This window comes from Candidatus Saccharibacteria bacterium oral taxon 488, from assembly GCA_010202645.1.
Taxonomy (GTDB): domain Bacteria; phylum Patescibacteriota; class Saccharimonadia; order Saccharimonadales; family Saccharimonadaceae; genus Nanosynbacter.
This window is the reverse complement of the sequence record CP047920.1, coordinates 744,364-802,034: the sequence shown is the minus strand read 5'-3', so window position 1 is coordinate 802,034 and position 57,671 is coordinate 744,364. Positions and strand designations below refer to the sequence as shown.

At 49.0% G+C, this 57,671-nt stretch carries 54 protein-coding genes, 1 tRNA gene and 2 pseudogenes (1 of these 57 running past the window's edge); 41 read left to right on the top strand and 16 right to left on the bottom strand.

All coding sequences use genetic code 11. The annotated features are described in order from the left end of the window. The 3 genes in view from GWK77_04365 to GWK77_04355 are tightly spaced (at most 17 nt apart) and all read left to right on the top strand, a layout consistent with a single transcriptional unit that may run on beyond the window. Positions 1-905, top strand: the 3' portion of a protein-coding gene (locus GWK77_04365) for a hypothetical protein (protein ID QHU93365.1). The gene continues 307 nt to the left of window position 1, outside the view; the window shows 905 of its 1,212 coding nt (coding positions 308-1,212); the start codon falls outside the window, past its left edge; its stop codon occupies positions 903-905. Continuing rightward, positions 905-1,981 (top strand): restriction endonuclease subunit S, encoded by a 1,077-nt coding sequence (locus GWK77_04360; protein QHU93435.1) that lies wholly within the window; start codon positions 905-907, stop codon positions 1,979-1,981. The genes GWK77_04365 and GWK77_04360 overlap by 1 nt, the downstream gene beginning before the upstream one ends. A gap of 17 nt (positions 1,982-1,998) precedes the next feature. After that, the gene (locus GWK77_04355; GenBank protein QHU93364.1) at positions 1,999-3,018 is read left to right on the top strand and encodes a DUF4935 domain-containing protein; all 1,020 of its coding nucleotides are present in this window, start codon (positions 1,999-2,001) and stop codon (positions 3,016-3,018) included. Between the two features lie 59 nt (positions 3,019-3,077). Here the strand turns inward: GWK77_04355 and GWK77_04350 are convergent, their stop codons facing one another. Continuing rightward, a complete protein-coding gene (locus GWK77_04350; protein QHU93363.1) occupies positions 3,078-3,794 on the bottom strand; it encodes a hypothetical protein in 717 nt (238 codons plus the stop codon). 167 nt (positions 3,795-3,961) lie between these two features. On the opposite strand from GWK77_04350, the gene GWK77_04345 reads away from it, so the two are divergent. The 3 genes and pseudogenes from GWK77_04345 to GWK77_04335 all read left to right on the top strand — a co-directional run bounded on the left by GWK77_04345 (position 3,962) and on the right by GWK77_04335 (position 8,156). Next, complete coding sequence (locus GWK77_04345; GenBank protein ID QHU93362.1) at positions 3,962-4,720, top strand: hypothetical protein; 759 nt, start codon at positions 3,962-3,964, stop codon at positions 4,718-4,720. A gap of 73 nt (positions 4,721-4,793) precedes the next feature. Further along, positions 4,794-7,923: pseudogene (locus GWK77_04340) on the top strand (HsdR family type I site-specific deoxyribonuclease). Between the two features lie 2 nt (positions 7,924-7,925). After that, positions 7,926-8,156: a DUF167 domain-containing protein gene (locus GWK77_04335; GenBank protein ID QHU93361.1), complete on the top strand. Its 231-nt coding sequence runs from the start codon at positions 7,926-7,928 to the stop codon at positions 8,154-8,156. 36 nt (positions 8,157-8,192) lie between these two features. On the opposite strand, the gene GWK77_04330 is transcribed toward GWK77_04335, so the two are convergent. The 3 genes from GWK77_04330 to GWK77_04320 all read right to left on the bottom strand — a co-directional run bounded on the left by GWK77_04330 (position 8,193) and on the right by GWK77_04320 (position 11,034). Then, entirely contained in the window at positions 8,193-9,563 is a 1,371-nt protein-coding gene (locus GWK77_04330; GenBank protein ID QHU93360.1) for a polysaccharide deacetylase family protein, read from the bottom strand. 149 nt (positions 9,564-9,712) lie between these two features. Then, positions 9,713-10,429: a thioredoxin domain-containing protein gene (locus GWK77_04325; protein QHU93359.1), complete on the bottom strand. Its 717-nt coding sequence runs from the start codon at positions 10,427-10,429 to the stop codon at positions 9,713-9,715. Continuing rightward, positions 10,426-11,034: a hypothetical protein gene (locus GWK77_04320; GenBank protein QHU93358.1), complete on the bottom strand. Its 609-nt coding sequence runs from the start codon at positions 11,032-11,034 to the stop codon at positions 10,426-10,428. Before GWK77_04320 ends, GWK77_04325 begins: the two co-directional genes overlap by 4 nt. Positions 11,035-11,232: 198 nt before the next feature. On the opposite strand from GWK77_04320, the gene GWK77_04315 reads away from it, so the two are divergent. Genes GWK77_04315 through GWK77_04305 form a run of 3 tightly spaced genes read left to right on the top strand, consistent with a single transcriptional unit; the run spans position 11,233 to position 14,715 of the window. Beyond that, the gene (locus GWK77_04315) at positions 11,233-11,775 is read left to right on the top strand and encodes a PadR family transcriptional regulator (protein QHU93357.1); all 543 of its coding nucleotides are present in this window, start codon (positions 11,233-11,235) and stop codon (positions 11,773-11,775) included. After that, on the top strand, positions 11,756-12,493 hold the full coding sequence (locus GWK77_04310) for an ATP-binding cassette domain-containing protein (GenBank protein QHU93356.1): 738 nt from the start codon (positions 11,756-11,758) through the stop codon (positions 12,491-12,493). Before GWK77_04315 ends, GWK77_04310 begins: the two co-directional genes overlap by 20 nt. After that, positions 12,490-14,715 (top strand): FtsX-like permease family protein, encoded by a 2,226-nt coding sequence (locus GWK77_04305; GenBank protein ID QHU93355.1) that lies wholly within the window; start codon positions 12,490-12,492, stop codon positions 14,713-14,715. The genes GWK77_04310 and GWK77_04305 overlap by 4 nt, the downstream gene beginning before the upstream one ends. A 133-nt stretch (positions 14,716-14,848) precedes the next feature. Here GWK77_04305 and GWK77_04300 read toward each other — a convergent pair whose 3' ends face one another. Continuing rightward, entirely contained in the window at positions 14,849-16,984 is a 2,136-nt protein-coding gene (locus GWK77_04300; protein ID QHU93354.1) for an AAA domain-containing protein, read from the bottom strand. A 168-nt stretch (positions 16,985-17,152) separates the two neighbouring features. Between GWK77_04300 and GWK77_04295 the strand changes: the two genes are divergently transcribed. Next, positions 17,153-17,638 carry a hypothetical protein gene (locus tag GWK77_04295; GenBank protein QHU93353.1) on the top strand — a complete coding sequence of 162 codons (486 nt, stop codon included), beginning with the start codon at positions 17,153-17,155 and terminating at the stop codon, positions 17,636-17,638. Here the strand turns inward: GWK77_04295 and GWK77_04290 are convergent. Next, positions 17,586-18,326 carry a hypothetical protein gene (locus GWK77_04290; GenBank protein QHU93352.1) on the bottom strand — a complete coding sequence of 247 codons (741 nt, stop codon included), beginning with the start codon at positions 18,324-18,326 and terminating at the stop codon, positions 17,586-17,588. The two genes, GWK77_04295 and GWK77_04290, sit on opposite strands and share 53 nt — an antisense overlap. A 47-nt stretch (positions 18,327-18,373) precedes the next feature. Here GWK77_04290 and galE point away from each other — a divergent pair, with 47 nt between their 5' ends. Next, positions 18,374-19,387 (top strand): UDP-glucose 4-epimerase GalE, encoded by a 1,014-nt coding sequence (galE, locus tag GWK77_04285; GenBank protein QHU93351.1) that lies wholly within the window; start codon positions 18,374-18,376, stop codon positions 19,385-19,387. Between the two features lie 68 nt (positions 19,388-19,455). Here galE and GWK77_04280 read toward each other — a convergent pair whose 3' ends face one another. Beyond that, positions 19,456-20,976: a sulfatase-like hydrolase/transferase gene (locus GWK77_04280; GenBank protein ID QHU93350.1), complete on the bottom strand. Its 1,521-nt coding sequence runs from the start codon at positions 20,974-20,976 to the stop codon at positions 19,456-19,458. Positions 20,977-21,061: 85 nt separating this feature from the next. On the opposite strand from GWK77_04280, the gene GWK77_04275 reads away from it, so the two are divergent. From GWK77_04275 to GWK77_04255, 5 genes are read left to right on the top strand one after another with little or no spacing between them, the layout of a single operon-like run. After that, the gene (locus GWK77_04275) at positions 21,062-21,886 is read left to right on the top strand and encodes a transporter substrate-binding domain-containing protein (GenBank protein ID QHU93349.1); all 825 of its coding nucleotides are present in this window, start codon (positions 21,062-21,064) and stop codon (positions 21,884-21,886) included. After that, positions 21,880-22,599, top strand: a complete 720-nt coding sequence (locus tag GWK77_04270) for an ABC transporter permease subunit (protein QHU93434.1) — start codon at positions 21,880-21,882, stop codon at positions 22,597-22,599. Before GWK77_04275 ends, GWK77_04270 begins: the two co-directional genes overlap by 7 nt. A gap of 40 nt (positions 22,600-22,639) precedes the next feature. Beyond that, positions 22,640-23,365 carry an ATP-binding cassette domain-containing protein gene (locus GWK77_04265; GenBank protein ID QHU93433.1) on the top strand — a complete coding sequence of 242 codons (726 nt, stop codon included), beginning with the start codon at positions 22,640-22,642 and terminating at the stop codon, positions 23,363-23,365. A 12-nt stretch (positions 23,366-23,377) separates the two neighbouring features. After that, positions 23,378-23,989: a hypothetical protein gene (locus tag GWK77_04260; GenBank protein ID QHU93348.1), complete on the top strand. Its 612-nt coding sequence runs from the start codon at positions 23,378-23,380 to the stop codon at positions 23,987-23,989. Between the two features lie 48 nt (positions 23,990-24,037). Beyond that, positions 24,038-24,958: a hypothetical protein gene (locus GWK77_04255; protein ID QHU93347.1), complete on the top strand. Its 921-nt coding sequence runs from the start codon at positions 24,038-24,040 to the stop codon at positions 24,956-24,958. 101 nt (positions 24,959-25,059) lie between these two features. Here the strand turns inward: GWK77_04255 and GWK77_04250 are convergent, their stop codons facing one another. After that, positions 25,060-25,527 carry an NUDIX domain-containing protein gene (locus GWK77_04250; protein ID QHU93346.1) on the bottom strand — a complete coding sequence of 156 codons (468 nt, stop codon included), beginning with the start codon at positions 25,525-25,527 and terminating at the stop codon, positions 25,060-25,062. A 67-nt stretch (positions 25,528-25,594) separates the two neighbouring features. Then, positions 25,595-25,671: transfer RNA gene (locus GWK77_04245), tRNA-Pro, on the bottom strand. Positions 25,672-25,780: 109 nt separating this feature from the next. Between GWK77_04245 and GWK77_04240 the strand changes: the two are divergent. The 5 genes and pseudogenes from GWK77_04240 (at position 25,781) to dcm (ending at position 33,139) form a co-directional block, all read left to right on the top strand. Beyond that, positions 25,781-26,023 (top strand): annotated as a pseudogene (locus tag GWK77_04240) (ABC transporter ATP-binding protein). Positions 26,024-26,208: 185 nt separating this feature from the next. Then, on the top strand, positions 26,209-28,896 hold the full coding sequence (locus tag GWK77_04235) for an N-6 DNA methylase (protein QHU93345.1): 2,688 nt from the start codon (positions 26,209-26,211) through the stop codon (positions 28,894-28,896). Then, on the top strand, positions 28,893-30,866 hold the full coding sequence (locus GWK77_04230) for an ATP-dependent helicase (protein QHU93344.1): 1,974 nt from the start codon (positions 28,893-28,895) through the stop codon (positions 30,864-30,866). The genes GWK77_04235 and GWK77_04230 overlap by 4 nt, the downstream gene beginning before the upstream one ends. Further along, entirely contained in the window at positions 30,859-32,016 is a 1,158-nt protein-coding gene (locus GWK77_04225) for a GIY-YIG nuclease family protein (GenBank protein ID QHU93343.1), read from the top strand. Before GWK77_04230 ends, GWK77_04225 begins: the two co-directional genes overlap by 8 nt. A gap of 85 nt (positions 32,017-32,101) precedes the next feature. Then, entirely contained in the window at positions 32,102-33,139 is a 1,038-nt protein-coding gene (dcm, locus tag GWK77_04220) for a DNA (cytosine-5-)-methyltransferase (GenBank protein QHU93342.1), read from the top strand. A 48-nt stretch (positions 33,140-33,187) separates the two neighbouring features. Here dcm and GWK77_04215 read toward each other — a convergent pair whose 3' ends face one another. After that, positions 33,188-33,652, bottom strand: coding sequence for a YbhB/YbcL family Raf kinase inhibitor-like protein (locus GWK77_04215; GenBank protein ID QHU93341.1), 465 nt, complete (start codon positions 33,650-33,652; stop codon positions 33,188-33,190). A 9-nt stretch (positions 33,653-33,661) separates the two neighbouring features. Next, on the bottom strand, positions 33,662-34,396 hold the full coding sequence (locus tag GWK77_04210) for a hypothetical protein (protein QHU93340.1): 735 nt from the start codon (positions 34,394-34,396) through the stop codon (positions 33,662-33,664). A gap of 92 nt (positions 34,397-34,488) precedes the next feature. Here GWK77_04210 and GWK77_04205 point away from each other — a divergent pair, with 92 nt between their 5' ends. From GWK77_04205 to GWK77_04175, 7 genes are all read left to right on the top strand, one after another. Then, on the top strand, positions 34,489-35,106 hold the full coding sequence (locus tag GWK77_04205) for a hypothetical protein (protein ID QHU93339.1): 618 nt from the start codon (positions 34,489-34,491) through the stop codon (positions 35,104-35,106). An 82-nt stretch (positions 35,107-35,188) separates the two neighbouring features. After that, positions 35,189-36,424, top strand: a complete 1,236-nt coding sequence (gene arcA / locus GWK77_04200; protein QHU93338.1) for an arginine deiminase — start codon at positions 35,189-35,191, stop codon at positions 36,422-36,424. Continuing rightward, a complete protein-coding gene (gene argF, locus GWK77_04195) occupies positions 36,424-37,413 on the top strand; it encodes an ornithine carbamoyltransferase (protein QHU93337.1) in 990 nt (329 codons plus the stop codon). Before arcA ends, argF begins: the two co-directional genes overlap by 1 nt. Before the next feature lie 33 nt (positions 37,414-37,446). Continuing rightward, entirely contained in the window at positions 37,447-39,000 is a 1,554-nt protein-coding gene (locus tag GWK77_04190; GenBank protein ID QHU93336.1) for a YfcC family protein, read from the top strand. Then, the gene (gene arcC, locus GWK77_04185; protein ID QHU93335.1) at positions 39,000-39,953 is read left to right on the top strand and encodes a carbamate kinase; all 954 of its coding nucleotides are present in this window, start codon (positions 39,000-39,002) and stop codon (positions 39,951-39,953) included. The genes GWK77_04190 and arcC overlap by 1 nt, the downstream gene beginning before the upstream one ends. Positions 39,954-40,081: 128 nt before the next feature. Next, entirely contained in the window at positions 40,082-40,990 is a 909-nt protein-coding gene (locus GWK77_04180) for a hypothetical protein (protein ID QHU93334.1), read from the top strand. Positions 40,991-41,047: 57 nt separating this feature from the next. Further along, complete coding sequence (locus tag GWK77_04175; GenBank protein QHU93333.1) at positions 41,048-41,620, top strand: hypothetical protein; 573 nt, start codon at positions 41,048-41,050, stop codon at positions 41,618-41,620. Positions 41,621-41,668: 48 nt separating this feature from the next. Here GWK77_04175 and GWK77_04170 read toward each other — a convergent pair whose 3' ends face one another. Continuing rightward, positions 41,669-42,325: a CHAP domain-containing protein gene (locus tag GWK77_04170; GenBank protein QHU93332.1), complete on the bottom strand. Its 657-nt coding sequence runs from the start codon at positions 42,323-42,325 to the stop codon at positions 41,669-41,671. A 156-nt stretch (positions 42,326-42,481) separates the two neighbouring features. Between GWK77_04170 and GWK77_04165 the strand changes: the two genes are divergently transcribed. Next, the gene (locus GWK77_04165) at positions 42,482-43,246 is read left to right on the top strand and encodes an ATP-binding cassette domain-containing protein (GenBank protein QHU93331.1); all 765 of its coding nucleotides are present in this window, start codon (positions 42,482-42,484) and stop codon (positions 43,244-43,246) included. A 1-nt stretch (position 43,247) separates the two neighbouring features. Beyond that, a complete protein-coding gene (locus GWK77_04160) occupies positions 43,248-44,366 on the top strand; it encodes an ABC transporter permease (protein QHU93330.1) in 1,119 nt (372 codons plus the stop codon). A 40-nt stretch (positions 44,367-44,406) separates the two neighbouring features. Here the strand turns inward: GWK77_04160 and GWK77_04155 are convergent, their stop codons facing one another. Beyond that, the gene (locus tag GWK77_04155) at positions 44,407-44,955 is read right to left on the bottom strand and encodes a hypothetical protein (protein ID QHU93329.1); all 549 of its coding nucleotides are present in this window, start codon (positions 44,953-44,955) and stop codon (positions 44,407-44,409) included. A gap of 17 nt (positions 44,956-44,972) precedes the next feature. Between GWK77_04155 and GWK77_04150 the strand changes: the two genes are divergently transcribed. From GWK77_04150 to GWK77_04130, 5 genes are all read left to right on the top strand, one after another. Next, a complete protein-coding gene (locus GWK77_04150) occupies positions 44,973-45,284 on the top strand; it encodes a hypothetical protein (GenBank protein ID QHU93328.1) in 312 nt (103 codons plus the stop codon). Further along, positions 45,266-46,498, top strand: a complete 1,233-nt coding sequence (gene lysS / locus GWK77_04145) for a lysine--tRNA ligase (GenBank protein ID QHU93327.1) — start codon at positions 45,266-45,268, stop codon at positions 46,496-46,498. The genes GWK77_04150 and lysS overlap by 19 nt, the downstream gene beginning before the upstream one ends. Positions 46,499-46,573: 75 nt before the next feature. After that, entirely contained in the window at positions 46,574-46,945 is a 372-nt protein-coding gene (locus GWK77_04140; GenBank protein QHU93326.1) for a nucleotide pyrophosphohydrolase, read from the top strand. Between the two features lie 224 nt (positions 46,946-47,169). After that, on the top strand, positions 47,170-48,822 hold the full coding sequence (locus tag GWK77_04135; GenBank protein ID QHU93325.1) for a DHA2 family efflux MFS transporter permease subunit: 1,653 nt from the start codon (positions 47,170-47,172) through the stop codon (positions 48,820-48,822). 36 nt (positions 48,823-48,858) lie between these two features. Further along, positions 48,859-49,779 (top strand): hypothetical protein, encoded by a 921-nt coding sequence (locus GWK77_04130; GenBank protein QHU93324.1) that lies wholly within the window; start codon positions 48,859-48,861, stop codon positions 49,777-49,779. A gap of 363 nt (positions 49,780-50,142) precedes the next feature. Here GWK77_04130 and GWK77_04125 read toward each other — a convergent pair whose 3' ends face one another. Beyond that, entirely contained in the window at positions 50,143-50,727 is a 585-nt protein-coding gene (locus GWK77_04125) for a thioredoxin domain-containing protein (protein QHU93432.1), read from the bottom strand. Between the two features lie 172 nt (positions 50,728-50,899). Here GWK77_04125 and GWK77_04120 point away from each other — a divergent pair, with 172 nt between their 5' ends. Further along, positions 50,900-51,925, top strand: coding sequence for a CBS domain-containing protein (locus GWK77_04120; GenBank protein QHU93323.1), 1,026 nt, complete (start codon positions 50,900-50,902; stop codon positions 51,923-51,925). 27 nt (positions 51,926-51,952) lie between these two features. Further along, a complete protein-coding gene (locus GWK77_04115; protein ID QHU93322.1) occupies positions 51,953-52,810 on the top strand; it encodes a hypothetical protein in 858 nt (285 codons plus the stop codon). A gap of 16 nt (positions 52,811-52,826) precedes the next feature. Here GWK77_04115 and GWK77_04110 read toward each other — a convergent pair whose 3' ends face one another. Beyond that, positions 52,827-53,219, bottom strand: a complete 393-nt coding sequence (locus GWK77_04110; GenBank protein ID QHU93321.1) for a prepilin-type N-terminal cleavage/methylation domain-containing protein — start codon at positions 53,217-53,219, stop codon at positions 52,827-52,829. Between the two features lie 88 nt (positions 53,220-53,307). Between GWK77_04110 and recA the strand changes: the two genes are divergently transcribed. From recA to GWK77_04095, 3 genes are read left to right on the top strand one after another with little or no spacing between them, the layout of a single operon-like run. Then, positions 53,308-54,378 (top strand): recombinase RecA, encoded by a 1,071-nt coding sequence (gene recA / locus GWK77_04105; protein QHU93320.1) that lies wholly within the window; start codon positions 53,308-53,310, stop codon positions 54,376-54,378. Beyond that, positions 54,378-54,899: a hypothetical protein gene (locus tag GWK77_04100; GenBank protein QHU93319.1), complete on the top strand. Its 522-nt coding sequence runs from the start codon at positions 54,378-54,380 to the stop codon at positions 54,897-54,899. Before recA ends, GWK77_04100 begins: the two co-directional genes overlap by 1 nt. A 45-nt stretch (positions 54,900-54,944) precedes the next feature. Then, positions 54,945-55,604: a hypothetical protein gene (locus GWK77_04095; protein ID QHU93318.1), complete on the top strand. Its 660-nt coding sequence runs from the start codon at positions 54,945-54,947 to the stop codon at positions 55,602-55,604. A gap of 11 nt (positions 55,605-55,615) precedes the next feature. On the opposite strand, the gene GWK77_04090 is transcribed toward GWK77_04095, so the two are convergent. Beyond that, positions 55,616-56,881, bottom strand: coding sequence for a hypothetical protein (locus GWK77_04090; GenBank protein QHU93317.1), 1,266 nt, complete (start codon positions 56,879-56,881; stop codon positions 55,616-55,618). Positions 56,882-56,961: 80 nt separating this feature from the next. On the opposite strand from GWK77_04090, the gene GWK77_04085 reads away from it, so the two are divergent. Next, entirely contained in the window at positions 56,962-57,624 is a 663-nt protein-coding gene (locus GWK77_04085; GenBank protein ID QHU93316.1) for a hypothetical protein, read from the top strand. The last annotated feature ends 47 nt before the right edge of the window (positions 57,625-57,671 follow it).

Sequence of the window (57,671 nt, the reverse complement as noted above, 5' to 3'; positions counted from 1 at the left end):
TAAAGAAATTGTTGATTTGCGTGCTACCAGAAATAGAGAAAGTATTGATGGATATCGTGAATACTCACCAGAAGCACAATACTAAACTTACTCCAACAGGGCGAATCGAGTGGTGTCAAAAAATTCATGATTTTTCTTTTGGTGAGATTCCTATTGTTTTAGAAAATGATGTCTCTAAAATTGCTCGAAATAAACTAGGTTCGGGCGAAGCGATGTTATTGCTTATATCTGAGTCAAAAGATTTTGACGATTTAAAACTAAGAATAGAAAAGATATTTGAATCTAAAAAAGTATGGGATATTATTAATTCTATATTAAAAAAGCCAGCGCAATACGAATATGTATCTAGAGCCTTAAATAAACTCATAGAGCTTCGTAATAATGCGGCACATCAAAATACTATAACTAGAAAAATGCTTGATGAAGCCGTCAAGAATCAAAAACACGTCATGTTGTATATTGGTGAAATAAAGAGCTCATATCGAACGGACTTAGCCAAAAGTATGGCTAAGGCATCAGAGACTCTGAGATCATTGGCGGAATCAATGATGAAACTTAACAACGATGCCTACCAAGAATACATAAAAACAATGACGTTATTATATCAGCCAATTATTGACTCAATTAGTAAGTCCGTACCGGATATGTCTAAGCTAAACTCTAATCCGGTGTCTTCTGCGTTAGAGGGTCTCGCGCTAAATAAGAACCTAGCGAGTATAAATAACGAACTGATGAAAAATATTCAACAAAATATACCAGAATACGATAAATACATAAGTATGTTTCGCTCTAATGGCTTTCAACGGGCAATAGTAAATAGTCTTTTAGAGGCCGAGGGCCTACAGGAGAAAATCAAAAAGCTGAAGGGTGGTAATAGTCACAAAAAAAGAAAGGGACAAAAATGATGCGGACAGTTTTGCTGAGTGATATTTGCAGTTATGTGAATAGTAAAATACAAGTAGAACAAGTGCAGTTAACAAATTATGTATCTACTGAAAACTTATTACAAAACAAGGGCGGACTATCAGTTGCTAACAAGTTGCCCTCTGGAAAAGTAACTGCATTCCAAGCTGGGGATGTGCTAGTATCGAACATTCGTCCTTACTTCAAAAAGATTTGGTTAGCCGATAGGTCCGGCGGCGCTTCGAATGATGTGCTGGTTTTTCGAAAACTAAATGATGAGATTTATGAAAAGTATCTATACTATATTTTAGCTGACGACAGATTCTTTTCTTTTTCGACAGCATCTGCGAGTGGGTCAAAAATGCCTCGTGGTGATAAAGTTCAGATAATGAACTATCCTGTGAAGCTACCACCACTTGACCAACAAAAGAAAATTGCCAATATTCTCGGCAGCCTTGATGAAAAAATCGAGCTTAATCGCCGCATGAACGAAACTCTCGAGCAGCTCGGTCAAGCTCTCTTTCGTCATTATTTTGTCGATAATCCTGAGTCTAAAAACTGGAAGAAAAGACCACTGGGAGAATTCTTTCCAGTTAAGACGGGTAAAAAGGATGCAAATTTTGGGATCAAGGATGGTAAATTTCCATTCTTCATATGTGCGCAAACAATTTCACACGCACCTAGTTACTCTTTTGATGGATCGGCTATATTGGTTGCCGGAAATGGGGACTTTAACATTAAGTACTATACGGGTAAATTTGAAGCTTACCAGCGTACGTATGTATTAATACCCCATAATGAAGAGCTGTTAGGATTTTTATACTTTTTAATGAAGAAAGATTTGTCGCTTATTACGGGCGGTTCGCGCGGCTCGGTAATAAAGTTTATCACAAAAGGAATGATCGAAAATTATCGTGTAGAATTGCCGGACGATAATAATCTTGCTGTTTTTGCGCCAATATTTAGCGAACTACTGGCTTTAATATCGCATAATAATGAGCAGGTATATAATTTAATTGCCCTTCGCGATACGCTTTTGCCTCAGTTGATGTCAGGAAAAGTTGGTCAAATAGTATGATAAGGCCGATAGTGTTTGTGGATACAAATGTAGTTGAAAACAAGGGGTCCGCTCAGTATTTTTTAGGCGGTCGTTCTGATTTGGAGAAAATAAGCAGAAGAGCAGACATAGGTTTACCTCGAGTGGTCTACGATGAGATTAGCAGACACATCTGTAAATACCTAATTAACCAAAAGGATAGTCTCCGGAAAAATCCACACCGGCATATTCTAAATATAGAAGATTGTGTAATTGACAATATAAACCCCAAACAGCTGGTCGATGATATAGCAAAAGATGAGTCAATTGGATACGATATTATAGACTTAGTTGATGAGAATAAGGCTTACAAAGAAATATACAACCATTCAATTATGGGTACTCCGCCGTTTGAAAAGAGCGGGGATAAGGGGTTTAAAGACACGCTTATCGCAAAAACAATTGATCAATACGTACTAGCAAATCCTGAGCGTAAAATATTTTTAATGACTCGGGATGATAGGCTAAAAGAGTATTTCGAAGAAAATGATAGAGTGTTAATCATTGATAATTATGATGATTTCGATAGGGAATATAGTGACGATAAGTTGACAGAAGAGGGAGTGATGGAAAGAGTATGGGATTATCTTGCGGAGACTGGTTTGACCGTTTTGATGAATAAGCAGCCTGACGATATATGGTTAAACCATGAAGGGAATATTGTTGCATATTTTAATGATGAGGATTTGTATTTACTAACTGACTCAACTGCGCGCGAACCAATATCATCTGTTGGTGAAGATATCAATGAGGCATTAATAAGTTTAGAAGAGGTTAACTCGTTTGCTAATGCACATATTGCGGTCGCCGAGATTGACGGTGTATTTGATTACTATAATCTAGAAAGTATTAAGCAAATAGCACGCACACTAACTTCAAATAATCAAATTTATAATATCGGAAAAGATGATGATATTGCTCAATTTGCTGCAAAAGTACTTGAAGCATTGAGGGAAAACGGAGAATTGGAATTGGCGGGAGATTTAGGAAATATGTATCAATTAAATCAACCAAAATAAAATAAATTAATTTGAAAAGAGCCGAGACCATACTCGACTCTTTCCGACCCATCTATCTATTAATAGTGGTACCTAAATTCAACCACTGGGTCAGTTTGCCACTTCCAGAAGAAAGTAATATCTTCGCCGAGTTGTTGATTTGGTATCTCCATTACTGGATTCGTACCATCGCCAAAGGGATTAGTGATATTGTAGGTAATATCTTGTGGCCTGATGACCTCGTCTCCCTTGAATAGGGCCGTGAGTGTCAGCGGTACCCCATCGCCAGTCATACTAAACGCTGGTAGTGGAGAGTAGGCTTTAAATGAATAGCGCTTCACTCCATCTTCGCCAGTGATTTCATCAATGACGGCTGACAGTTGAATTTTGATAGTTACCTGTCCTTGCGGTAACTTCAGCTTTCCAGCCCTAAACTGTTTGGCTATAGACTTTAACTCCTTATCAGTATCGTATTGGTCCTCGGACAGGCCGATCTTTTGTAGGTATGGCTTGATCCTAGATAGATCACCTTTTATACGACCCACTTGTGCTATCCGCTCACTATAGGCTTGTTCTCCGGCTGAGATAACAGCAATTGATGCGCTGAACTTGACCGTTGAGTAGGGTAGGATGAATTCTATCTCACGTTCTTGGTCGTTGTTGGCCGTGAAAACAGTCGTTATCTCAGCCGAGTCATATGTCCCGCCCATTTGCGATGTTGGCTCGACGACCACGGTCGTGTGTTGTTTTAGTATTTGTAGGTTGAGGACGGAGTCCCCAAGAGTAAGTTTATTCATAAAACTTCTCGTCTTTCCCCAGGTCTAAGCCTAGTTTACTATTGATATTTATGGTAAGATGAGAAGCACATATATACGACTGCCGGTCTACATATGTACTTAAACACCAGTTACCAGCTGGTGTTTTTATATACCCCCTTTTTTACGTTAGGTATATAACTAGTTCTATGGTAGCACATCGCGATTTATTTGCCAAGCATGAAAACGCTATATGTAGCGGAGCAAGTAAAATAAGCAACTCACTTGATAGATTAAGCAATGTTTGCTATAGTGTTAATGTGAATGAAGTACAAAAAAAGCTTCTTGACCTAGCTGAAACAGTTAACCTAAGTACGCATACGTATTACAGGTTAGCTAAGACACTTGACATTGACCATCCATACAAGGTTCAATTTGCTATAGACCAACTTGTCAAAAAAGGAAAACTGGTTAAGAACTATAAAACAGGCACGATATCTAAACCAAAAGATAACCAAGTGGTAGATGGGATGATTAACATACCCTACTATGGGTATGTTAACTGTGGTGAGGCTTTGACATTTGCTCAAGATAGGATAGAAGGGTATCTAAAAATAACCCCTAGCACTGTTTCTATATCTGATTTTCATAATCTCTTTGCCTTGAAGGCTTCTGGCCATTCTATGAATAAGGCTGATATTGGGGGTAGATCGGTCGATGATGGAGATTATATCATCGCTCGGAAGGAAGATAATTACTGTCCAAAGGATGGTGATCATGTCATTTCGATTATTGGTGGAGCAGCAAATCTTAAGAAATTCCGCAAGGATGCTAAGAACCAGCAGATTATTCTGGAGTCAGAATCTACAGAAGATTTGCCGCCTATCGTTATTAGTGAGCAAGATGTAAACAATTTGAGCGCGTATAGTATAGCTGCCAAAGCTGTCGCTGTGGTAAAGATGTCTTAGGGTCATGTTTGATTTGTGCTACAATGGCTATAAAATTAGAATGTAGCTGACTGGTAATGATTAATAAATATCTATGACCGAATCTCAAATCAAACAATACGCGCTTGATATTCTGGCTAATCTCGGCTGGCAAATTCTGCACGGACCGGATATTGGTCCGGATGGTGCTATGGCTGAGCGTGAGCTGCGGCAGGTGGTGTTGCCTGGGCGGATATATAGTGCTTTGTCGCGGCTCAATCCGCACATTCCAGAACCAGCCTTGAAGGAAGCGATGCGGCGGTTAACGCAGATTAGTAAACCAAGTTTAATTGAGAATAATCACGAATTTCATCAACTACTGGTAGCAGGCGTGCCAGTGCAGTATCGCACGCCAAGTGGCGAAGTGAAACATGATATCGTGCGGGTGGTTGATTTTACCTCGCCACGCAACAACGATTTTGCGGCGGTCAATCAGCTGACGGTTCTGCAGGGCGATTATAATCGCCGGCCGGACATTGTGCTATTTGTGAATGGGTTACCCCTGGTGGTGATTGAGCTGAAAAATGCGGCCGATACGAAGGCGGATTTGGCGGCGGCATATCAGCAGATTCAGACGTACAAGCGAGAGGTTAGTGATCTGTTCCGCTTTAATGAATTATGCGTAACGAGCGATGGACTAGAAGCCGAAATGGGGACGATCACCAGTCCGCTGGAGCGAATGATGCCGTGGAAAACGATTGACGGCGAGAAGGAAGTTGGCAACGTGCCGATGCTGGAGGTATTGCTGCGCGGTGTGTGTACGCCTGAACGCTTGCTGGATATGGTGCAGAATTTTATCGTGTTTGAGCGGGGCGATGGCGATAAATTAATCAAAAAAGTTGCCGCTTATCATCAATATTGGGTGGTGAATAAAGCGCTTGATCGGACGCTGGCAGCTAGTAGTGAACGCGGTGACCAACGGGCTGGCGTGGTTTGGCATACGCAAGGGTCGGGCAAGAGCTTGAGTATGGTGTTTTATACTGGCAAGCTGATGAAATCGCGTGATTTGCATAACCCGACCATCGTGGTGGTGACGGATCGTAATGATCTTGATGGTCAATTATTTGGTACATTTAGCACTTGTCGCGAGCTGCTGGGAGAAGATCCAAAGCAAGCTGATTCACGGAGTGAACTCAGGAAGCTACTGCAGCGCCAAGCGGGTGGAATTATTTTTACAACAATCCAGAAGTTCTCGCCTGAGGATGACGAGGATAAATTGCCAATTTTGACCGATCGACGTAATGTCATCGTGATGGCAGATGAGGCCCACCAGTCAATATGGCTTGAAGGCACATGTCCGAGCCAGTGATGCTCAGTTGGTGTATGGCTATGCTAAGTATATGCGCGATGCCTTGCCGGGCGCGAGCTATATTGGCTTTACAGGTACGCCGATTGAAACGGACGATAAGTCAACGCCAGCAGTGTTTGGCGACTATATCGACATTTATGATGTCGAGCAGGCGGTGAAAGATGGTGCAACGGTGCCGATTTATTATGAGAGCCGGCTGGTTGATTTGAATATGGACGAGGCAACGCGGCAGTGGCTGGATAAGGAAGTTGATGATTTGCTGGAGGGCGAAGAACTGAGTCGTCAGGATGCGTTGAAGGCCGAGTATGCACAAAAAGAAGCCATCGTCGGTAATAGCGAGCGGCTGAATACGATCGCTTTGGATATTATTGAGCACTTTGAGGCCCGGCAAGATGTACTGAGTGGTAAAGGTATGATCGTGACGATGAGCCGCAGTATTGCGGCTGATTTGTATGAAAAAATTGTGGCATATCGGCCGGATTGGCACAGTGACGATGACGCACGCGGTGCGGTAAAGGTGATTATTACCGGTAGTGCTAGCGACCCTGACCATTTGCAGCCGCATATTCGTAATAAACAACGGGTAAAGGCGATCGAAAAGCGCATCAAGGATCCAAATGATCCGCTTGAATTGGTGATTGTGTGCGACATGTGGCTGACAGGGTTTGATGTACCAAATATGCACACCATGTATCTGGATAAACCGCTGAAGGGTCATAATTTGATGCAGGCAATTGCCAGGGTAAATCGAGTGTTTCCTGGAAAAACCGGCGGTTTGGTGGTTGACTATCTGGGTGTAGCAGGGGCGCTGCGCGATGCTATTTCTGACTATACGCAAAGTGGTGGGCAAGGCGCACCGCAACTTGATATTGCTGAGGCGGTGGCGCAGATGCAGATGCGTTATGAAGTGGTACGCGATTTGTTTGGTAACTTTGACTATCAGCGATATTTTACCGCACCAACTAGCCAGCAGCTGCAAATCATTTTGGATGCCGAGGAATATATTTTAGGGTTGGAAGACGGTGAGAAGCGGCTGAAGCAGCATGTTTTGGAACTGAGTAAAGCATTCGCGTTGGTCATGCCCAGGCCCGAGGCGCTAGAAATTCGCGAAGAAGTGGCGCTGTTTCAGGCGGTGAAAGCTCGGCTGGAGAAAGTGTCCAGCTCGGCGGTGGTGACTGACGCCGAGTATCGCAGCGCGCTGAAACAAATTGTCGATAAAGCGATTGCGCCAGTCGGTGTGGTTGATGTGTTTGAGGCGGCGGGATTAGAAAAGCCGGAACTGTCAATTTTGAGCGATGAGTTTTTGGCGGAAATTCGTAACATGGAGCGCAAGAATTTGGCAGTGGAAGCGTTGCAAAAACTGCTGGCTGATGAAATCAAGTTACGATTTTCGCGAAATTATGCCAAGGATACGAAGTTCTCTGACTTGCTAAATCAAGCCTTGACGCGGTATAGAAATGGGACGATCGAGGCGGCACAGGTGATTGAGGAATTGATCAACATTGGACAGCAAATTCGCCAGACTGTTGAGAATGGCGCAGTTGATGGCCTCAGCGAGGATGAGATTATCTTTTATGATGCGCTGGTTGAAAATGGCAGTGCCCGTGAAGTGCTGGGTGACGCGCAACTGCGCGATATCGCAAAAGTGTTGCTAGAGCAAGTGCGTCGTGATGCTACGATTGACTGGGCAGAGCGCAGGAATGTTCAGGCAAAACTGAAAGTTAACGTCAAAAAGACGCTGGCAAAATATGGCTACCCGCCAGATCAGCAGGCGTTGGCAACTGACATGGTATTAGAGCAGGCCAAGCGCTATGGTAACGAGTGGAGTCATAAGCGCGCGGCGTATGACGCTGGCGGAGCGAGTTTGCTGGATTAAGTATGAAAATCTCTATCCACCTCAAACCCAACTCCCGCCACCGCGAAGAAGTGGTGGTTGGTGACGATGGTGTGCTGACGATTTACACCAAGGCTCCAGCCATTGAAGGGCGGGCAAATATGGCGGCGGCGAAGTTGCTAGCAAAATACTTTGGCGTGGCTGTATCAAAGGTAAAATTACTGCGCGGCGTAGCTTCGAAATATAAGGTTTTTGAGGTGGATAAGACAGAGTAGTTGCCGCAGCTACATTGTTAATATCCGGCTACGATTCTACGGATACCCAGCTCCCGCCGCCATATTACCGAGTAGTCCCTGCACGGTCACAAACGAATACCCCTGCTGCTTCAGCGCGCTGAGGATGCACGGTACGGCGCCAACTGACGTTTGGTGAATGTCGTGCATCAAGATGATGGCTCCAGGGTGGGCGCCAGCGACGGCGCGTGAACAGACGATTTGGCTATTGCGATCAGCCCAGTCCCGCGTGTCAACTGACCACAAGATTGACGACATACCACGTGTACGAATCTGTTCCAGGACAACACCATTGACGGCGCCATAAGGCGGGCGTAAAATAGCCGGTGTGACGCCGGTGGCTTGCTTGATGGCGTCGTTAGTGCGGTCGATTTCGCCGGCAATTTGGTCAATTGGCAATTTAGGCAGTTCTGGGTGCGACCACGAATGATTGCCTAATTGATGGCCGCGCGCGTGCATGCGCCGCAGTACATCGGCTTGCGCGGAGACTTTGCTGCCGATCAAGAAAAACGTCGCCTTAGCACCATGCTGATCCAAAATATCCAATAGCTGCGCAGTGTACGGCCCCGGCCCGTCGTCAAATGTTAAGGCGATCACTTTACCCCCAGAATTCGCGGCTGGCGGCGCGGCGGGCGCTGGCTTTGGTTTTGGTTCTGGCGGCTTGGGGATATTAGCTAGTTTCCGGGCTGTCGGATTTTGCAGATATTTGGCAACGGCAGCGATCGGTACTTTGATTGTCATTTCGCCGTAGGCTGACGGCAAGAGCGACGCCTGTCCAATCGGCCAAGCCAAGGTGTTACCATCATCAGTGATGGTGAAGTTCGATAACGCCTCCTTGGTGATCATCTCATCAAGATTTGCTTCTGGTTGCTGGCGCTGCTTGATGGTTTGCGCGACGTTGTGCCGGGCAGCTGCCACGATTGCCTTGATGGCTTCCTCTGATTTTTCAGTCAAATTATCCAAGCCAATCACCTCGCCAGACTTTTTGTCAAACGTCCAAAAATGCGTTAGTGACACCGGATGCGCGCCGTGCATATCTTGTTTAATATTGACGATCATCGACAGAGCGGTCGAATTATTATGCGTCACTTGATAACTAATCGCCTCTGTCATTGGCCGGTCGAATGTCGGAGCATTAGTGGCGGTGTGGCGAAAATCGCCGTCGGCGCGGTCAATTGCTCGGGCGATGAGCTTGTTGATTTTGGAATTGCTGGTGATTGGGTATTCAATTGAGACTTTTTCGTGTTTGGTGTCGCGTGTTACGAACTTGGAGCGGATGCCAGCATAGCGTGAGTCGGTGAAGTAATATTTTTCATCTTCCAAGACCGTTGGGCGCTGCGCTGGTGGTTGCTTGGAGTGGAAGTAGAACAATACGCCTATCGCGGTCACTACCAGTAAAAGCAGTGTAGTGAATAAAATACTGCTCAGTCTGGGTCGGTTCGCAGGAGCTGTATTAGTTTTTGGCCCACGACTAGACCGAGCTGATTGTCGTTTTACCGATGATTTTTGAGGCTTACTTTGTATTTTTTTGGTGGGCATCAGTACGCTCCGCCGGCTTTCAAAATTGCCTTCAGCCCATTTTCGCCGCCCATAAATCCACTGGCGACATAGTCATTGACTACCATGTATGGCAGGCCGCTCACGCCAAGCGAAAGGGCTTTCTTGGTATTATTCTCAATCTCATTTTGGTGCGGTTTCTTAGTCATACAATCAGCAAATTTTGCCTCGTCCATGCCGACACTATTGGCAGAAGTTAGGAAATATTCTAACGGCAGCGGTGGAATTTTTTGCGGCACGGCAACGTTTTTCACACCAATTCCTTTGTCAAAATAATCACGTTTAATGCGCGGCACGATGTCGTGGGTATATTGCCAATATTTGTCTTGGTCGGCGGCACAGAACGCAGCGTGGGCGCCAGATTCGGTGTTGTTAGTGACCTCCTTGAGCAGCGTGACTACGCGGTGTTCATAACGAACTTTGCCTGATTTGATATAGTCATTCTTGAAAAAATTGGTGTTGGTGGCTGCTTCGACTTCGGCACAAAACGAACAAAAATAATCAGTGTAATCAACGAACACGTGCTTGGCTTCGGCAGAGCCTTGCGACATTTTTTCATTCCACGGCTTGCCGTCACCAATGTGGCGATTTGGTGGGCGATTGACAATACCATAAATAAATAGTGCTACAATTCCCGTGATCATAATCCCCAGGATGACCCAAATGAGTGCTATGCCGGCTGTTTTTTGTCGATTCATAATTCCTCCTGTTTTGCTAACTCGGTATACATAAAGGCGATTTGTCCAGATTTGTAGAGTGAAAAGAGGCTCAGAAGTAGCGCTAAGATCAGAACGAGAGTGCTGGCGACAGTGGCGGCAGTGGCTGCGGCGGCGCCTGAGAAGAACACGGCAACGAGCGGCAGGATGAGTGACGTGCCGCAGGGAACACAGCCCAAACCGATAGCGGCAGCCACGGAGGCCAAGCCACTAAGCCCGACCTGTCTAGTGACCGACTGTTCACTACGCTTATTTTTCTTGGCAGTGAAAATGACGACGGTAATTGACAGTCCTTGGAGGGTCGACACCATGAGTAATAGTGCACCGTTTGGCGAGGTGAAACCTTGTTTGAATATGTCAATAAACATGGTTCCCAAAAGGGCAACCTTATCCAGTATCGGCAGTCGCGACATCATCAGCGGGCCATAAAAATTAGCGTTGATGGCAAAGAAAATAATGAGTGCAAAAAGCAAAGATAAGACAACTGCTAGTAGTAAGTATCGTGGCAATCTGAGAATTTTGCCAATTCCCAACAGAGCTGACTTAACCGATCGCTGTTTACGGTATACCCGGCAAAACTGTGCCATGAACCTATTATACGCTAAAATTGAATAATAGTCTGTATTCTGGCGAGGTGGGCTACTGGTCGTGGTGGTTTGGTGGGGTGAGCTATCTGTGATGGGGCGGATGCTGTGTCAATAGGGTGAATGGACGTTGTAATAGCAACTATACACCGAGTGTATAAAACTCTTGCAATAACTAAACACTGGGTGTATAGTAAGAGTATGAGCGTTCAATATATACTGTTAGGTTTTTTAGCGGAAGAGTCAAATTACGGCTATGAGTTGAAGAAAAAATATGACGGTTATTTTGGCAAAGATAAGCCAATTTTAACTGGTCAGATATATTCAACTTTGGCGCGGCTCAAACGCGATAACAAGGTCAAAGAGATTGCCGACACCAGCGAATCGGGTGGGCCGGATCGGGTTCGGTATGAAATTACCGATGAGGGTAAGCAGGATTTACAAGCATGGTTGGAATCACCAGAGGCGCCGTCACCACAGCTGCAAGCGACGATGTATATCAAGGCGGTATTGGCGATTTTGAAAGACGGCGATGCGTCGCCGTATCTGGATAACCAACGGCAGGCGCACATCCAGCGGATGCGCGAGCTGACAGCGCGGCGGCGCGATAGCAGTTTGTCGGACATGCTGCTGATCGATCATGCACTGTATCATTTGGAGGCGGATTTGCGCTGGATTGAATTAACTATTTCGCGGTTAACGCGGCTAAAGGAGGAAATTTTGCATGAGCAAACCAATAATTAGCGCTAAAAATATTAAGAAGTCGTTCGGGCAAACGCACGCGCTGCGCGGCGTCAGCTTGGATGTCGAGGCGGGCGAGGTGCTGGCGATTATGGGTCCGTCGGGCTCTGGTAAGTCGACGCTGCTGCATAGCTTGGCGGCGATTACCAAGGTTGATAGTGGCGAGATTGACTTTGATGGCCGGCGGATTGACAAACTGAGCGATGATCAGCGCAGTATTTTACGGCGCACCAGCTTTGGCTTTGTCTTTCAGTTTGGACAGTTGGTGCCAGAGCTGACAGCGCTGGATAATGTGGCGCTGCCGCTACTGCTTAACGGCGTCAAGCGTAAAGAAGCCTATCAACAGGCGAAAACATGGCTGAATAAGGTTGAGCTGGCGAGTAAAGCTGACAGTATGCTTGGCGAGTTGTCGGGCGGACAAATGCAGCGGGTAGCGATTGCCCGGGCGATGGTGATTGAGCCAAAAGTACTATTTGCTGATGAGCCGACTGGCTCGCTGGACAGTCTGAATTCAGAGAGAGTTATGGAGCTATTCATTAAAACCGCCAAAGAGCACGGCACAACAGTCATCATGGTGACGCACGAACCGACAATTGCCGCCTATGCTGATCGGGAAATTATTGTCCGCGACGGGCAGATTTCCGGCGCGGATGCAGCGGTGAATATGGCGCAGAATACCCAGCCAAATCTTAACAAAGCCAGTGCGAGGACTATCAAATGAGTGTCAGTTGGATGTTATTAAAAAAGTCTGGTCGCCAGTCATTCGCGCGTCTGGGTTTGACTACGGTGGCGGTGGCGCTGGGGATCGTGCTGGTGTGCTACTTTACGGCTGGTGTTAGCGGTCTAACGGGGCGTGCTAGTGGACTAGCAATTAATACGGCGGCGTATCAGGCGAGTCGTGGTGCACCTTCGCAAAAACCGATTGATGGTGTCGAGCCGCTGAAAGTTGGCGGTACCCGGCGCGGTGATGCGTCGAAGTGGCGCGGTCAGTACATCCAGTCTTATTCAATGTATGGTACGGCTAAATCACCGCAGTTTGCCAAACTGAAAACGCCGCGTCCTGGCGAGTACTATCTGTCACGGGCATTGGCTGACGCGGTTGCTCAGTATCCTGAGGACAATATCTTGTCACGTTTCGGTAAAAATACCAACTATCTCGGTGTACTTCCTAGCGAATATACCGCCAGTCCGGATGCGCTGATGATAGTGCGCGGTGCTAGCGCCGAGGAAGTGGCCGAGAGCGATGCTTTTACCAAATCTCAGGGACAGCCATCATACTTTGCTGATGTTTATCGGACGGATGCTAACGGATTAAAATCGGACGCTAAAATAGGTCCGGTTGCCGTCATCGTATTTAGTGTCGGCGGGACGATTCTGCTGTTTCCGATTGTCATTTTCGTGTCAGTAGCAACGCAGCTGGGCGCTGCGCAACGCGAGAAACGCTATGCTGCTTTGCGGCTGATCGGCGCGACTAAGCGGCAGGTGGGGCTGATATTGATGCTGGAGTCGCTACTGGCGTCGGTGGTTGGCGTGATCATCGGGCTGGGTGCGTTTTGGTTGCTGCAAACACCGCTACAGCAGTTCAAGATGGACGGTATGCGGTTTAATCCTGGTGATTTGGCGCTAACTGGCACGCAATACGCGTTGATTATCGGTTTGACGCTGGGACTAACGATGTTTGTCAACTGGCGACGGATGCGCCGGGCGCAGATTTCGCCGCTGGGTGTATCGCGTTCGGTTGAAAAGGTAAAGAAATTGCGCGCTTGGCGGGCGCTGGTGCCAGCACTTGGTATCGCGTTCTTTGCTTGGCTGTCGTCGAAGCCAGGGCGGGATTGGCTGGCGGCTAATAAAGAATCAGCTCTGCCGTCGGTACTATTGATGGCGGCGCTGCTGCTGGTGATGTTCGGCTTGATTCTGGCTGGCGGCTGGCTGACTAATAAGCTGTCGCTGTTGGCAGCGCGCTGGGCTAATAACGCTTCGATGCTGATCGCTGGTAAGCGTACGGCGGTGCATTCGCGGACAATTTTCCGCAGTGTCAGCGGCGTGGTGCTGGCGCTGTTTGCGGGCAGCTTTTACTTGACGGCGACCAGTGGTATCGAGGGCTTAAATGCGCAGGCTGTCAAAGATAACGGTTTTTCACAATTAAAGCGCGGCACGGCAGTTGTCATCGGCCGATCGCTGCCAGGCGACATGGCGGAGCAGCTGCAGCAAAAATCTTACATCACGTCGGTGGCGACGATCTATCCGCGCGAGGACGGCGATGCAATTCGCTGTCAGGATTTAGCGAAGTATACCGAGCATGCTTGCCCGAATAACGCCCGACCCGACCAATTTGCGCTGCTGAATTTTGATAAGCCGGTGGTCAAGAAGGTGTCGCTGATTAATGACCGGGTTGATACGAATGGTGCTAAAGAGTATTTGGTGACATTGAAATCAGACAATGATATCGAGAAATTGCGCACCTTGGTGACGGCGAAAGCCAATCAGTACGATTTGACCTATGCGGTGAGCGGCACTGACTCTAAAAAGCCGCATATTAATCCGACGATTCGCGAGTTTGCCGACTTGGCCTATGTTGGTATCGGCGTGACGCTGTTCGTGGCGGTGGCAAGCTTGATCGTTTCGACGATTGGCGGGCTGATGGAACGCCGCCGCTCGCTGTATACGCTGCGGCTGAGCGGTATGCGTCTCGCTCAATTGAAGCGCTTGGTAATGGTTGAATCGGTGGCGCCGCTGCTCACCACCTCGATTCTGTCATGCGGTTTTGGCGTGTGGACGGGAGCAGTATTTACCAGTACATTCTCGACGACGCTGAAGCCAGTGTTAACGCCAACCTACTTCACTATTGTTGGTATCGGTCTGGCGACGGCAATCATCGGTATTTACTTGATCCTGCCGATGGTTGATAAGCTGACGCGGGCGGAAGCTAACCAAACCGAGTAATTTTCTCGCGGAGGTAATCTAACGAAAAGCGTTCCAGTTGGCGGCTGGGACGCTTTTCATGCTATGAGTGCAACTTTGAATGGTTACAACCCACACGGAAGTAGGTATCCGTGATTAGGAATGAAGGGATTAGTTAGTGAAACGTCACGCGGTCATTAGCGACACTGACGGTCACCGTCATGCCATCATGAATCCGCCCATCAATCAGCTCCAGTGCCAACGGATCAAGCACGCGCTTTTGTACCAAGCGCTTGAGCGGCCGAGCGCCAAAGGCCGGGTCATAGCCGTCGCGGGCCAACATGTCGCGGACGCTATCGTCAAATTCTAGCGCGATGTCGCGGCTGTCTTTGACTTGGCAAGCAACGCGTTTCAACTGGACATCGACAATTGCTCGCATGGCCTCTGGTCGAATGCGGTCAAAAATAACAATGTCATCGATGCGGTTGAGGAATTCCGGGCGGAAGTGCTGCCTGAGCACCTCAAGCATTTGATTATCGAGTGTCGACAAATCGTCGCCAGAAAAATCCATAATTGCCTGCGAACCGACATTGCTGGTCATGATGATAACCGTGTTGGAAAAATCGACTGTTCGCCCCTGGCCATCGGTCAGGCGGCCATCGTCGAGCACCTGGAGGAGCACGTTAAAGACATCAGGGTGGGCCTTCTCAATTTCGTCAAACAGTACCACGCTGTAAGGGCGGCGACGGACGGCTTCGGTCAGTTGCCCACCTTGGTCATAGCCAACGTAGCCTGGTGGCGAGCCAATCAGGCGGGCCACGGCGTGCCGCTCCATATATTCGCTCATATCGATACGGATCATGGCGTGTTCGTCGTCGAATAATTCGCGGCACAGGCTACGGGCTACCTCTGTTTTGCCGACCCCAGTTGGGCCGAGGAATAGGAAGGAGCCGATTGGCCGGTTGGTATCACTGAGGCCAGCGCGTGAACGGCGAATGGCACTGGCCACGGCGGCGATGGCCTTGTTTTGACCAATCACTTGGGTGCTGATATTTTCCTCTAATTTAGTTAATTTGCTGGATTCAGTCTCAATCAGCCGCTCGACTGGGATGCCCGTCCAGCGCGCTACCACGCTGGCGATGTCATCGGGAGTGACTTCTTCGCGGAGCAGGCGGTCAGCCGGCGGAATGGCCGCCAGTTCTTGGCGGGCGCTAGCCAGCTTTTTTTCCAGCTCTGGCAGGTCGCCGTATTTGATGCGGCTGGCGGTGGCCAGATCGGCGTCGCGTTCGGCGATTTCCAGCTGCGAGCGCAGACTATCCATTTTTTCGGTAGCAGTATTGACGGTCTGGAGAATGTCTTTTTCGTGCTGCCATTTGCCGTCAATCACCTCAGCCTGAGCCCGAAGGTCGGCGATTTGTTGCTTGATTTCCTCTGTGCGGGCCTTGGCGTGCTCGGATTTGTCTTTTTTCAGCGCTGCTTCTTCAATCTCCAGCTGCAAGCGGCGGTTATTCAGCCGGTCCAGGGCAATCGGTACACTCTCGAGCTGCATCTTGAGAGCGCTGGTCGCTTCATCCAGGAGGTCAACTGCCTTGTCGGGCAAAAAGCGATCAGGTAGATAGCGGGTGGACAGCCGCGCCGCCGCCACGATGGCATCGTCAGAAATTTTGACGCCGTGATGGACTTCATACTTTTCCTTCAAACCGCGCAAAATCGCCACGGTGTCGTCAAAACTCGGCTCGCCGACATAGACTGGCTGAAAGCGCCGCTCCAGGGCTGCATCTTTCTCGACATGTTGGCGATATTCTGCTAACGTCGTCGCACCAATCATGTGCAGTTTGCCGCGGGCCAGGGCGGGTTTGAGCATATTGCCGGCGTCCATGCTGCCTTCAGTTTTGCCGGCGCCGACCATGGTGTGAATTTCATCAACGAACAAAATAATTTCGCCGGCGGCTTCTTCAACTTCTTTCAAAATTGCTTTCAGGCGTTCTTCAAATTGGCCGCGAAAACTCGCTCCCGCCAATAAACTAGAAATTTCCAAGCTAATCAGCCGCTTGTCCTTTAGCGACGCTGGTACATCGCCTTTGACGATGCGCTGCGCTAGGGCCTCAACGATGGCGGTTTTGCCCACACCCGGCTCGCCGATGAGAACGGGATTATTTTTAGTGCGCCGACTGAGGATTTGCATGGTGCGGCGAATTTCCTCATCGCGTCCGATGACCGGGTCGAGTTTACCTGTACGTGCCAGCACCGTGATATCGGTGCCGAATTTCTCCAGCGGTTGCTGTAATTCTTCTTGTATATTTGGTGGCATAGGTCCTCCTTTTATTTTTGGGCTTTTCTAAGTCCGTATTTATGTACGCCGCGGCAAGAGACAGAGCGGGGATAATTGATATAAGTATCATAGCAAATTAGCACTCTCAGTGCAAGAGTGCTAATTCAGAATTTGCCACCTGATAAACGTGTACCGTATACTGAAGACATGAGCCAAATTCGCATTCTGATGTCCATCCAAACGCGCTATGCCAAGAAGATTTTTTGTGGTGAGAAGCAGTGGGAGTTTCGTAAATCCTTACCGCGCTACAGCAAAGACGATGAGCTAACCGTAGTCGTTTATTCGTCAGGGGATGAGCGGTCGATTGTCGGCGAATTTCGGGTTGGACGTGTCATGCGTTGTCCACTGGATGAGTTGATGCGGCTCACTGGGTATGATACGGATGAGCGAGCTGTCCAGTGGTTTTCGCGCTATTATGCGGGGCAGAAGCGGTGTGGCGCGTTAGAGATACTGGCGCCGGTGCGCTACGACCAGCCAATTTCTTTATCACAATTACGTCAGGTTCTGCCAGCATTTCGTCCGCCGCAAAACTTTTGGTATATTTGGCCGGGTAGTGAGCTGGCGGCGCTACTTAATGGCATTAGTGTGATGCGCCCAGATACTCCTCCCAAACCCTTAAAATACCGTCGCTAAACTCTGGCAAAATTTGCTCCTCATCAACCAATTCTCTGATAAACTCGTAATATATTCGCTCTTTACTACGGATGTCGCTGGAAAAGAACAATCCTACGATCTCATCGTTATGCTGCTTGTCTAGTTCCTTATATATGTTTTCAGCCAGGCGACCCGCACTTCGCGCCTGGGCTAATTGCTCGATAAATCCGTGATAGCACTTGTACGCCGACCAATGTTCCTGGCGGTACCGATGTTTGACATAACGCAGCGAACCTATCAAAATATCCAGATATTCATGCTGCCGGGGCGATTCTGTCCATGTTTTGACGGACTTTTTATCTGGTTGTTTGGCGTGGTTATTGTTGAACAGCAAGGTTGAGTTCGGGAATAATTTGGTTTGATTAGGCAAGGAAAAACCAATGTCAAGTTTATGAAACAAGCTCATACCGCTCAGGAAAAACGATCGGGCGATTTCATGATTGTTCTGAGAAATAGTGTACGTCGCAATAATACCAAACTGACCTTCGAGGGTTTTGCGCGTGTAGTCCTCGGCGCCAGTCGGAAAGCTGGTGATGGCTGTCATATCGATGTCGGAAAATTCATCGTCATCCAGTGTTGCCCGCGAGCCGAACATATACAATTTGTCGATATATGGATTGGCAGTCAGCGCTGTAAACAGCTTCGGTGGTATAGGAATATTACACATCTGCTATAATAGTACTATTCCATGAATCACAGCGAAAGGGGTACTTCATGAACATTCTCGTTACTGGCGGTGCTGGCTATATTGGCAGCCACACTATCATTGAACTGCTGGCCTCGGGTCATGGCGTGGTGGTGGTTGATAATTTATCAAATTCATCGGCTGAGAGCCTGCGCCGGGTTGAGGAAATTACCGGCCAATCGGTGCCGTTTTATGAGTTTGACCTACGTGATCGGGCGCGGCTGGCGGAGTTGTTTAGGTCTGAGACGATTGACGCAGCGATTCATTTTGCGGGCCTGAAAGCCGTCGGCGAGTCGGTGGAAAAGGCGCTGCTCTATTATCAGAACAATTTGGAAAGCACATTAACACTGCTGGATGTCATGCAGGAATTTAATGTGAAAAAGCTGGTCTTTTCGAGCTCAGCAACGGTGTACGGCGACCCGGCGCGGCTGCCGATTACCGAGGACATGCCGCTGTCGGCGACTAATCCGTACGGCCAAACCAAGCTGATGATCGAGCACATCCTCCGCGATGTGGCGGCAACCAGGCAGGGCTGGCAGTTTACCTCGCTGCGCTATTTCAATCCCGTTGGCGCCCATCCGAGCGGCCGTATCGGCGAAGATCCGTCGGGCATTCCGAATAATTTGCTGCCGTTCGTATCGCAAGTGGCAGTCGGCAAGCGCGACCATTTGAGTGTGTTTGGCGATGATTATGACACGCCGGATGGCACGGGTGTGCGCGATTATATTCACGTGGTTGATTTGGCGCGGGCGCATGTGGCGGCGCTGGAGCATTTGGGCGAGCCGGATGAATATAAGGTGTATAACATCGGTACTGGCCGCGGTACGTCGGTGTTGGAATTAGTGAAAGCATTTGAAACAGCGTCGGGCCGGGACGTTCCATACCAAATCACGCCGCGCCGGCCTGGCGATATCGCCGCGTGCTACGCTGATCCGGGCTTGGCAGAGGCAGAACTGGGCTGGCGAGCGGAATTGACTATTGAGGATGCCTGCCGCGACGCCTGGAATTGGCAGAGCAATAATCCGAACGGCTACGGCGCATAAAGGTGCTTGAATACATAGCTAAATCCGATGGGGCGACTCGTCGGATTTTATATGGGCGAGACGTCTATTTATGAACCACTCAAGATCCGCCGCTCGTAGTAGGTTGAGCGTTTGGCGAGTTCAGCATTGAGCTGGTCGATGCCGCCAAATTGTTCGACCAGTGTCTGGCGATTTGAAAACAAATTAGTACCCAGCCCCATGCGGTTGCCGTCCACCGTCACGCCTAGTGCCGCCAGGGTCGATGGATACATGTCAAAGGCAGTAAACTGGCGGTTGATGGCGCGAGTTGGCCGAACGGCGGGGTTGATGAAGGCGTTATAGACAGTTCGTTGGTAGGGAGCACCGGCAATCTTCTCTTCGTAATAGGGCGTCTGCATGCCGAGGTGATCACCACTAATGATGATGGTAGTGTTGGCGTAAAATGGCTGTTGCTTGGCCCACTCGACGAAGGACGCGATTTGTTTGGAGGCACAGGAATGAACATTGTCGTATTTCGCTGCAAATTGCTCCTTGCAAACATCTTTATCCATCCAGCCATCAGTGAAGTGCGTATCAACGGTCAGCATTTGTAGGTTGAATGGCTTGTCGGACTTACTGAGACGGGTGGCCTCGTCGCGGGCAAATTGAAAAAGCTTTTTATCTTCGTAGCCCCACCACACCTCGTAGTTTTGTGGGATTAAACCATGCTTTCGGGCATAGGTGAGGTCAATGATGTGGTAATCGCCGTGTTGCTCCAGTAGTTTATCGCGCCCGCCGAAGGCTTTGTTTGAGCCCATGAAGAATGATTGGTTGTAGCCAGCTTTTTCAAGCACCTGCCCAAGGGTATAAGCGCCCGGCAAGAATTTATTAAAATCACCCATGCCATTACGGTCGCGGTCACCGAACACCCCGCCGTCCTTGAGCGGCACGCCGGCGGATTGAGCGGTCATGCCGGCGACTGTCCAAGTGGTACCGTGTGCAGGCAGGGCGCCGCCGAGGCCTGAGGCTCGGTGTGAAAAGGAGGTATTAGTCAGTGCTAATTTTTCTAACTCCGGAATGACTGATTTGTCGCTCATGCCGCCATTGGCTTTGGCGGCGGGCGTATTTTCCAGCGACTCGACGTAGATATAAATCAAGTTGCGTTTGGTACCAGGAAACGTCAATTTAACGCCGCGCGGATCGACATAATGCTGGTCATAGACCTTTGAGGATTGGGCGAGGGCAATGATGTAGGCGGGGATACTGAAGCTTTGCATTAACAGTGCTAGGCTGATCATGAATAGGCCGCCTGCATAATACGCTTGGTGACGCAAGCGGAGCGGTCGTTTTTTCCAGCGTAGCTTGAGGATGATTGGTAGTAGCAAAATGATGAGCAGCCCAATGACGTAGGGGATATTTTCCCAGATGGCCGAGGTGAAACTGCTAGACTGCCCACCCGCCAGGCCGTTCTTGAAATAAAACAAAATCTCGTCAATTTTGGCGTCACGAAATTGCACGATTTTATAGCGGCTAGCGACAAAGAAAACGGCGCTACATAGTAATAGCAAGACGATAGCCACGCGAATGATAATGCGGTTGTTGGCGCCGCGGCCAGACGGAGAGGTGCTCATAATGATATTATACAACGTTTGGCTGGGCGCGTGGGCTGGTTTGGGGGCTTATCATTTCTTTTCAAAGCGCGTATACTAAATAAGCATGAACAGAACGAAAGCGCATCATCGGGGGTTTGGTGTTAGTTGGTGGATAGGCCTGGGGCTGTTTGTGGCGTTGATTGGCTGTATGGCGTTTGACATTTTGCAGCGCGAAGGTGGATTTGGTAAGAGTGATGAGGTGTTAGTGATGGGCACTAATGCTGGGTTTAAGCCGTTTGAATACAAACAGGGCGATGAAATTGTTGGCTTTGATGTTGATTTGGCGAAGGAAATTGCCCGCAGTATGAACAAAAACCTAAAGATTGAAGACATGTCGTTTGACGGATTGCTGCCAGCGCTGGAATCAGGGCAAATTGACATGGCGGTAGCTGGCATGTCGGTGACACCGGAGCGTGCCAAAAACGCGCTGTTTTCCGAGCCATATTATTCAGCCTCGCAGCGGATCATTGTCAAAAAAGGCAGTCCAATTCGTAATAGACATCAACTGACGGGCAAGAAAATTGGTGTGCAGCTGGGCACGACAGGCGATACGCTGGCTGGAAAAATTACTGGCGCCAAAGTGTCACAATTCCCAACCGCGCCAAGTGTGTTGACAGAGCTCAATGCTGGCGGCGTCGAGGCGGTTATTTTGGATGATGCGCCCGCGGCTCAATACACGACTGGCTTTCCAGACCTAGAAATTTTGCCGGGTGAGTTGTCGAGCGAGCACTATGCGATTGCCATCAAAAACAATAATCACGACTTGCTAAAAAAAGTCAACCGAGTGTTGGCGGAGATGAAAAAGGACGGTCGGTATGACAATCTCATTCGCAAACATTTTGGGCCGAGGGCCCTTGAATTGATGAAGAAAAAGGAGCCTGAATCGTGAATTTCCTGGAAGTGATCTTTGGCGATGGTCGGTGGCTCTATTTGTGGCACGGTCTAGAGGTGACCTTGGTACTGACCGTCTTGTCACTACTGTTAGGCACGGCTATTGGTGTCATCATCGCCCTTTTGCGAACTTCGGAGGTGCGACCATTTAAACGACTGGGTCGCTATGCATGGGCCAGGGGATTGAGCCGTTGGAATCCGCTGGCGTGGACCGGGAAAGTGTATGTCGACATCATTCGGGGCACGCCGCTTCTGGTCCAGCTGTTGATTATGTACTACGTTGTTTTTGGCTCATATCAATTCATGCCGAAGATTTTTGTGGCAGCAATTGCCTTTGGTATCAATAGCGGTGCGTACATTGGCGAGATTATCCGCGGTGGTATCGAAAGTGTCGACAAGGGGCAAATGGAAGCAGCTCGTTCGCTGGGCTTTAGTCGTTGGCAGGCCATGCGTTTGGTGATTTTGCCACAAGCGCTCAAAAATTCGTTGCCGGCGCTGATCAGCGAATTCATCGCTCTGTTGAAAGAGACCTCAGTTGTCGGTTGGATTGGGCTGAATGACATCATGCGCGGCGCTGATAATATTCGTTTTCAAACCGCTACGGCGTTTCAGTCCTTGTTTGCTGCAGCGGTGATGTACTTGGCGTTGACCGCGATATTTACCCGTGTGATGACGCGAGTGGAGAGGAGGCTAAAAGATGGCAGTGAATAAGGTGAAGGAAGTGGCGCAGCCGAGTACCGCGCGCCCAGTAATTATCACGGTGGCTAACCTCAAAAAACAGTTTGGTAGTAATCGCGTGCTCAGGGATATTGATGTTGAAATTCACGAAGGCGAAGTAGTGGTGGTCGTTGGTTCAAGTGGTTCTGGTAAATCAACCTTTTTGCGCTGCTTGAATTTACTGGAGACGCCGACCGGCGGGCACATTGTTATCGACGGCGTGGAAACGACAGCGCCAAAAGTCGACCTGAACGCCCTGCGCCAAAAAGTTGGCATGGTATTTCAATCATTCAATCTGTTCCCCAACTTGAGCGTGCTGGACAACATCAAACTAGCGCCGCGGAAACTACGCAAACTGTCTGACCGGGCGGCGACTCGTTTGGCAAAGAAATTGCTCGCAGACGTGGGATTGGCGGACAAAGCCAACGCCTTTCCTTCGCAGCTCTCAGGCGGACAAAAGCAGCGCGTCGCCATCGCTAGAGCTCTAGCTATGGAGCCAGACATTATGTTGTTTGATGAGCCGACCTCGGCGCTTGATCCCGAGATGATTGGCGAAGTGCTGGATGTGATTCGTGAGGTTGCCGCCAAAGGTATGACCATGGTTATCGTCACGCATGAAATGAAGTTTGCGCGCGAAGTAGCTACACGGATGATTTTTCTGGACAAAGGCGAGATCATCGAAAATGGTCCACCAGAACAGGTGATGGATCATCCGGTGACTGAGCGGGCGCGGAAGTTTTTTGGCGTCAAGAGTAAATAACAGGAGGTCCAGATGAAACATGCCAAATTAGCCACAAACCAGAATACATGGCTGTGTTTGGCCATCGGTTTTGTTGGTATCATTGCCATCGTCATATGCGGCTGGTATATCTGGTCGCGCCCGCACGCGCCAGCGTCACCGCAGCCATCAGACGCTGCTCGCTTTAAGGCTGCGTATTCTCGCGTGGCGAATGACAATCGCTTCATCTTTGCTTCGGCTGACGAGGTTTTGGAGAAATTTGAATCAGGCAGCGGCTTGATTTTCCTTGGCTTTCAGCAGTGTCCGTGGTGTCAGCGGCTGGCGCCAATCGTCGATGAAGCTGCCAAAGCCGAAGGGCTGGACAAGATTTACTATCTCGACATTCGCCATGCCCGCGAAACCAATGATGATACCTACAAAAAATTAGTTGAGAAACTAAAACCGCATCTTCGCACTGATGAGAACGGCCAACCGCGAGTGTATGTTCCTGACGTGACGGTGCTAAAGGATGGTCGTGTGGTCGGTCATTTCCTGCAGGAAACCACGGTTGATGGCGAGAAGGCCACCGCTGATACCTATTGGACACGTGAGCGCCGCGCTCGGGCGGTCGAGCAGCTGAGGCAGATGATTCGGGCTATGCGGTAGTACGATATAGCTATTTTCAAAATAATAATTTTATGTTATAACACAAATATGGATACCGAGCGTGGAGCAGCATGTCGCCTTTTGGTTGAGACAACTAGAAGGCCGTTTTTGCCTGACATGTCAGAGCAAGTTGATCATATGTCCAGGGAGTTTTATCCAGAGCTTGATTTAGACAATAAACCATTGCTGTATGTTACACCGAACTTTCCCCCTGTCGCTACAGCTGAGCCACACAGAGATTTATCACGTGAAGGCTCGTCTCGCAACGGAGCATTTACCGTAAATGCGAAAACAGTTAGTGGCTCCAAGGAAGAGTTTGCTATTAAGCGGCTTCCACTGACAACTGCTCTTGCCGAGGTCGCCATGACCCAGTATGTTAGTACGCAGGGACTGGCCCCCTTCTCAATTCAAGCACTTATGATAGCAGGGAATCCTAGTAGTTCCAAGGACCGTTCGGCATGGATCATGACTCGATTCGATGAAAAAGCGGTCAACTTTGAGGGTCTTGCATGGCGTGAAATGAGCTCAGAGAATATCAAACAGCATTTAGTGGATGCTCTTCTGGCATTATCTGCGTTGCATAAAATACATATTGCTCACAAGGATGCTTTTATGCGTAATCTTGTCCGGCTGTCGGGCTCTGATGGTGATAATTCAGCGACTCGCTATATTGACTTTGAATATGCGAGAAGTTTTCGTGGTTATGTTGAGCAAGTTGATCATGGTGAGGATATTTTTCGCGCGCAAGGATATATCAATAGATCAGTTCAAGGTGATCTCCGGTCGTTACTTATTGACGCTATATCAGTTTTGGCGAATCAGCTCAACCAGTCTCCAGCCGATAGGTGGAAGCTATTAGAAAAATGTCTGGGCAGTTACCGAGAAGTGGTGTCTGCGAGTGAAAATTCACCCGCACTTAAGGAGGCGGCTGTTCATGCAATAACCACCCTACGGCGTGACTATATGTAGCAAATTATTGGGGTGTTAGCTAAAAATGGTACGTTAAGCACGATAGATTATCCGAAAACTGACTATAGTAAAATCTTTGGTAAATAGTCTCGGTGGGATTGTTACAATTCGCTCATCATCTGAACGTCGGTCGACTCATTAACCAGCCAGTTTAGGTCAACCTCTGTCAGATAACGTGGTAAAATCCGCGTGGTTTTCGGATCAACAAAGCCGCACTCCGCTATTTCCTCGACGCCGTGCGATGTTTTTTCCAGATTGACGTGCTGGTAATCACGCCAGTTGGTGATGGAAAAGAAAAACTCGAGCTGCTCGGTAACGCCGTGTTTAGACGAGGGGTTGGTGTCGGTAAATTGTTGAATGAATAGCAACTTACCAATGGTTGGTTTGATGCCAGTTTCCTCGATCATCTCTCGGCATAAACCGTCCAGCAAACTCTCGCCCAGCTCCAAGCCGCCGCCCGGCGTACACCAAAACTCTCGCCCCGCGCCGCTATTGGCGGTTAATTTTTGGCAAAATAGCTCGCCCTGATCGCTTACGATAATTCCGCGTACGTTAACTCGTCGCTGCATATAACCTCCTTTATTTTGTTTATAGCCAGAGGTTCTCGCCAGTGAACGTGCGCTTCAAATAATTTCGTGGTCGGGGTGATCCGATTTGAACGGACGACCTCACCGTCCCGAACGGTGCGCGCTACCAAGCTGCGCCACACCCCGACGCTAAAAATAGTATAAGCCGAGCGGGTGATTTTGTCCAATCGGGTTAGTGTTGGGTAGTATATAGAATAAAACCATCGGCCTTAGATGATAAAAGAGTAGTATTTCTATTCTGGATGAAGCCACTAGCTCGGTTGACACCCGCACCGAAGTGCTCATCCAAAAAGCCATGGACAAGTTGATGCAGGGCAAAACCAGCTTCGTCATCGCTCATCGGCTGAGCACTATTCGCGACGCCGATTTGGTATTGGTCGTCCGCGATGGCAACATCATCGAGCAAGGCAAGCACGACGAGCTGCTGAAGAAAAACGGCTTTTACGCTGAGCTTTATAATAGTCAGTTTGCTGAGTGATGACAATGATAGATGATGCTTATAAACTTAATAAATATTACATAGTTATTCTTTGGTCAGTTAAGGTTTTTCTGCTAAGTTCATTGTAAGCTAAGAACAAATCAATCAACCAAAGTTAACTAAAAAAGGATTGTGATACGGTTGCGCCCTAGTAAAGTAATTTGAGATATAATATATTGTGAATTATGCGTATAACACTAAAAGATGTTGAGAATAATGTAAAACCTCTTGGTGATAAGTTGACCTACAACAAAGATTTTATATTTGATTTGCTAGCTGCCTACGGTCGAGCACCAGCCAACATTACACGTCTACGCAATGGTCAGCTCAATGTTGCTGAAGATAGGGTTAACGAGATCGCTCAGAAGGGAGTTGTCTATTTTAAACCCGTGGACGTTTCGGACAATGAATTATATGCGGTCGTTGACGACCTAAAGACTAGCCCCTCTATCGTTCGCTATAGTATTAGGTTTATTATTGTTACTAACTATAAAAAACTCCTTGCAATAGACACTAAGACAAGCGAGCCACTCGATATTGAGCTTCAGGAAATTGATAAGCACTACACATATTTTCTGCCCTGGGCGGGAATGGAGAAAACACAGTTTATCGCTGATAACCATGCCGATGTTAGGGCTGCCGAGAAGATGGCAAAACTTTTTGATATACTCGTTGCCCATAACAATTACAAGACTGCCGATGAGTGGCATAACCTTACGATATTTTTTACCCGTTTACTATTCTGTTTCTTTGCAGAGGATACTGGAATATTCCAAAAGAACCAATTTGTTGATGCTGTTGGATCGTACACACAAGAAGACGGCTCTGACATGCATGAGTTTTTACTGGTGTTATTTGAGGCATTAGACGATGAGGATAAATCAGTCTACCCAGCTTATTTAGCGGCATTCCCGTATGTAAACGGTCGGTTATTTTCCAAAGACTTTGCTGTGATACCACAGTTTAATAAGCAGGCTCGTGATCTGCTAATTGAAGCTTCGAGCAAGCTCGATTGGAGCGATATTAATCCTGACATATTTGGTAGTATGTTTCAGGCAGTTATCCGCCCAGGAAAACGGGTTGGTCTGGGTCAGCATTATACTAGTGTGCCTAATATCATGAAAACAATTGAGCCATTATTTCTCGATGAATTAAAAGAAGAGTTTGATAGAGTATTTAACGACAATAAGAGGCTGGAGCGGCTACTGGAGAGGATCGGTAGCATAAAAGTGTTTGACCCAGCCTGTGGTTCTGGCAATTTCTTGGTTATCGCCTACAAAGAATTACGCAAACTTGAGCATGCTATTCTTGAACGGAAGGGTGAGCTAACAGGTATGATGCAGCAGGCTCTGCTTGGCTCTCGTGTAGATATTGAAAATTTTTATGGTATTGAGATTGACGATTTCGCTCACGAGGTTGCAATCCTTTCACTTTGGCTTGCTAAGCACCAGATGAATATGGAGTTTACTGAAAAGTTTGGCATCGACTTGCCTCTCATACCCCTGAAAGAAACTGGAAGTATCATACACGGTAATGCGGCCCGAATTGATTGGCAAGACGTGTGTCCAAATAGTGCCAATGATGAAGTGTATATTATTGGCAATCCACCTTATGTTGGTGCAAAATTACAAAATTCTACCCAAAAACGAGATTATGAATATGTGTTTTATGACGAGCCATACTCCAAAAATCTTGATTACATTGCGTTATGGTTTATTAAGGGTGCTCGATATATTGCTGGCTCAAATGCTCAATTAGCATTTGTCGCCACTAACTCTGTGACACAAGGTGAACATGTAGGGCTCATGTTTCCAAAGATTTTTGAGTATGGTGTAGAAATTGGTTTTGCGTACACTTCATTCAAATGGGAAAATAATGCCAAGCATAACGCGGGGGTAACAGTATGCGTTGTGAGTTTACGCAATCCAAGTACAAAACCTAAGTATATATTTACTGAAGGGGTCCAGACTCAGGTAGATAATATCAACGGATATCTTGCTGCTGGTCGATCAGATTTGTTTATCAATCGGCGAAATCACTCCATATCTAATCTACCAGATATGGTGTTTGGTTCTATGCCAAGAGACGGTGGATTCTTAGTATTGTCGCCAGCCGACCGCAGAATACTACTATCAGAGTCAAAGGAGTCCGCAAAATATATCAAGAAATATCTTGGAGCTGCAGAGTATATTCGCGGCATAGACCGATACTGTCTATGGATTACGAGTGATCAGTACGACTCAGCAAGTATGATACCTGGCATCAAACAAAGGTTAGAGAAAGTAGCTAACAACAGAGCTGGAAGTAATGCTAAAAGCACCCGTGACTACGCCAATCGACCATACCGTTTTGTACAAATTAGTTATAAACCGACCAGCTCAATAATCGTCCCTCGTGTTTCTTCAGAGCGTCGTGAGTATTTGCCGATAGGCTATCTAAGCAAAGACACTGTCATATCTGATGCCGCTAACGCTGTTTATGATGCTGAGCCATACATTTTTGGGCTGCTCTCAAGTCGCATGCATATGATGTGGGTACGCGCAGTAGCTGGTCGACTTAAAACAGATTTTCGATATTCTTCTGCTATCGTATACAACAACTTTCCAGTTCCAGTATTGACCGATATAGAAAAGGCTAATATCGAAGAAAAATCATTTGCTGTTCTGGATGCTCGCGAGAATCATCCAGAAAAGACTATTGCCGAAATGTACGACCCAGATAAAATGCCCGATGATTTGCGTCTTGCACATCAGGCGCTTGATGGCGTCGTGGATAAAATCTACCGCAAGAAACCATTCGAAAGTGACGAGGAACGCCTTGCATACATATTTAACTTATATGAAACTATAACATCAAAAGAGAGGTCTGCATGAACACCAAAAAACGGCCAGTAAATGTTATTAGTATTGAATATAATCAGACTGGCAATAGTGTCTGCACTAACAGCATGGGTATGCGCGAAATGCAACGGCGTGTGTATGAGCAACGTCACTCTAAATATCTACTCATAAAGGCGCCTCCAGCGTCTGGTAAATCTCGTGCCTTGATGTTTGTTGGTCTAGATAAGCTATTCAATCAAAATCGTCGCAAGATCATCGTATCAGTACCAGAACGCTCTATAGGTGCTTCTTTTGAGACAACTGATCTGAAGTCACATGGCTTTTTTGCTAATTGGGAAGTTGACGATAAGAATAATCTGTGCACTCCTGGTGCTGAAAAAAGCAAAGTTGAAGCATTTGTGGCATTTATGAATAGTAATGATCCTATCCTTATCTGTACGCACGCTACGCTGAGGCTTGCTTTTGAAGCTTTGTCGCCAGACGCATTCAATGGTTGTGTATTAGCAATTGATGAGTTTCATCATGTATCATCAGATGTTGGCTCTAGCCGGCTTGGTAGTCTACTCCGAGATGTTATGAGTGGTAGTGATATACATATTATCGCCATGACTGGTTCATATTTCCGCGGTGATGCCGTACCTATTCTACTGCCAGAAGACGAAGCTAAGTTCTCGCCAGTGACATTTAATTATTATGATCAACTAAATGGTTATGAGTATTTGAAATCACTAGGTATTGGTTACCATTTTTATCAAGGCCAATACACTTCAGCTATTCATGAAGTGCTTAACACTGATAAAAAAACTATTATACACATACCAAATGTTAATAGCGGTGAATCGACTAAGGATAAAATAGAGGAAGTTGGTCAGATCCTTAGTGTTATTGGCGAGGTGGTTTATCAAGACGATGATACGGGCATTATCCACGTTAAGCGACATGAGGATGGTAAGATCATCAAGGCTGCTGATCTTGTGGATGATACTGACCAAATAAAGCGTGCGAAAACCTTAACTTACCTGAGTCAAGTCGCTAAGGAGGATATAGGCGCTGTCGACATTATTATTGCTCTAGGTATGGCTAAAGAAGGTTTTGATTGGCCTTTCTGTGAACATGCTCTAACTATTGGTTATCGTGCATCACTGACAGAGATTATCCAAATTATTGGTCGTTGTACACGTGATAGTTCCAATAAAACGCAGGCTCAGTTTACTAACCTAATTACTGAACCCGAGGCTACTACTGATGAAGTGAAGCTATCTGTTAATAATATGCTAAAGGCTATCACGGGATCATTACTCATGGAGCAGGTACTCGCACCAAATTTTAAGTTCAAGACAAAGACGACTGGCGATGATGCTTCAACCCGTCCTAAGGGGATTATCAGTATTCGTGGATTCAAGGAGCCAAGCAGCGATCGAGTAAAACAAATTATCGAAACCGACCTTAACGACTTAAAGGCTAATATATTACAGGATGAAATCATCATTAAGGCCTCTGCTACTAATCTTGATCCACAGGTTACCAACAAGGTGTTAATCCCAAAGATCATCCGTGAACGATACCCGGATTTAACCGAAACACAGATAGAAGAGCTTCGCCAGCAAGTTGTGGTCGATTCAGTAATTAAGAATGGTGAGACAAAAGAGGTGGGCGATCGGCGTTTTATCAAGATGGCTGATAAGTTCGTCAATATTGATGAAATCAACATTGATCTTATTGACTCGGTAAATCCGTTCCAGAAAGCATTTGAGATTCTGTCTAAATCTGTAACCACTCAGGTATTGCGTGTTATTCAAGAAGCTATCGCTGCAACACGAATTGATGTAACTGAAGAAGAAGCAGAATTGCTTTGGCCAAAAATCAACTTATTCTATGAATTGCATGGCCGTAAACCAGATATTAATTCGCGAAATGAGCAAGAAAAGCGCATGGCCGAAGTATTGTCCTATTTACAGCGCAAAAAACGTGAAGATATAGCTTCAGGAGGTAGTAATGTCTGATAGGCTTAGAAGGATTTTTGATAGTGACGAACACGATTTACTTAAAATCAGTCTGCAAACACAGGCGTCCACTCCTGATGATAGATTGGCTGATGCATTTCTAGAGATCAACGACTTCTATGCTGAATATGGTCGTATCCCAGAAGTGAGTACCACTGACGTATATGAGCGCAAACTTGGTGTTCGGCTTCGTGCTTTAATTTTGGACGATGATAAAACTAAGATACTAGAGGGTCTAGATATCCATGGGCTATTAAAGCCAGTGCCAGCCCCCGAAACTCTAGATGAGATATTTGCTGGTGACAGGTTTGGTTTACTTAATGACCAAACTGGTATATTAACTATGCGTAATGTTCCAGCTAATATTAAGAAAGCTGAAAATATAGCGCGGGCACGTAAAAGTAGAGACTTTGCTAAATACGAGCAAGGGTTTAAGGATGTTCATTCTGGGTTAATATCTGGTGAACTATTGCGTAGTAGTATCAGCAGTGAATATCAGATATTGCCAGGCAGATATTTTGTATTTAATGGTCGGCTGGCGTATGTCGAAAGTCGTGACAATAACTTCAAGGTTAATGGCAAAGTTAACGCGCGCTTGCGTGTTATATATGAAAATGGCACAGAGTCTAATATTCTACTTCGTTCATTTGCACGAACGCTCTATCGAGCAAAAGAAGGTGCGAGAATCGTACCCGCTAATTATCAAACAGATTTGGAGTGGAGTGATGAGACGAACAATGACCAAGTGACTGGTTATATTTATATCCTAAGATCACTCAGTGAAGAACCTCAAGTGCAAAACCTACAAAACCTCTATAAAATAGGTTATACTACTGGCTCTGTCGAAAATCGGATAAAGAATGCACAAAATGATCCAACCTATCTCAATGCGCCAGTAGAAACGGTCGCTAGATACAAGTGCCTCAATATGAATACTCAAAAATTAGAACACCTTATCCATCATTTCTTTGCCGAGGTAAGACTAAATATATCACTGAAATTACCAGATGGTACTAACTACACACCAAATGAGTGGTATATTGTACCGCTGGATGTGTTAGATAGAGTGATTGAATTGATTAGTAACGGCGAAATTGTCAACTACTATTACGACTCTGGTCTACATGACATAGTACTCGATAAAGATTAAAACGCCAAAGACTACACAAAATTTTCGATAATAGATACAATAGTTGTAGTAATTTCATCAGTTCAAAACGAAAGGTGGATGAAGAGTGAAAAAACGAACAGCAATTGATCTTTTCAGTGGGGCTGGTGGATTAACGCAAGGCTTAAAGCAGGCTGGTTTTAATGTTATTGGCGCCATTGAAAGTGTGCCAACCTACGCCGAAAGTTATCAAATGAACCACCCAAGGGTTAATCTCAAGGTTAGTGATATTACAAAGGTGGACCCGATTAAATATATGGAAGAGCTCGGCTTAATGAGTGGAGAATTAGATTTGCTAGCTGGCTGTCCGCCGTGTCAGGGCTACTCAACGATAGGTACTCGCAATAGAGGTCAAAGAAATGACCCGAGAAACGAGCTTATCTATGAGGTGTTTCGTTTTGCGACAGCGCTTCAGCCAAAGACTATCATGATGGAGAATGTACCAGCACTCAATAAGGATGTTCGATTAAAAAGATTAATTGAAGAGCTTAAAAATATTGGTTATCACGTCGACCATAAGGTATTAAAGATGTCTAACTATGGAGTCCCCCAGGGTCGTAGGCGTATGATTATGCTAGCTTCTCGACTTGATAATATAAAAGTTGTAAAGCAAGAAGTTGACGAAGATAAAGTAGTAACTGTTCGCGACGCTATATCACTTCTGCCAATTGCTGGGTTGAGTAATGATCCACTGCATGATGCCTTGAGTAATCCTACTGAAAAAGTGAAAAGACTTATTACTATGATTCCAAAAGACGGCGGTAGTCGTACCGATCTCAGTGAAGAATATCAACTTGAATGTCATAAACGAACGAATGGATTTAAGGATGTCTATGGTCGTATGGCGTGGGATAAGCCTGCACCGACTATTACGGGAGGATGTAATAACCCGTCAAAGGGTCGATTTTTACATCCAGAGGAAGATCGTGTTATTACACTTCGAGAGGCAGCGCTTTTGCAGACATTCCCTGTTAATTATAAGTTTTCGTTCAGATCGGGCAAAGCTGGTGTTGCTACGATGATTGGAAATGCTTTGCCGCCAGCATTTATTGAGTTTCATGCACGTAATATAATAGAGCATCTCAATACAACTTGTTTGTGTTAACTTTTTATACTATTTAGTGTTCAATAAATTATCTCTAGAACAATTAAATCACGAGCTCCGCCGCAAAATATCCAACACGCCAAATTTTCCAGTCAGCATAGCTTGGTCGATGGTGTGCGGCGTGAGGGCAGCGATGAGCTCTTTTGGTTTGGTGTCGCTTGGTAAGTCCAGTGTCGTGTTCAGCGCGTACACGTAAAATTGATAGCGGTGTGTGCCAAACGGCGGCTGCGGCCCGCCCCAACCAGGACGGCCCCAACTGGTAACCCCTTCGACGGCGCCTAGGGACAGTGACTCGCTAGTAATTTCAGTGGTTTTGCTCGGCAAATTCCAAACCGTCCAATGATAAAATCCATCGCGCCCAGGCGCATCAGGGTCATGGCAGACAACTACCAGACTTTTGGCGTCTGTTGGCACGTCGCTGATCTCGAGCGGCGGGCGTTGGTTGCCGCCGAGCTTGGAGTAAATTTTTGGTATTTTGGCGTTTTCGGCGAACGCAGGGCTAGATATTTTCATACTATAATTTTAGCATAGTGATATTTTTGTCGCTTCGGGTACGTGAAGGTCAAAATCAATATCGGTTTTCTGGACAATCTCGTAACAAGACGATACTGCTGGGTTGTCTGATAGTTCAATCACCATTCCATCATTAAATAGTTGCCCTTGTCGATAGATATTGTGAATAAACGGTACATTTGGTTTTGTTTTTCTCAGGCGATATAATGCTGATTCATGTCGTGTTCCGCCATCTGTAACAACTTTGGGCTGCGTATGCCATTGTCCCATAATACATAATGTTGGTAGAGGGTCGTCAATTCCGAGGATATTCTTAGCTAGTTGTTCTTCTCGTTCTTGCGGGCTTGGTGGTATGATGGCGTCCTCATCTAAATTGTCAAAAAATGTATCAATAAAAACAAGCGCTTTAAGTTGATTTTGCTGCAGAAGAATTGCTATCGTTTTTATCATTTCAAGAGATAGAATGCTTGAGTCAAAAAGGTCTTCATCAATCAGGGAAAAATCATAAGAACCGGTTTTTACTGAAGTGATGAAGTTAAGTACAGTGGGGCTGGCTTCAATAGCCAATCGCTGGATGTCAAGTTTTCTAACTAGGGTATAGATAATATCGGCATTTTCTTTGATGCCGTGAATTTCGCCATATACAATTAGGTTTGACTTTTGTAGGGCGGGTCGCAGGAGCTCGAGGTGCTTTATGTCTAATTGTTTTGGTAAAAATGTTTTGATAATTTCATATACATTCATGATCTCTAATTGAGAGTTTACTGTAAGGAGTTATCAACATACAAGAGCAACATTATTTGCCAATGGCCCATAGGCTATTTATAATAACCGTTATGAACATAGCCGACCAACTCCTCGCCAAATATCCCATCATTTCCGACCAAGTTGACGCCAAAGAACTCGGCGTCCTGCTGCGGGAGCTGGAAATGGTGCTGCGAAGCGGCATGGCGGGCAATATCGTGGAGTTTGGCTGTTATGTCGGCACGACGAGTTTGTTTATCCGGCGGTTGCTGGACGCTTATAATTTTACCGGTGAGTTTCATGTTTATGATTCGTTTATGGGCTTGCCAGAAAAAACTCAAGCAGACAGCAGCACTGCGGGTGAGCAGTTCAAAGCCGGCGAGCTGCTAGCGCCACGCAAAACCTTCATCCAGAATTTCAAAAAGGCTGGCTTGAAAATGCCAACTATTCACAAGGGCTGGTTTGCTGATTCCACTCCTGAGGACGTGCCGGAAAGTATCATCTTTGCGTTTTTTGACGGTGATTTTTATGAATCAATTATCGATTCATTCCGCGTCTGCGACGGCAAGTTTCAGAAAACGGCGACTATCATCGTTGATGACTATGCTAATGAAGCCTTGCCGGGCGCGGCGCGGGCGGTCGATGAGTGGCTGAGGTGCCACCCGGCCCAGGTGACAGTCGAGTCGTCGTTAGCCATCATTCGGCAGTGAGCTAGCCCCTGAATGATACTTGTGTTCTGTTTAGTATATGCTATATTATTAGTATAACCATAAACAAAAAGGGGATGGGGGTATGGATCCATTACATATTACATCAGAAATTGGCCGACTCAAGGCGGTGCTGTTGCATCGTCCGGGCGAAGAATTAGAAAACTTAACACCAGACTACTTGACTGATCTGCTGTTTGACGACATTCCGTATTTGCAGGTCGCCCAAAAGGAGCATGATGCGTTTGCTCAGGTATTGCGTGATCACGGTGTCGAGGTGTTGTATCTCGATCAGCTGGTGACCGAGGCGCTATATACTGATCAATTACGTGAGCAGTTTGTTGATGAAATGTTGGCAAATTCGAAGCAAGGGTCACGCCGTGTTACCAGGGTATTGCGCCAGTTCCTGCTGGACCTACCAACGAACGCGATGGTGCGTAAAATTATGGCTGGTGTGCGCAAGGATGAGATCACGCTGCCGCCAGATCAGCATCAGCAGCTGCACAATATGATTGAGAAAAATCACTATCCATTCTACCTCGATCCGATGCCGAACTTGTACTTTACGCGTGACCCGGCTGCAGCCATTGGTAACGGCCTGACGATCAATAAGATGCATTGGCCGGCACGCCGCCGCGAATCGCTGTTTATGCGCTATATCATCGATCATCATCCGCGGTTTGCCGGCAAGAATGTGCCGGTGTGGTATGATCGTCACGAAAAGTTCTCAATTGAAGGTGGTGATGAGCTAGTGTTGAGCAGTGAAGTGATGGCCATCGGCGTATCGGAGCGCACCACGGCTGAGGCAATTGAAAAGATGGCGACGAAACTGTTTGCTGGCTCTGGCTTTAAGAAAGTCGTTGCTATGGAGATTCCGAAGTCGCACGCCTTTATGCACCTGGATACGGTGTTTACCATGATTGATCGGGACAAGTTTACTATTCATCCGGAAATCCGCGACCGCGGCGGCAAGATGAATTGTTTCGTATTGGAAAAGGTTGAGGGACAGCCGTTCCCGCGCATTACGCATGAGACGGATCTCGAGCATGTCTTGCGGGTGGCCTTGGGGCTGCCGAGCGTTACCTTGATCGAATGTGGCGGCGGTGATCCGATCGCAGCAGCCCGTGAGCAGTGGAACGACGGCTCAAACACCTTGGCAATTGCGCCGGGCGTAGTGGTGACGTACGACCGCAACTACGTCACTAACCAAAAATTGCGCGAGCACGGTGTTGAAGTTATAGAAGTCAGCGGTGCTGAGCTTGGCCGCGGCCGTGGTGGTCCGCGCTGTATGAGCATGCCGCTAGTACGGGAGGATGTATAATGGCACAAAGTTTGAAAGGGCGATCATTTTTGACACTGGGTGATTTTACCGCGGGTGACATTCGGTTGCTACTAACGACGGCAAATGAGTATAAGCGGATGAAGTACGCTGGTACGCCGCATCGGATTCATGAGGGCAAGAATATTGCGTTATTGTTTGAGAAGACCTCGACCAGGACGCGCTGCGCCTTTACGGTGGCAGCTAACGACCTCGGTATCGCGCCGGAGTATCTCGGTAAGGACGATATTCAGCTTGGCAAGAAAGAGACAGTCGAGGACACTGCCAAGGTGCTGGGCCGGATGTTTGATGGTATTGAGTTTCGCGGTTTTGCACACAAAACAGTAGAAGATTTGGCGAAGCACGCCGGCGTGCCAGTATGGAATGGATTGACTGATAAGTTCCATCCAACGCAGATTCTAGCTGACTTTATGACCATCGAGGAGCATCTCGGCAAGCTACGCGGTGTCAAGCTGGTGTTTGTTGGCGATGGTCGCAACAACATGGCCAATAGTTTGCTGCTTGGCTCGGCCATTATGGGGCTGGACTTTCGGATTTTAGCACCGCGTGAATTGTTCCCCGAAGAGGGTCTCGTCCATCGTGCGCATGAATTGGCACATCAGAGTCATGGGCGAATTACTATCACTGATAATTTTGAGGAAGCCCTGCGCGGTGCCGATGTCATTTACACCGATGTTTGGGTGTCGATGGGCGAAGAGGATAAGTTCGCCGAGCGCATCAATCAGCTGCGTCACTTCCAGGTTAATCGCGACATGCTGAACCTCACCGGCAATCCTGAAGTCAAGTTCATGCACTGCTTGCCGGCCTTTCATGATGCGTTGACCACGACCGGCCAGCACATCAGGGACGATTTCGGGCTAGAGGCGATGGAGGTGACGGATGACGTCTTCCGTTCGCCGAATTCGATCGTCTTTGACCAGGCGGAAAATCGTATGCATACCATCAAGGCGGTTATCGCTTTGACGCTGTAGATGTCTAATACAGGAGTAAAGGAGGCTCCGGACATGGTAGAAAAAATGAAAAAAATTAAGAAAAAGCTGCGCTCGCCCTCAGCCTTTACTGTGCTGTTTGTGGTGATTGCCTTGATGGCAGTCCTAACGTGGATTATCCCGTCTGGTGTGTACAACACAAAACCAGATCCAAATGATGCGGAAAAGACAGTGCGCATCGCTGGTACGTATAAACAGACTGATAAAGTCACTACTAAAAAAGCCGATGACGGCACCGAGACAACCACCGACTCCCGCCAAGGTTTGTGGGATGCAGCACTTGCGCCGATCAAGGGCATGAGCGAGAAGCTTGACGTCATCGTCTTCGTGTTGATCCTCGGTGGATTCCTCGGGGTGACGATGAAAACTGGTGCGCTGGATGCGACGCTCGGTGCCATGCTGCGCAAGATGAAGGGCAAGGAGAAATGGCTTATCCCAATTCTCATGACGTTCTTCGCTATCGGTGGTACCACCTACGGCATGCAGGAAGAGGCAGTGGCGTTTTACGCGCTGGTGGTGCCGATCATGATGGCGGCTGGCTATAACGCCATGACTGCGGTGATGGTGATCGTGCTGGGTGCTGGTACTGGTGTGCTTGGTTCAACGTTAAACCCATTTTCAACTGGTATCGCTGCCAAGTCGGCTGACGTGCCACTCGGTAATGTGTTGGGTCTCCAATCAATAATTTTACTGCTCTGTTTGATTGCGGCTATCGTGTTCACCATGCGATATGCCTCAAAGGTAAAGGCTGGTAAGTATAAAGATGATGTTCGGTATAAGCCAGCCACCACCGCACTTGATATGAGCAACGTGCCAGAATTTACCGGTCCGCGTAAAGCAGTGATGGCGGTCTTTGGCGTCACCTTCCTATTGATGATCATCTCGCTGATCCCGTGGGGCAACTGGGGGATTACGTTGTTCGCCGATATCCATAAATGGTTTGCAGAGCTACCGGTCGTTGGTGCTATCTTGGGTCTCGATCATGTCTTGCCATTTGGTGAGTGGTACTTCAACGAGATCTCGACCCTGTTCCTGTTGTCAACCTTAGTCATCGCAGCGATTTATTATCGCCAATTCAAGAAAGAGGAAATCTTCGTTGTTGACACCTTCCTGAAGGGTACAGCCGATCTACTGAGTGTGGCGCTGATCATCGCAGTAGCAGCTGGTGTTGGCGTGGTGATGCAGAATGGTGCGATCCAAGACACGATCATCAGCTGGGGTGAATCTGCACTGAAGGGTGCGGGTAGTCTCGTTGGCGTTCTGGCCTACATTTTCTACTTGCCGATGAGCTTTATCATTCCGTCATCATCAGGCCTAGCGGCAGCAACTATGCCAGTCATCGCGCCAGTGGCCGACCTAGTCGGCTCCAGCAAGGAGATCATCGTTGTCGCATTTGCAACAGCATCAGGTCTATTGAATATGATGGCACCAACCATTGCTTCGTTGATGGGTGGCTTGGCTCTAGCTGGCGTGTCGTACCGTGCATGGTTGAAACGTTCGATACCAATTATGGTGGTCTTCGCGATCATTAGCCTCGTAGCTATCACGGTATACGGAGCCATCGCCTAATGAATCAGCAGCGAACCATTGTCGTCGCGCTTGGAGGTAACGCCCTGCAACGTCAGGGCGAGGCCTCGTCCCAGGCGCAGCAGCGAGTGGCTGACGAAACGATCGCCCAGCTCCTGCCGCTGATTCAAGCTGGCCACCGCGTAGCCATTGTCCATGGCAATGGCCCGCAGGTCGGTAACATTGTCCTACACGAGGAAGCGATTAACACCGAGGCGGTGCCGAGCTTGCCGCTGGAAGATTCTGGTGCGATGAGCCAGGGGCTGATCGGCTTTTGGCTGCAGCAAGCGATCCACGATGCGCTGGCAACTCGTGGTGTGCATGATAAGTACGCAGCGAGCATCGTTACCCAGACGGTGGTTGATCAGGCTGATCCAGCATTTCAAAATCCAACCAAGCCGATCGGGCCATTCTATTCGGAAGAAGAGGCCAAGAAGGTACAGGCTGAACGCGGCTATACAGTGCGTGAGGACTCGGGCCGTGGTTGGCGGCGCGTTGTGCCGTCACCGAAGCCTCAGGAAATTGTCGAGGCTCCCGTCATCAAGGCGCTGGTCGATGCCGGCGTGTTGGTTGTCTCGACTGGTGGCGGCGGCATCCCGGTGCTGCGTGATGCGTCGGGCCAATTGAGCGGCGTGGCTGCAGTGATCGACAAGGATTTTGGAGCGGCCAAGCTGGCGGACACACTCGGGGCGGACACACTATTGATCCTAACCTCGGTTGATGCAGCTAAGGTCAATTTTGGTCAGCCGACAGAGCAGTCACTTGGTGAGGTATCGGTCGAGGAGCTGCAGCAGCATATTGATACTGGGCAGTTTGCGGCTGGGTCAATGCTACCAAAAACCCAAGCGGCGTTAAGTTTTGTGGCTGGTGCTTCGGGCCGTACGGCGATCATTACCTCGCTCGAAAAAACTGCTGACGCTATCAACGGTGCCGCCGGTACGCGCATCAAGAGTTAGCTCTCATATAAATAAACACTCAAAACCACCAGTCGGACAGCTCGGCTGGTGGTTTTCGATGATGGCCTCCGCAAGCTTATTGTCATCTAACCGGTACCAAAATATTTCAAATGAGCTATACTGAGAACATGATAGAATACCTGCATTCAACAGGCGAGGCGATCGCACCGATTCAGACATTACGTAGCGGTAGTTGGCTGCGCTGCGAACGGCCAACCGAAGAGGAAGTGTCCGAGCTGCTGACGCTGGGGATGGACGAGGACATGATTAGTGACGCGCTCGACCCGCATGAGGTGCCGCGTATTGAGTTTGATGATGAGTGGACGTACTTGATCGCCCGGCTACCAGATACGGATGATGATTTTAATGATTTTACTACGCCAATTTTGTTCGGCATTCACAAGGAGTATGTGGTGACATTGTCGCGCGATAGTCTGGGCCGGCTGTGGCAGCCGTTTATTGATAAGACGCGGGTGCGGACATCACGGCGGATTGAACTGGTGGTGGCGATGATCGAGGCGGTGTCGATCCAGTACCAGCGGCGGGTGGCGACCATCAATCGCCAGATGCGGGCGGCGACTGACGATATTCACACCTTGCGGGCGCGTGATATCGTCACCTTGACCGAGTATGAGCGCAAGTTAAATGACTACCTGGACGCCTTGCTGCCGATGAACTGGGCGATTGAGCGGCTGATTGCCAATCGCAGCTTGCGGCTCAAGGACGACGACAAGGATGATGTCGAAGATATCTCCATTGACCTTGAACAGGTAATTAGCCGTTGTAAATCGCTGCTGCGAACCATCACCAATGTGCGTGATAGCTACCGGGCGGTGATGGATACGCGGCTGAATGAGACGATTCGGCTGCTGACGGTGATCACGGTGGCGCTGACTATTCCAACCATGGTGGCCGGGCTGTATGGCATGAATGTGCCCTTGCCGGCCGCGGAGAGTCCGGTGACCTTTTGGGTGGTTATTGGCGGCAGCGCGCTGGCAGCACTGGCGATTGGCTATTATTTTTTGAAGCGGCGCTGAGATCCTCGGCGGGATGGCGCTTGTGCTTACCATTGTTTTTGGGTATAATAAAGCAACATGGACATCAAGAAACTAATTCACTTTTTTAAGGATAAATTAGCGCAGCTACCGGCTATGCGCGAGCTGCATGATCCTGAGAATTCGCGGTTTGTTGCCTGGTGGAGTGAGGTGATGGCGACCGGTGAGGAAATGGGTGACGCCTATATGCACCGAGTGATGCGGATCGAGTTTTTGCCGGCGATCGTTTCCGAAGGTGGGGATAATTCTGAGGAATTCGCCCAGGCCTATCAACGCGGCATGGACGAGGCGGAGGCCTTGATGCGGGCAACGATTGAAGGCCTCGAAAACCTCCAGCGCAAAGCCGAAGCTGCCAAGCGCAGTCCCAAGCATGCGCACGAAGTGGTCTCGCCTTACGTTGCTCTCAGCGACGAGCAGGTCAAGCAAGTCACTCAGGCAATGCGCCTCGATCGGTATGATGGCCAGACGCAGCGGACGGTCAAGCGCCTCCTCGAGGAGCTCAAAAATGGTGGCACAAACAAGGATGCTATCGTTGACGCCGTAACCTGGCTGGCTGAGCAGCAGCCCGATGCATTGGTGGCGTTTCTGCTAGCGGCAAGTCACGCGGCGTAATGCGGCGACTCGGTTAGGCGAGGCGATCCCGCATCAGACGGGATAGGCTTATTCTGCCAGCACGCCATATCCCAGCAGTCCATCGTAGCGCTTATCGCGGTTGACGAACACGCGGATGCGGTTCGCCTCATTGCCGCCGACGGTGGTCAAAACGCCGTCGTCATTTTTCAAGACGATGTTCGTGTGGTCACCAAACACCGGTGAATTGCGGTAAATTGCCACGTCGCCAGGACGCGGTTGGTAGCCGGAATTAGCAGGTTTGAAGCGACCGGCCGCTTCGTAATATTCGCGCAAGGTAAACGTTCCCGGAATACGCCAGCCGCCAGTGTGCGGATTCTTTAGCGGCGCGCCCGCCTGCTGCATGATCCAGCTCACAAAATCGGCGCACCACGCTTCACGGACGCCTTGGCTGAACTTGGTGCCGGCGGATTGTGCTTCGAATTCGGTTTTGGCTAGGCTGATAATTTTTTGCCGGGTCGGATGTAAATTTGTGGTATCAATCTGCGGGAACGTCGCCTCGCCGCGCGATGGATCAATGCTGCCGGCCACCCTCAGCGAGTGAAGTTTATGAGTAATTTTTGGCCAATACAGCGCACCGAGACTGATACAAACAGCGATTAATGGTATCAGCACCAGTGCAAATACGTACCGTTTCTTGAGGCGACTGCGCGGCCGCGTGATGGAGAGGTGGGGCTTCTTTGGCATATGGTTAGTATAACGGTATCGTGTCGGCTTGGCTAGTCCTCCCGGGTTGCATACCTCACGCAGAGTGTTATAATGACTAACTAAAGATAGGCTGGCAGGGAGTCATTCTATCGCTAAGGTATGCGGTGCTAAAACAGAGCGCGGAAAGGAGTTTGTATGGCTCAACCCAAACCAATCATAACAGTTGACCAACTCGTCAAGACATACGATGGCAAGAATGTCGTCGATAGCGTGTCGTTTGAGGTCAAGAAAGGCGAGATCTTTGGCATCCTTGGCCCGAATGGCGCCGGCAAGACGACGACGCTAGAGATGCTGGAGGCTCTCCGGCCGATTGACGGCGGTACGGCGACCATCGACGGAATAGATGTTGCTAAGCAGCCGAAGCACATTAAAAACATCATCGGTATCCAGCTGCAATCGACAATGTTTTACGACAAGCTAACCTTGCGCGAACAATTGAAAATGTTTGCCAGCCTGTACGGACAAACGGTCGACGCCGACGCGCTGCTGGCCAAGGTGCAATTGACCGACAAAGCCAAAAGCTATGTCGAGCAGCTCTCAGGCGGGCAGAAGCAACGTTTCGCCATTGCGTCGACGCTGGTCAATAATCCGACGGTGCTGTTCCTCGATGAGCCGACGACCGGGCTGGATCCGCAGGCGCGCCGCAATCTCTGGGATTTGATCAAAGAGATTCGCGACGAAGGTATTACTATCGTGCTGACCACGCATTACATGGACGAGGCTGAATTGCTGTGCGACCGCTTGGCGATTATGGATAATGGTAAAATCATCACCATTGACACGCCGCACAATCTGATCCAGCAGCTATTGGCGCGCGGTTTCAAGAAAAAGCAAGTTGTCGAGCAGGCCAATTTGGAAGACGTATTTATTGACTTAACAGGAAAGGCGATTCGGGATTAGTATGAAAAAATATTGGACTGGTGTATTCGGGCAAGTACGCGCCCAGCAAAAACGTTTCATCCGTGATAAAATGTCGCTGTTCTTTACCTTCCTGTTTCCGCTCATCTTTTTGTTGGTGTTCGGTTCGATTTTTAATAATCAATCGACTAGCTTTGACATCGCGATTATCAATAATTCGCAGACGGAATTTGCCAAAGGCTTCGTTAAAGGTGCCAAAGATAACGCCAAAGACTCGATTCTTAAAATTAAAGACGTCAAGGATATGGACGAGGCTCGTGAGAAGATGAAGCGTTCGGAGCTAAACGGTATCATTGAACTACCAAGCGATTTTGGTAAAGTGAAGGGTGAGGGCAGAGATGCTCGCCCGACTGGCACAATCAACGTACTGTACGCCAAAGGTTCCGAGCAAACTGGTAGCGCTCTGACGGCGGTGATGAACCAGATTGCCAATGAAATAAATAAGCATTTGGGCCAGCCAGAGGCACCGCTCAAGGCTGCGGGCAAAGCGGTCGGCGACGAGCGGTTGAAGCCATTTGACTATACCTTTACTGGACTGTTGGCATTTAGTTTAATGAGTATGGGCATCTTTGGCCTGGCCAATCAGATGCCGGCCGAAAAGCAGCGTGGCTCCTACCGCCGATTGCGTGCGGCGCCGTTTACCTCGGGTCAGCTGATTATTTCTATGGCGATTCACTACACGATTATTTCGCTGCTTAGCCTAACTATGATGGTTGTCGTTGGCATGTTGATGTTCCAGTTTAATATGCGCGGCGATTGGGGGCTCTTTGTCCTTATGGCGGTGCTGGCGGCCTTTATGATGGTAGGTATGGGTCTCATGATCGGTGGCTGGGCAAAGAACGAAAATCAGTCCGCACCGCTGAGCAACTTACTTTCTTTCCCGATGATGTTCTTGTCTGGTGCATTCTTCCCGCTGTACATGTTCCCAGAGTGGTTACGCGGTGCCGCCCAGTTTATCCCGATGACGCCGATTACTGATGGTTTCCGTTTGATCATGACTGAGCATGCCAGTTTCATCGAGGCCCTGCCGCAAATCGGTGCTGTCGCCGCCTGGACTCTCGTTATCTACATCGCCGCGATCAAGCTGTTTCGGTGGGAATGAAATTTGAGAGTTAGCGGTAGGGTAGCTACCATTCCTGCTCTTATTCTGTTAATCCAGACTTAGTTCTATATGCTGTTAGCCACGAATCAAGTTCAGTGTAAAACTTCTCAGGATTACAACCGAAGAATTGATGTCGCAATCGCGACGAAATACGCTCGTGTAGTGAATACGGTTGGTAGATTCGCAGATGTTTGAGCGGTGCCATAGTTATCGTACTAGAAACTCCATCCCATTGAGATATTGGTAAAATTGATACGAGTTTGTTATCAACTGATGGGTCAATGTCGCAGACTGGTCCATTAATAAATACACGAAGCATAACGTGTCGCTCGTTTCGACATTGACGTAGTTTAAGAATACGATCAGGTATTGGTAAATCCTGCCAATTAAATACGCCAATCAACAATTGGCTTGCTATGCCAACTTTTTGTAATTCTCGCTGTAAATACACGCATTTTTGGTAACACGACCACACCCCATCATTACCACTTGTTCCGTAGGGCAAGTCGCGGATCTTCTCGAATAAGATAACTGCTTTTTGCATATTCATAAGGCGAATGGTTGGGCTAATGTGCAGAATAATATTCATGATGTATAATAGCACATATGAAGTGGCTTAATGATATTGTCGATCAGTTTCGAAATGTGGATAAAGAGGTACTCGTTTCTTCGGGTGCGTCACCGTCGGGGGTGTATCATGTGGGGCATTTGCGCGAAATCGTTATCGCTGACGCCGTAGTGCGGGCGCTGAAGCAAGCAGGCATTCGGGCGCGCCACGTTCACGTTTCGGATAACCTGGACGCCTTTCGTAAAGTACCGGTTAATTTGCCAGCTAGTTACGAGCAGTACTTGGGTATGCCGCTCTGCACGGTGCCCTCGCCAGATGATCGGTACGGTTCGTGGGGGATTTTTGCCTGAAGCCATTTCTTGACAGTGCTGATAAAATTGGCGTCACCATGGACGTGATCTATGCTAGCGATAAGTATCGGAGCGGGTTTTTTGTGCCGGCCATCGAGCGCTCGCTGAGCCGTATCGACAAGGCCAAATCCGCCATCCAGGAAGTATCGGGCCGGCAGCTGGACGATCAGTGGTCACCAATTCAAATCATGGAGCATGGTCGGCTGAAAAATCGTCGGTTTATCAGCATGGATAGCGATGCTAAAACGATCACCTATCGTAGCCACGATGACTCGGAGCACACGGTCCGGTATGACGACGGGCAGGTGAAGCTGGACTGGCGGCTGGACTGGCCGGGGCGGTGGTGGCTGCTCGGTGTTGATGTTGAGCCGTTTGGTCGTGATCACGCGACGAAGGGCGGCTCGTATGATACTGGCAAGCGGATCGCCCGCGAGGTTTATGACATTGATGCACCAGTGCCAGTGCCGTATGATTTTATCAATCGCACTGGTGATACCAAAAAGATGAGTGCCAGCAAGGGCACCGGCGTGAACGCGCATGATGTTATCGATATGCTGCCACCTGAGGTGGTGCGCTATTTCATGCTCCGGTATTCGCCGGCCAAGCGACTGTATTTTGACGAGACCGATAGCCTGGTGCGGCTGGTTGACGAATTTGCAACAATGAAGCAGCATCCACAAAATGAGCTCGACGAACAGCTATTATTCTTGTGTACTGACGGGCTGAATCATCCCGCAGTCAGCTCAATTCCATTCTCGCATCTGGTCATTTCATACCAAGCGGCGCTGTGCGACACGGCAAAAACGGTAGAAATTTTGCGACGCAGTCCGGAATACGCCCGCATCGTCGATGAGGAAGAAGCAGTGATCATCACAGAACTAGGCTATGTCAGTCGGTGGCTGGAGCGATGGGCGCCTGAGTCATTGAAGTTTCGCCTAGCGGACGAGGTACATCCCGATGAGTTTTCGCCAGAGCAAAAAGAATACTTGCGGCGGTTGGCTGACGACATCGCCGGGGCGCCGGCTGAGGCTGATGGTAATTGGTTTCATCAAACAATTTACGCCTACAAGGAAAGTGGTTTGCTGCCACCGCGAGAGCTCTTCACCACCATCTACCGCGTGCTCATTGGCAAAGACTCCGGCCCGCGCGCTGGCTGGTTCTTGTCGATTTTGCCAAGAGACTGGCTGGTTGAGCGACTACGACTGGTGAAGTAAGAGTTTTGGCGAGGCTGGGTTGGGACTGAGCTATCAGTAGCACTATAAGACGTGACAATAGACAAAGGAGACAGCATGACATTTGAAGAAGTACAAAAGTTAGTAATGAGTCACGTCTGTGCTCGTCAGTGGGATAAGACGAAGGATTCACGTGGTTTAGCAATTTCGTTATCGTTGGAGGTCAATGAGTTGCTTGAATATTTTCAATGGAACGACACGCATATTGGCACAAAAGAAGATATGGCAAGCGAGCTGGCTGACATCATTATCTATGCGATTCAATTTGCCGACCGATTTGATATCAATATTTCCGAAGCAGTTGCTGCAAAAATTGCTAAACTAGATGAAAAGTATCCAGTTGAAATTTTTGAGATCAAAGATAAAGTTGAACAAAATCGCCGCTTGCTAGAGGCTAAGAAAAATTATAAAAAGGATACGACGCTATAAGGCTGCTGCCGTAGAATGTCATTGCGGCTATTTTGCATTGCAGGTATCGGGGTGGTTTGGGTGATAGGCTTCACGGCACGGTGTCACTTGCGGCAGCTCGGCTTGACACCCACCGCCCGTCCGGCGTAAAATACTACACTTGGGTGTAGGGTAGACCGTACTGAGTAGTTGGAGAGTTCTTACATTTATGGACTGCTGATACTTGAATAACGTGAAAGGTAACAATGCTACACGAATTATCGATCAGAAATAAATTAATCGTCATGAGTGCGGTGATGAGCGCACTGTTTTTGGTGGCGCTGGATCAGACCATTGTCTCGACAGCGCTGGCGGCGATTGTCAAGGAATTTAATAGCTTTTCATCGCTTGGCTTCATCGTGACTGCTTACATGTTGACCACCACGGTGACCGTACCGCTGGCTGGTAAGTTGAGCGACATGTATGGCCGCAAACCGCTACTGCTCGCCGGGGTGAGTATCTTTACCATCGGCTCGCTGCTGAGTGGTCTGGCACCGACGGTCGAGTGGTTGATTGCGTGGCGGGCGCTACAGGGCATCGGCGGCGGTATCATCACTGCAAACGCCTTTACCATTGTCGGCGACCTCTTTCCGCCAAAGGAACGTAGTAAATGGCAAGGACTGTTTGGTGCGGTCTTTGGGATGAGTTCAGTAGCTGGGCCGTTAATCGGTGGTTGGCTGACAGATGGTGTGTCGCTATTTGGCATGGTCAGTGATTGGCGCTGGACGTTCTTGATCAATGTGCCGATCGGCGTGATCGCTACCGTACTCATCATTCGCTACTGCCCGCAGATCAAGCATGACCGCACGCACAAGCCCGATTACCTCGGCGCGCTGTTTATCACCATTGCTCTGGCGACACTGGTGCTGGCGGTAGACAACACAGAGATGATCTTTAAGGGACTAATCGAGCGTGGTGTTAGCCTAGTGCTGATTCAGGGTGTGCTGCTGACGATATCAGTACTGGCGGCGCTGAGTTTTGTGCTGATCGAGCGGCGAGCCAAACAGCCGATTCTGCCGCTACGGTTCTTTGCCAATCGGACATATAGTTTGATTATGGCGGCGGCTAGCCTGTTTGGCGCGGCCTTTATGGGGGCGATTTTATATCTAACACAATTCAATCAGCAGGTGTTTGGCGCCACTGCCTCGCAGGCTGGGCTGATGCTGCTACCGATGGTAGCAGGCAGTATAACAAGCTCGATAACTATCGGTCGGCTGGTTGCTAAAACCGGTGCATATAAACACTGGATAGTGGCCGGTTTTGGGCTAACGGCGGTCGGTGTCGCCGTGCTAACAATTCTACAGCCAGAATCGCCATATTGGCACGAAGCTATCGTGGCGGTATTTGTTGGGCTTGGATTCGGCGCGGCGATGCCGATCTTGACCTTGGCGGTGCAGAATGAGTTTACGCAAAAAGACCTCGGTGCGGCGACGTCCAGCGTGCAGCTGTTCCGTGGGCTGGGTTCGACAATTGGTGCGGCAGTATTATCGGGCATATTAACCGCTGGCATCCTAGCACATGTTGGCGATCCACATCAGCTGCCATATATTCAGAGTTTACAGCGCTCACCGGCTGCCCAGCAGATGCTATCTGGTGAGCTGAACGCTGATGTGTTGCTGCGGCTGAATGCTCAAAAAGAGACGATTGCCAAGGCGGCAGCTCAAGAGTTTGAGCGGCTACCAGCACCGGCTCAGGCCCAGGCAAAACAGCAGTTTAGCCGGCAGCAGGATGAATTTACCAGTGTCATTCTCCATGCGTTTACCGATGGTCTGCATCAGGTATTTTTGATCAGTTCAGGGCTGATGGTTGTTGCGATGATTGCGGTAATGCCGGTCAGGGAAAAGCGACTGCGCGGCTAATTGCCAGAGTGGTATTTTTTGGGGTATAATTTTCTCATGACGGTGGGCTACTTTGAGCGGCGATGTTCGAGCGATTCGTTAGGACAGACACATCAGTTTCATCGTGGCGTGTGGGCACATGTCAGTGGTACGCTATGTCCAGATGAATTGGCCGAGCAGTTCGGCCTCGATGAAAATATCGTCCGTGACGCGGCCGATGTGCGCGAGCTGCCGCGGATGGAATATAGCGGCGGCATTGAGTATGTCTTTGTGCGGCTGCCGCTTGTTCGAGACGATGTTATAAAAACCGCACCGCTGCTGGCTGCTGTGTCGAAAACCCAGTTTGTAACGATTAATCCTGCCAATAATTTCTCGCCACAAGCCGCCGAGCCGTTTCTCACGACCACGACCGATAAGCCTGGTGCGCTCCTCGCAGCGACCATCGCCTGTGCGGTGGCTGCGTACGAACAACAGATTCATGACCTTGCTGGTAATATCGCTGCCGCCAGACACCGGCTGTCGCGCCACGAGGTGAAAAACGCTGACTTTATCGAGTTTGTGGCCATCGAAGATAGCCTCAACGAATTTCATTCGAGTCTCGAGGGGCTGGCGAGCGTGCTCGGCCAATTAGCGCTCAATCGTCGTGGCCTGTTCACGGTGCGTGACCTCGAGGCGCTGGGTGATCTGGTGCTGCACGTCAAGCAATTACTGGTCATGGTTACCGCCAACAGCCAGACCATCACCAGTATCCAGAACGCCTATTCAACCATTGCCAACAATGTCCTCAACCAGCGGATGAAAGTCTTGACCGCCATCACCATTCTCCTGGCCATCCCGAATGTGTTTTATGGTATGTATGGCATGAACATTGCCCTACCGTTTCAGGGCGAGGCGTGGGCCTATCCGGTGATTACCGGGTTTACGGTGCTGCTCATCGGTATTGTATATATCTTCGCCAAGCGGCTGCGCCTGTTTTGAGGCTGGTATCAGGGTTCAGATCAGAGGTAGCTTCTGCTTGACGTTCGTATCAGTCTTTGCTATCATGGCTGATGTGTCTCGCGCCGAAGCATGTCGCTGCTTATAAATAAAGTGGGCAATAAAGGTCGAAGCGCGTGAGGCTGCACTAGTACAAAGGAGTACGAAACACATGCCAATAGCAATCAATGTTGTGTCGACGAGTCGACGCAAAAAGGTCGCAGTGGATGTGGTGCCTGCCAAATGGCAAACATACATAGCACAATAAGTGCGCATGTCCTAAAAAGGGACGGCATAAAAATCACCCCACAGGCACCGGGGTGATTTTTACTTGGACACTAGTTAATGCTTTTGATCAATTTGATGTTATTTTTTTGCTTCATCAACTGCGACACCGGCTTTTTTCAGGGCGTCTTTGACGGCGTTTTCGATAGAGCTAGCGTCACCGAGGTTAAGCTTGTTGCCATTGATGAAAAAGGTTGGTGTGCCATCAATTTGTAACTGTCGCCCGACCGCCACATCAAAGTCAATTTTCTTTGTGACAGCACCGGAGGCTAGGTCAGCATTAAATTTATCAACATTCAGGCCCAGCTGCTTGGCGTAGCTACTGAAGACGTCGGTGCGTTCTTTGGCGCGGGCATTACTCCATGCGCCTTGGTTGGTGTAGAGTAGGTCGTGCATTTCCCAGAACTTGCCCTGCAGCCCAGCTGCCTCGGCGACCGCCGCTGCCGCTCGGGCGTTTGGATGGAGCGACGGGATCGGATAATTACGAAAGACCAGCGCGACGTGATCCTTGTATTTCTCGGCCACGCGCTTGGCTTCTGGTGCAGCGGTGCGGCAGCCCGGGCACTGGTAGTCGCCATATTCGATCATCACAACTTTGCCATTGGTGTTGCCGATAGTGTGCTCGCTGATGTCACCAGTGCGCGCTTCGGCCGGTATGATGCGCATAGCTGCGTCATTTGAGATATCACTAACGTTCAAACGATTCTGTGTTGACAGATAAATCATACCGCCGACGACAGCCGCGACAACGATTGCAAAGATAGCCCAGGTTTTTCCGTTCATATTTCCTCCAAATTAACTCTGGCTATTATAGCATAAAAAGTATACAATGAACAGCATGAGCGATATTTTGCTAGGAATCCTGTATGTCGTAATCCTCGTGCTGCTGCTCATCGTGATGGGTGTCCATCCGCAGGCCTCGTCACACAGTAAGTTTGAGCTGCAGCGGCGAGCGCGCCGCGGTGATCAGGATGCGCAGCATTTGTTGAAGCGACATGCGCTGATGCGGGATATTTTTTCGCTGCAGCGGGTGATCGCAGCGGTGCTGCTGGTGACGCTCAGTGTCATCGGTGTGGAGTTGTTTCATTGGCTACTGGGTATTATCATTTCGCTAGCCATCGCATTGGAGGCAGGAGCACTGGCGCGGATTTCACTATGGCAACAATATTCCCAGCGGCTTTACGAGCGGTATGAGGGGCGAATTTTGGCGCTGATCGAGAAGTTTCCGACGTTGTTTGCGATGATTCGCTCGGTGGCACCGATGCCCAATGACGGCTATGATATTGAGTCAAAAGAAGAGCTCGTCACTATGGTCGAGCAGGCGGGTGAGGCGCTTAGCGAGGATGAGAAAAAGATGGTCATTGGCGTGCTGTCGTTTGATACGGTGCCGGTCAAGGAGGTGATGACACCGCGTAGTGTGATTGATACGGTGGATCAGGACGAGGTATTAGGGCCCCTGGTATTGGATGCGCTGCACAAGACCGGACATAGCCGCTTTCCGGTCATCAAGGGTGATATTGATCATGTGGTAGGGATGCTATACATTCAGGATTTATTGACAATTAACCGTTCGTCGACGAGCAAGCGGGCACGAACCGTCATGGAGAAAAAGGTGTATTATATCCGCGAGGATCAGACATTGCAACACGCGCTGGCGGCGTTTCTGCGAGTGCGGCATCACTTGTTCATCGTGGTGAATGAGTTTCGCGAGACGGTTGGTATCGTCAGCCTGGAGGACGTGATTGAGCGGATACTGGGGCATAAGATTATTGACGAGTTTGATGCGCACGAGGATCTGCGGCGGGTGGCGCAGCGTAATCCACGTCATAACAATCGGACAAAACATGCCCGTGACGTCGCATAATCCGGCCGATATGCTATACTAGAACTAATGAATCCGAACCAGACTAACCCTGAGCCTGACTATACCCAGCCGGTTGCGTATGATTCTGACGGTCGGCCGTTGTATCATCATCCGCCGGCTGCCGCGACACCGCCACCGGTGACGACCGCGCTACCGATTGAGCCACAACCAACCTCGCACGTCACCATCCAGCCAGAGATGATTGAAGGGCAGAATTTCAATCCGCAGATCCGTGCCCAGTACGCAAATGAGCCGAACGTTATTCATGCTGCGCGGCCGATTGAGCCGACCGTTCCCGCAGTCAGCCCAGAGACCAAGGCGCGTCACGACCAGTCCGTTCGTGATTATCCGCAGCTCAATCTCAGCGAAGGCGAGTATGTCATCCTCGACATCAAGCGTCACCCGATCGGTATGGTTATTCCTACAGCCATCACCCTCCTGTTGGTCGTCGTGCTGCTGGTATTTGCGGCCTCGTTCTCGTCGCTGACCGCTAATATTCCGCTGTTTCCGGCGGTGAATCCGGGAGCAGTGCTAGGTATTGCGCTGCTGCTTGTTGCCTTGGTGGTGCTCGGCGGCGCGATCACCCTGTGGGTGTATCTACAAAATCATTTTTTCATGACTAATGAAAGCGTCATCCAGGAAATCCAACAGAGCCTCTTCGTTCGGCACGAGCAAACAGTCAGCCTCGGTAGTATCGAGGATGCCAGCTTTTTCCAGGCCGGCATCGCCCAGACAATCTTTAACTACGGTACCATTCGCCTCAGTACTGAGGGTGAGGAGACGACTTATATTTTTCATTACGTGGCCAATCCCAAGCACCAAGTGGCCATCCTCAACAACGCCATTGAAGCCTTCAAAAACGGCCGGCCAGTCTGTTACGATTAGTTTGGTTATGATTTAGCTATTTGTGGCGGCTGTCTTTGACGAAATCCGCCTCACCATCAAGCATGGCCCTGAGCGAATATGATCTACATTTACCGCTGTGGCAATTAGTCGGCTCGTAGCGATAGGCGCTGCCATTGTCGCCAAGCTTTTTACCACTCGGATCTTTGAGTAATTCCTTGTCCATGGTCGGTAGTGTCTCGTCGGTAATCTTTTCCGGATAAGAGCCGTGCTGCTTGTAATAGGCTTCTTCGAGGCTGTAATGCATGGCATTGATAGCGGTTTTTTTCCGGTCGTTTTGGTGCTCGCGTTGGATCGTCACCAGCTGGGTGAACGCCACCGCCGTGGCTACGCCGAGAAATATAATCGCTACCAGCACCTCGATCACCGTAAAGCCTGCTTGTCGTTTCATACGATTCCATTATAGCAAAGTTTCACCGCTCGCGGTAGGCGCTTGATTTATGGTATACTATACAGCATAAGATAATGGAGGGAGAGGTATGGCTAGCACAGCGAAAACCGATGACAAACATCAAACAGACGCCGCAACTGGCACGGCTCAGGTACCAGAGAAAAAGGCTGATGACGGCAAGTTAAAAGCGCTGGGCCTGGCTATGGATCAAATCACCAAGCAGTTTGGTGATGGCTCAATCATGAAACTCGGTGAGGCACATAAAGTTGATGTTGAAGTGATTCCGTCAGGCTCGCTGAGCCTCGATCTGGCCCTGGGCGGCGGTTACCCGAAAGGTCGTATCATTGAGATTTATGGTCCGGAGTCTAGCGGTAAAACGACCCTGACGCTGCATGCCATTGCTGAAATTCAAAAGCAGGGTGGCACGGCGGCGTTCATCGACGCTGAGCACGCGCTTGACCCGAGCTATGCCAAGCGCCTAGGCGTGGACACCGAAAACCTGCTGGTCTCGCAGCCAGACAACGGTGAGCAGGCGCTGGAGATTACCGAAACCTTGGTGCGCTCAAATGCGGTGGATCTGATCGTGGTGGATTCGGTGGCGGCACTGACACCGCAAGCAGAAATTGACGGCGACATGGGTGATTCGCATATGGGTTTGCAGGCACGGCTGATGAGCCAAGCGCTGCGTAAACTGACCGGCATCATCAACAAATCGAAAGCCACGGTGATTTTCATTAACCAAATTCGCATGAAAATTGGTGTGATGTTTGGTAATCCTGAGACCACGACGGGCGGTAACGCGCTGAAGTTTTACGCTTCGCAGCGGGTGGATATTCGCCGGATTGGGCAGATCAAGGTTGGTGACGATATCCTCGGTAATCGTACCAAGATCAAGGTGGTGAAAAATAAGATCGCGCCGCCGTTCCGCATCGCTGAATTTGACATTATGTATAACGAAGGCATCTCTAAAACTGGCGATATTCTGGATTTGGCAGCCACGCACGGCATTGTCGAAAAATCTGGCGCCTTTTACAAATATAACGGCGAGACCATTGGTCAAGGCCGTGATAAAACCAAGCTATATTTGAAAGAACATCCTGAGGTTTTGGCGGAGATTGACCAGAAGGTTCGGGAGAAAGTAAAAGAAGGAGAAAACTAATGCGCGCAGCAGAAACCGCATATCCAGTCGAAAAACATATGGCGTCAGTCAGCCTGGTCTTTGATGATAAGCAGAATGCGTATCTTCGAGAATTGTCAGAGGAAATGAACCTTGATTTTGGTGAGTTTATCCCACACGTGACACTGATTAACGTGACTGAGCAAGATATGCCACGCCTCAAAGCAGCCGCTGCAGCACTGCCGGCCCTCGGGAGGTTGGCGCTTGATGGAGTCAACTTCCTGCCAGATAAGGCGGGCTGTGTTTGGGTGGAGCTACGCACGCAGAAAACTGCCTGGATGGTTGAGGCGCGCCAGCAATTACTCGCGGCACTGGATGGTATTCATCCGGGGCTGGATGTCGATGGCTTCCGCCCGCACATCACGCTTGGTTGCGTCGAGGCCGGTACGCTTGACGACGTTAATATGAGCGCTATTCCAGGGCAACTACCGGTCATCACCGAGCCGCGTGCTGCTGCTTGCTACAACGGCGTGCACGGTAAGGTTGTCGAAGTAGTCGAGTAGTCTTTGCCAGTAGCGAGCTCACCGTCTTCGCGTTATAATATTTTTATGAAAATCACTGACATCTCCCTCCAAGCTCGCGATAAAAACCGCGTTAACGTGAGTGTTGACGGCACCTATCGCTTTAGCCTCGATGTCTTTCAAGTGGGCGAGCTGGGGCTGAAGGTCGGGCGCGAATATACCGACGACGAATTGACGGCGCTAGAGGACGAGAGCCAGTTTGGTAAGTTATACGCCCGGGCCATGGAATATTGCTTGACACGGCCGCGCTCGGTTAAAGAACTGCGCGATTATTTGTGGCGTAAAACCAGGCCGACCAAAAAGCGCTCGCCAAAGACTGGTGAAATTACTGAGCGTCCAGGCGTGAAACCGGAAATTACCGAGCGGGTGCTGGCGCGGCTGATTGAAAAAAAATACCTCGATGATGAGAAGTTTGCTCGCTTTTGGCTGGAGCATCGTTTTTTACAGAAAGGCACCAGTGTCAGGCGGCTAAAATTAGAGTTAGCACAAAAGGGGATTGACCGCGAGACAATAGAACAGCTGGTTAGCGAAAATATCCGCTCCGATGACGAGGAGCTGCAAAAAATTATCGCTAAAAAACGCTATAAATACGCTGGTGATCAGCAAAAGTTCATGGTGTATCTAGCCCGTCAAGGATTTTCGTATGACGATATCCGGGCGGCGCTTGGTGGCGAGTCTGACGAATAGACGAATCGTGGTCAAGCGCTGCGGCCTAACTGCTCGCGGAGCCACCCATCGATTGTCCCGGCACCCATGCCGAGCACCAGCGCGCCGCGTGCTCGCTGCTGCTCAATTACCCGCCACAGCGCCTCATCCGGCTGCGCGATATGTACCTTGTCCGTCGTCAATTGGCACGTCAATTCCTCCGGCCTGAGCACCGGCAGGTTCGGGTCTTCGCGGGTCAAGTACGTCGGCAGCCAATATATCTCGCTGGCATGGGTAAAAACCTCATCAGTGTAGCGTTCATGCACCTCGTGCTGGCGAATGTTTTGGTGTGGCTGGTAGACGAGCACCACGCGGTCATTGAGTTCATGAGCCAACTGCAGCGTAGCGGCAATCTCTGACGGGTGATGGCCATAATCGGTGTAGAGATTGTCAGCTAGTTTTTCAAAGCGCCGGCCGGTGCCTGGAAAGGCATTGAGCGCCGTGATAATCGCCTCAGCCTCAATCTCAAGGGCAGCCGCCTCTCGCACCAGCATCACCGCCCGTGTTGCCAGCGTGCCGTTACGCCGGTTGTGTTCGCCAGTCAGCGTTATCTGGGGATCAGTCTGTTCAAGCACCGTTACATTGGCCGGAGTAAATACGTCAGCGTCCTCTCGCCAAGCAATCACCCGCGCCGACTGCTCGCCAAATTGCCGAAACGCCGCTCGGTAATCGTCTGGCGTTGGAAAGGTGTCGGGATGGTCATAATCAACTGAGGTGATGAGGCTCAGCCACGGCGAAAAGTGGAGGAAATTGCGGTCAAATTCATCGCATTCGTACACTAAAAACTGACTAGCCGGATCAAATCGACCGCTTGGGCCAAAACTAAGCGTCGAGCCAACCAGGTAGCTCACCGGCACGCCAAGCTGCTGCAACGTCCACACCAGCATACCGGTCGTCGTCGTCTTGCCGTGCGTACCAGTGACGGCGATGAGCTTGAGCTGCTTGTCGGCAATAATCTGAGCGAGTAGCTCGTCACGCTTACTGGTGCGAATTCCCAGCTGCCTCGCTAGTACCAACTCTGGATGATCCGCCGGCAGGGCCGCCGTATACACGAACCAGTCAAAGGGCTCTCGCTGATGTTCGCTACGTAAAAACTCGCCTGACTGATCAAACGACACCGTGATGCCGGCTCGCCTGAGCGCCTCCGTCATTAAACCTGCTGCCCGGTCAGAGCCGCAGACCTCGTGCCCAGCGCCGATGGCCATTTCTGCTAGTGGCCCGATCGCTACACCACCAATTCCTGAAAAATAAATCCTCATAGCGTCATTATACCACCGACGCTAGCCCCGTGTCGCATTCACCTAGTATCTTTGGTATAATGAGGTGAGAAAGGTGGGGAATGGTAGATAAGCGAGGCACGCGTCGGGCGATCCGGCGGCTGGAAGAAATCAAGACATGGCAGCTGGTCATTTTACTGGTGATGGCGTCGTTTGTCAGTGCGACATTCCTCAGGCTAAATAATATTGGCATGATCGAGCGCCGTGACGCCGTCATCAACGCCGACAAGGAGGGCGACGAGGGGGCGCTGGAGCGGCGGGTGTATGACTTGCAGCGCTATGTGGTCGCGCACATGAACGCCGACCCGGGACGCATCGCTCTGGAGCACTCGTACAAGCGGGCCTACGAGGCGGCCTGGAAAGAATTTGAGTCAAAGTCAGCCTCTCGTTCCAGCAACGACACGGTCGCCAAAGTCCGCCAAGTCTGCGACGCTCGAGCACAGGCTGGTGGTTGGGGGCGATTTTATGCTACGGCCGACCCGCGCTACGTCAGCTGCATCAATGATGAATGGGCGAAGTACCCGGCCGCCTCGTCACTTGACCTCAAATTTACGCCGCCATCCACCGCGCCGTATTATCAGACATTTGTGCCGCCACTCTGGTCATCGGACTTGGCTGGCTGGTCATTGGTGGTAACAGGGGTAATTATGCTGATTATCATTGCTCGACTGGTAGTTTTGGCGGTACTGAAACTGCTGCTTCGGTATCGTCAAAAACCGCTTTAGGCTTGACAGGGGTTAACAGAGACGCTAATCTAGAATAGTATAATACT

Excerpts from the sequence above, each read along its gene's own strand:
- GWK77_04160 (QHU93330.1), top strand. The coding sequence starts at position 43,248 with ATGAAAAAATATTGGACTGGTGTATTCGGGCAAGTACGCGCCCAGCAA.
- arcC (QHU93335.1), top strand. The coding sequence starts at position 39,000 with ATGAATCAGCAGCGAACCATTGTCGTCGCGCTTGGAGGTAACGCCCTG.
- GWK77_04115 (QHU93322.1), top strand. The coding sequence starts at position 51,953 with ATGAATCCGAACCAGACTAACCCTGAGCCTGACTATACCCAGCCGGTT.
- GWK77_04345 (QHU93362.1), top strand. The coding sequence starts at position 3,962 with ATGGTAGCACATCGCGATTTATTTGCCAAGCATGAAAACGCTATATGT.
- GWK77_04325 (QHU93359.1), bottom strand. The coding sequence starts at position 10,429 with ATGAATCGACAAAAAACAGCCGGCATAGCACTCATTTGGGTCATCCTG.
- GWK77_04090 (QHU93317.1), bottom strand. The coding sequence starts at position 56,881 with ATGAGGATTTATTTTTCAGGAATTGGTGGTGTAGCGATCGGGCCACTA.
- GWK77_04305 (QHU93355.1), top strand. The coding sequence starts at position 12,490 with ATGAGTGTCAGTTGGATGTTATTAAAAAAGTCTGGTCGCCAGTCATTC.
- GWK77_04100 (QHU93319.1), top strand. The coding sequence starts at position 54,378 with ATGCGCGCAGCAGAAACCGCATATCCAGTCGAAAAACATATGGCGTCA.
- GWK77_04290 (QHU93352.1), bottom strand. The coding sequence starts at position 18,326 with ATGTGTAATATTCCTATACCACCGAAGCTGTTTACAGCGCTGACTGCC.
- GWK77_04360 (QHU93435.1), top strand. The coding sequence starts at position 905 with ATGCGGACAGTTTTGCTGAGTGATATTTGCAGTTATGTGAATAGTAAA.
- GWK77_04295 (QHU93353.1), top strand. The coding sequence starts at position 17,153 with ATGAGCCAAATTCGCATTCTGATGTCCATCCAAACGCGCTATGCCAAG.
- GWK77_04210 (QHU93340.1), bottom strand. The coding sequence starts at position 34,396 with ATGAATGTATATGAAATTATCAAAACATTTTTACCAAAACAATTAGAC.
- GWK77_04095 (QHU93318.1), top strand. The coding sequence starts at position 54,945 with ATGAAAATCACTGACATCTCCCTCCAAGCTCGCGATAAAAACCGCGTT.
- GWK77_04110 (QHU93321.1), bottom strand. The coding sequence starts at position 53,219 with ATGAAACGACAAGCAGGCTTTACGGTGATCGAGGTGCTGGTAGCGATT.
- GWK77_04230 (QHU93344.1), top strand. The coding sequence starts at position 28,893 with ATGAACACCAAAAAACGGCCAGTAAATGTTATTAGTATTGAATATAAT.
- GWK77_04190 (QHU93336.1), top strand. The coding sequence starts at position 37,447 with ATGGTAGAAAAAATGAAAAAAATTAAGAAAAAGCTGCGCTCGCCCTCA.
- GWK77_04320 (QHU93358.1), bottom strand. The coding sequence starts at position 11,034 with ATGGCACAGTTTTGCCGGGTATACCGTAAACAGCGATCGGTTAAGTCA.
- GWK77_04150 (QHU93328.1), top strand. The coding sequence starts at position 44,973 with ATGAAGTGGCTTAATGATATTGTCGATCAGTTTCGAAATGTGGATAAA.
- argF (QHU93337.1), top strand. The coding sequence starts at position 36,424 with ATGGCACAAAGTTTGAAAGGGCGATCATTTTTGACACTGGGTGATTTT.
- GWK77_04275 (QHU93349.1), top strand. The coding sequence starts at position 21,062 with ATGAACAGAACGAAAGCGCATCATCGGGGGTTTGGTGTTAGTTGGTGG.
- GWK77_04175 (QHU93333.1), top strand. The coding sequence starts at position 41,048 with ATGGACATCAAGAAACTAATTCACTTTTTTAAGGATAAATTAGCGCAG.
- GWK77_04215 (QHU93341.1), bottom strand. The coding sequence starts at position 33,652 with ATGAAAATATCTAGCCCTGCGTTCGCCGAAAACGCCAAAATACCAAAA.
- GWK77_04300 (QHU93354.1), bottom strand. The coding sequence starts at position 16,984 with ATGCCACCAAATATACAAGAAGAATTACAGCAACCGCTGGAGAAATTC.
- GWK77_04085 (QHU93316.1), top strand. The coding sequence starts at position 56,962 with ATGGTAGATAAGCGAGGCACGCGTCGGGCGATCCGGCGGCTGGAAGAA.
- arcA (QHU93338.1), top strand. The coding sequence starts at position 35,189 with ATGGATCCATTACATATTACATCAGAAATTGGCCGACTCAAGGCGGTG.
- GWK77_04255 (QHU93347.1), top strand. The coding sequence starts at position 24,038 with ATGGATACCGAGCGTGGAGCAGCATGTCGCCTTTTGGTTGAGACAACT.
- GWK77_04120 (QHU93323.1), top strand. The coding sequence starts at position 50,900 with ATGAGCGATATTTTGCTAGGAATCCTGTATGTCGTAATCCTCGTGCTG.
- GWK77_04280 (QHU93350.1), bottom strand. The coding sequence starts at position 20,976 with ATGAGCACCTCTCCGTCTGGCCGCGGCGCCAACAACCGCATTATCATT.
- GWK77_04310 (QHU93356.1), top strand. The coding sequence starts at position 11,756 with ATGAGCAAACCAATAATTAGCGCTAAAAATATTAAGAAGTCGTTCGGG.
- GWK77_04260 (QHU93348.1), top strand. The coding sequence starts at position 23,378 with ATGAAACATGCCAAATTAGCCACAAACCAGAATACATGGCTGTGTTTG.
- GWK77_04170 (QHU93332.1), bottom strand. The coding sequence starts at position 42,325 with ATGCCAAAGAAGCCCCACCTCTCCATCACGCGGCCGCGCAGTCGCCTC.
- GWK77_04130 (QHU93324.1), top strand. The coding sequence starts at position 48,859 with ATGACGGTGGGCTACTTTGAGCGGCGATGTTCGAGCGATTCGTTAGGA.
- GWK77_04165 (QHU93331.1), top strand. The coding sequence starts at position 42,482 with ATGGCTCAACCCAAACCAATCATAACAGTTGACCAACTCGTCAAGACA.
- recA (QHU93320.1), top strand. The coding sequence starts at position 53,308 with ATGGCTAGCACAGCGAAAACCGATGACAAACATCAAACAGACGCCGCA.
- GWK77_04155 (QHU93329.1), bottom strand. The coding sequence starts at position 44,955 with ATGAATATTATTCTGCACATTAGCCCAACCATTCGCCTTATGAATATG.
- GWK77_04350 (QHU93363.1), bottom strand. The coding sequence starts at position 3,794 with ATGAATAAACTTACTCTTGGGGACTCCGTCCTCAACCTACAAATACTA.
- GWK77_04135 (QHU93325.1), top strand. The coding sequence starts at position 47,170 with ATGCTACACGAATTATCGATCAGAAATAAATTAATCGTCATGAGTGCG.
- GWK77_04235 (QHU93345.1), top strand. The coding sequence starts at position 26,209 with ATGCGTATAACACTAAAAGATGTTGAGAATAATGTAAAACCTCTTGGT.
- GWK77_04140 (QHU93326.1), top strand. The coding sequence starts at position 46,574 with ATGACATTTGAAGAAGTACAAAAGTTAGTAATGAGTCACGTCTGTGCT.
- GWK77_04315 (QHU93357.1), top strand. The coding sequence starts at position 11,233 with ATGAGCGTTCAATATATACTGTTAGGTTTTTTAGCGGAAGAGTCAAAT.
- GWK77_04180 (QHU93334.1), top strand. The coding sequence starts at position 40,082 with ATGATAGAATACCTGCATTCAACAGGCGAGGCGATCGCACCGATTCAG.
- GWK77_04225 (QHU93343.1), top strand. The coding sequence starts at position 30,859 with ATGTCTGATAGGCTTAGAAGGATTTTTGATAGTGACGAACACGATTTA.
- GWK77_04335 (QHU93361.1), top strand. The coding sequence starts at position 7,926 with ATGAAAATCTCTATCCACCTCAAACCCAACTCCCGCCACCGCGAAGAA.
- GWK77_04250 (QHU93346.1), bottom strand. The coding sequence starts at position 25,527 with ATGCAGCGACGAGTTAACGTACGCGGAATTATCGTAAGCGATCAGGGC.
- galE (QHU93351.1), top strand. The coding sequence starts at position 18,374 with ATGAACATTCTCGTTACTGGCGGTGCTGGCTATATTGGCAGCCACACT.
- GWK77_04125 (QHU93432.1), bottom strand. The coding sequence starts at position 50,727 with ATGCGCATCATACCGGCCGAAGCGCGCACTGGTGACATCAGCGAGCAC.
- GWK77_04205 (QHU93339.1), top strand. The coding sequence starts at position 34,489 with ATGAACATAGCCGACCAACTCCTCGCCAAATATCCCATCATTTCCGAC.